At 41.3% G+C, this 40,696-nt stretch carries 37 protein-coding genes; 34 read left to right on the forward strand and 3 right to left on the reverse strand.

Going from position 1 to position 40,696, the window contains the following annotated elements; genetic code table 11:
* Positions 1–99 precede the first annotated feature (99 nt).
* The 3 genes from ACHUFA_RS09160 to ppdK are packed head-to-tail and all read left to right on the forward strand — an operon-like array spanning position 100 to position 4,290.
* Positions 100–756, forward strand: a complete 657-nt coding sequence (locus ACHUFA_RS09160) for a helix-turn-helix transcriptional regulator (RefSeq protein ID WP_222349129.1) — start codon at positions 100–102, stop codon at positions 754–756.
* A gap of 8 nt (positions 757–764) precedes the next feature.
* Positions 765–1,604 carry a pyruvate, water dikinase regulatory protein gene (locus ACHUFA_RS09165; RefSeq protein WP_222349134.1) on the forward strand — a complete coding sequence of 280 codons (840 nt, stop codon included), beginning with the start codon at positions 765–767 and terminating at the stop codon, positions 1,602–1,604.
* Positions 1,605–1,635: 31 nt separating this feature from the next.
* Positions 1,636–4,290 (forward strand): pyruvate, phosphate dikinase, encoded by a 2,655-nt coding sequence (gene ppdK, locus ACHUFA_RS09170; protein ID WP_394405659.1) that lies wholly within the window; start codon positions 1,636–1,638, stop codon positions 4,288–4,290.
* Positions 4,291–4,355: 65 nt separating this feature from the next.
* Here ppdK and ACHUFA_RS09175 read toward each other — a convergent pair whose 3' ends face one another.
* A complete protein-coding gene (locus ACHUFA_RS09175; RefSeq protein WP_222349143.1) occupies positions 4,356–5,057 on the reverse strand; it encodes an excalibur calcium-binding domain-containing protein in 702 nt (233 codons plus the stop codon).
* Positions 5,058–5,293: 236 nt separating this feature from the next.
* Here ACHUFA_RS09175 and typA point away from each other — a divergent pair, with 236 nt between their 5' ends.
* From typA to ACHUFA_RS09270, 19 genes are all read left to right on the forward strand, one after another.
* Positions 5,294–7,144 carry a translational GTPase TypA gene (gene typA / locus ACHUFA_RS09180; protein ID WP_394405661.1) on the forward strand — a complete coding sequence of 617 codons (1,851 nt, stop codon included), beginning with the start codon at positions 5,294–5,296 and terminating at the stop codon, positions 7,142–7,144.
* Positions 7,145–7,187: 43 nt separating this feature from the next.
* The gene (locus tag ACHUFA_RS09185) at positions 7,188–7,442 is read left to right on the forward strand and encodes a DUF3165 family protein (protein WP_222349147.1); all 255 of its coding nucleotides are present in this window, start codon (positions 7,188–7,190) and stop codon (positions 7,440–7,442) included.
* A 104-nt stretch (positions 7,443–7,546) separates the two neighbouring features.
* Positions 7,547–8,902, forward strand: coding sequence for a UDP-N-acetylmuramoyl-L-alanine--D-glutamate ligase (gene murD, locus ACHUFA_RS09190; protein ID WP_394405663.1), 1,356 nt, complete (start codon positions 7,547–7,549; stop codon positions 8,900–8,902).
* Position 8,903: 1 nt separating this feature from the next.
* Entirely contained in the window at positions 8,904–9,980 is a 1,077-nt protein-coding gene (locus tag ACHUFA_RS09195) for a UDP-N-acetylglucosamine--N-acetylmuramyl-(pentapeptide) pyrophosphoryl-undecaprenol N-acetylglucosamine transferase (RefSeq protein WP_222349151.1), read from the forward strand.
* On the forward strand, positions 9,977–10,996 hold the full coding sequence (locus tag ACHUFA_RS09200; RefSeq protein WP_394405666.1) for a cell division protein FtsQ/DivIB: 1,020 nt from the start codon (positions 9,977–9,979) through the stop codon (positions 10,994–10,996). The genes ACHUFA_RS09195 and ACHUFA_RS09200 overlap by 4 nt, the downstream gene beginning before the upstream one ends.
* A gap of 137 nt (positions 10,997–11,133) precedes the next feature.
* Positions 11,134–12,513 (forward strand): cell division protein FtsA, encoded by a 1,380-nt coding sequence (ftsA, locus tag ACHUFA_RS09205; RefSeq protein ID WP_222349155.1) that lies wholly within the window; start codon positions 11,134–11,136, stop codon positions 12,511–12,513.
* A gap of 22 nt (positions 12,514–12,535) precedes the next feature.
* Positions 12,536–13,768 (forward strand): cell division protein FtsZ, encoded by a 1,233-nt coding sequence (gene ftsZ / locus ACHUFA_RS09210; RefSeq protein WP_394405668.1) that lies wholly within the window; start codon positions 12,536–12,538, stop codon positions 13,766–13,768.
* 1 nt (position 13,769) lies between these two features.
* Complete coding sequence (locus tag ACHUFA_RS09215) at positions 13,770–14,441, forward strand: YggS family pyridoxal phosphate-dependent enzyme (protein ID WP_222349158.1); 672 nt, start codon at positions 13,770–13,772, stop codon at positions 14,439–14,441.
* 14 nt (positions 14,442–14,455) lie between these two features.
* The gene (locus ACHUFA_RS09220; protein ID WP_394405670.1) at positions 14,456–15,028 is read left to right on the forward strand and encodes a cell division protein SepF; all 573 of its coding nucleotides are present in this window, start codon (positions 14,456–14,458) and stop codon (positions 15,026–15,028) included.
* A gap of 3 nt (positions 15,029–15,031) precedes the next feature.
* Complete coding sequence (locus ACHUFA_RS09225; protein ID WP_222349159.1) at positions 15,032–15,295, forward strand: YggT family protein; 264 nt, start codon at positions 15,032–15,034, stop codon at positions 15,293–15,295.
* Between the two features lie 2 nt (positions 15,296–15,297).
* Positions 15,298–16,092 (forward strand): YlmH family RNA-binding protein, encoded by a 795-nt coding sequence (locus ACHUFA_RS09230; protein WP_394405672.1) that lies wholly within the window; start codon positions 15,298–15,300, stop codon positions 16,090–16,092.
* A gap of 8 nt (positions 16,093–16,100) precedes the next feature.
* Positions 16,101–16,835 (forward strand): DivIVA domain-containing protein, encoded by a 735-nt coding sequence (locus tag ACHUFA_RS09235; RefSeq protein WP_222349175.1) that lies wholly within the window; start codon positions 16,101–16,103, stop codon positions 16,833–16,835.
* A 230-nt stretch (positions 16,836–17,065) separates the two neighbouring features.
* Entirely contained in the window at positions 17,066–17,503 is a 438-nt protein-coding gene (locus ACHUFA_RS09240) for a GNAT family N-acetyltransferase (RefSeq protein WP_394405674.1), read from the forward strand.
* A gap of 9 nt (positions 17,504–17,512) precedes the next feature.
* Positions 17,513–20,305 carry an isoleucine--tRNA ligase gene (ileS, locus tag ACHUFA_RS09245; RefSeq protein ID WP_394405676.1) on the forward strand — a complete coding sequence of 931 codons (2,793 nt, stop codon included), beginning with the start codon at positions 17,513–17,515 and terminating at the stop codon, positions 20,303–20,305.
* Between the two features lie 155 nt (positions 20,306–20,460).
* Entirely contained in the window at positions 20,461–21,426 is a 966-nt protein-coding gene (locus ACHUFA_RS09250) for a LacI family DNA-binding transcriptional regulator (RefSeq protein ID WP_222349188.1), read from the forward strand.
* Positions 21,427–21,500: 74 nt separating this feature from the next.
* Positions 21,501–22,442: an ABC transporter permease gene (locus ACHUFA_RS09255; RefSeq protein ID WP_222349190.1), complete on the forward strand. Its 942-nt coding sequence runs from the start codon at positions 21,501–21,503 to the stop codon at positions 22,440–22,442.
* 11 nt (positions 22,443–22,453) lie between these two features.
* A complete protein-coding gene (locus tag ACHUFA_RS09260) occupies positions 22,454–23,341 on the forward strand; it encodes a carbohydrate ABC transporter permease (protein ID WP_394405679.1) in 888 nt (295 codons plus the stop codon).
* 55 nt (positions 23,342–23,396) lie between these two features.
* Positions 23,397–25,016, forward strand: a complete 1,620-nt coding sequence (locus ACHUFA_RS09265) for an ABC transporter substrate-binding protein (RefSeq protein WP_394405681.1) — start codon at positions 23,397–23,399, stop codon at positions 25,014–25,016.
* Between the two features lie 46 nt (positions 25,017–25,062).
* On the forward strand, positions 25,063–26,499 hold the full coding sequence (locus tag ACHUFA_RS09270; RefSeq protein WP_394405683.1) for a glycoside hydrolase family 32 protein: 1,437 nt from the start codon (positions 25,063–25,065) through the stop codon (positions 26,497–26,499).
* Positions 26,500–26,536: 37 nt separating this feature from the next.
* Here ACHUFA_RS09270 and ACHUFA_RS09275 read toward each other — a convergent pair whose 3' ends face one another.
* Positions 26,537–27,316, reverse strand: coding sequence for an ABC transporter ATP-binding protein (locus ACHUFA_RS09275; protein WP_394405685.1), 780 nt, complete (start codon positions 27,314–27,316; stop codon positions 26,537–26,539).
* Positions 27,317–27,442: 126 nt separating this feature from the next.
* Between ACHUFA_RS09275 and ACHUFA_RS09280 the strand changes: the two genes are divergently transcribed.
* The 10 genes from ACHUFA_RS09280 (at position 27,443) to ACHUFA_RS09325 (ending at position 36,894) form a co-directional block, all read left to right on the forward strand.
* Positions 27,443–28,783, forward strand: coding sequence for a hemolysin family protein (locus tag ACHUFA_RS09280; protein WP_394405687.1), 1,341 nt, complete (start codon positions 27,443–27,445; stop codon positions 28,781–28,783).
* Positions 28,784–29,120: 337 nt separating this feature from the next.
* A complete protein-coding gene (ccdA2, locus tag ACHUFA_RS09285; protein ID WP_394405689.1) occupies positions 29,121–29,840 on the forward strand; it encodes a thiol-disulfide oxidoreductase-associated membrane protein CcdA2 in 720 nt (239 codons plus the stop codon).
* A 26-nt stretch (positions 29,841–29,866) separates the two neighbouring features.
* Positions 29,867–30,148 carry a hypothetical protein gene (locus ACHUFA_RS09290; protein WP_394405691.1) on the forward strand — a complete coding sequence of 94 codons (282 nt, stop codon included), beginning with the start codon at positions 29,867–29,869 and terminating at the stop codon, positions 30,146–30,148.
* Positions 30,149–30,180: 32 nt separating this feature from the next.
* A complete protein-coding gene (locus ACHUFA_RS09295) occupies positions 30,181–30,747 on the forward strand; it encodes a redoxin family protein (RefSeq protein ID WP_394405693.1) in 567 nt (188 codons plus the stop codon).
* Positions 30,748–30,764: 17 nt separating this feature from the next.
* A complete protein-coding gene (msrB, locus tag ACHUFA_RS09300; protein WP_394405695.1) occupies positions 30,765–31,883 on the forward strand; it encodes a peptide-methionine (R)-S-oxide reductase MsrB in 1,119 nt (372 codons plus the stop codon).
* A gap of 50 nt (positions 31,884–31,933) precedes the next feature.
* A complete protein-coding gene (locus ACHUFA_RS09305) occupies positions 31,934–32,668 on the forward strand; it encodes a response regulator transcription factor (protein WP_222349222.1) in 735 nt (244 codons plus the stop codon).
* Complete coding sequence (locus tag ACHUFA_RS09310) at positions 32,665–34,374, forward strand: cache domain-containing sensor histidine kinase (protein WP_394405697.1); 1,710 nt, start codon at positions 32,665–32,667, stop codon at positions 34,372–34,374. Before ACHUFA_RS09305 ends, ACHUFA_RS09310 begins: the two co-directional genes overlap by 4 nt.
* 115 nt (positions 34,375–34,489) lie before the next feature.
* Positions 34,490–35,278: a pyruvate formate-lyase-activating protein gene (gene pflA, locus ACHUFA_RS09315; protein ID WP_222349207.1), complete on the forward strand. Its 789-nt coding sequence runs from the start codon at positions 34,490–34,492 to the stop codon at positions 35,276–35,278.
* Positions 35,279–35,403: 125 nt separating this feature from the next.
* A complete protein-coding gene (locus ACHUFA_RS09320; protein ID WP_394405699.1) occupies positions 35,404–35,796 on the forward strand; it encodes an iron chaperone in 393 nt (130 codons plus the stop codon).
* A 90-nt stretch (positions 35,797–35,886) separates the two neighbouring features.
* The gene (locus ACHUFA_RS09325) at positions 35,887–36,894 is read left to right on the forward strand and encodes an NADP-dependent oxidoreductase (RefSeq protein WP_394405701.1); all 1,008 of its coding nucleotides are present in this window, start codon (positions 35,887–35,889) and stop codon (positions 36,892–36,894) included.
* A 31-nt stretch (positions 36,895–36,925) separates the two neighbouring features.
* On the opposite strand, the gene ACHUFA_RS09330 is transcribed toward ACHUFA_RS09325, so the two are convergent.
* Positions 36,926–38,623 (reverse strand): M3 family oligoendopeptidase, encoded by a 1,698-nt coding sequence (locus tag ACHUFA_RS09330; protein ID WP_394405703.1) that lies wholly within the window; start codon positions 38,621–38,623, stop codon positions 36,926–36,928.
* A gap of 151 nt (positions 38,624–38,774) precedes the next feature.
* Between ACHUFA_RS09330 and ACHUFA_RS09335 the strand changes: the two genes are divergently transcribed.
* Positions 38,775–39,710: a manganese-dependent inorganic pyrophosphatase gene (locus ACHUFA_RS09335; protein ID WP_394405705.1), complete on the forward strand. Its 936-nt coding sequence runs from the start codon at positions 38,775–38,777 to the stop codon at positions 39,708–39,710.
* Between the two features lie 129 nt (positions 39,711–39,839).
* The gene (locus tag ACHUFA_RS09340; protein ID WP_222349219.1) at positions 39,840–40,493 is read left to right on the forward strand and encodes a DUF1803 domain-containing protein; all 654 of its coding nucleotides are present in this window, start codon (positions 39,840–39,842) and stop codon (positions 40,491–40,493) included.
* The last annotated feature ends 203 nt before the right edge of the window (positions 40,494–40,696 follow it).

Raw genomic sequence — 40,696 nt, forward strand, 5'->3', positions numbered from 1 at the left:
TTTTTAGAAAAATGAATCCGATTACAGTTTTCGGTTGACGAAGATTTTTAAAAGTATTATACTACACTAAAAGATATATAGTGTATCACATTTACAAAGGTGGTGGGTTTCATTAAATTAAACAGTAGGCAAGAAAAAATCGTAGACATTGTCAAGGAGCATCAACCTATAACAGGGGAACAAATTGGAGCGCTCTTGCAGGTTAGTCGAGCAACTCTTCGAGCGGATTTATCCATCTTGACCATGTTTCGAATACTAGATGCTAGACCAAAGGTGGGGTACTTTTATCTTGGACCTGGAGATTTGGATTTTCGGACTAGTGAAATTGCAGAGTTAGCGGTTTCGGATGTTATGACCAGACCAGTGTTAGCCAAGCAAGAAAACTCCATCTATGATTTAGTGGTTAAATTGTTTTTGGAAGATACCTCCAATATCTACGTGACGGATGAACAGGACCGTCTTTGTGGATTGGTTTCGCGCAAGGATTTGTTAAAAGTTACTTTAAGTGGGGCAGATTTGCATGCCATGCCAGTTGCCATGGTCATGACGCGAGTGCCAAATATTGTTACCGTAAGGACAGATACAAGCGTGCGAAGAGCAGCTGCTCTGTTGGTGAAAAATCGAGTGGATAGCCTTCCGGTTTTATCATTTGATGAAAATGAGCCAGATGATGCAAGTAAGTGGCGATTGGTAGGGAAATTTTCAAAAACAGTCATTTCAAATTTATTTGTGGAAGTTACTCAAATAGATGAATAGGAGGCGCGATGAATCAACATCCGGTAATCTATATTGTCTCAGATTCGCTTGGCGAAACAGCACAGACGCTTGCTAAAGCAAGCATTTGTCAGTTTCCTAATCAAGAGGAATGGGAAATTCGACGGATTCCCTATATCACTTCTAGAAGTCAGATGGCAGAGGTGCTGTTGGAAGTTAAAAATCAGGGAGCCATGATGATATTTAGCTTAGTCAATGAGGAGCTAGCAGCCTATGCGCGGGACTATTGTGTAGCACGTGGTATTCATGCTATTGACCTGATGACGCATTTGTTACAGCAGATGGCTTGTTATACGGGGCAGAAACCATTACGAGAAGCGGGTAGGATTCGCCAGCTAAACAAATCTTATTTTGATAGAATTGAGGCGATTGAGTTCGCAGTTAAATACGATGATGGGAAGGACCCTCGTGGCTTGTTGAAGGCTGATGTGGTTCTTTTGGGAGTCTCTCGAACTTCTAAGACACCTTTGAGTATTTACTTATCCAATCGCCAAATCAAGGTGGCAAATCTTCCTCTGGTGCCAGAAAGTCCCTTGCCTAAGGAATTGTATCAAGTAGATACAAGGAGAATTATTGGCTTGACCAACTCACCTCAAACCTTGAATCGCATTCGGAGTGAACGTTTGAAAGCTATGGGACTTCATACTAGTACAGACTATACAAAATTAGATGCTATCATTGCAGAATTAAATTATGCCAATCAGGTAATGGCGTCGCTCAACTGTCCAGTAATCGATGTAGAACAGAGATCCATTGAAGAAACAGCTGGGATGATTATTGATATCTTGACTGATAATGGACTCGTGTTAAATCATTTAGGAGTTCTTTAAGTCCATTTTATTTTTTATCATAGGAGTTATCATGAAGTTAAGTACCGAAAAAATTGTATATCGTTTTGATGAAGGCAATAAGGAAATGCGTAGCTTGCTGGGAGGAAAAGGAGCTAATTTGGCAGAGATGACCCAAATAGGTTTGCCTGTCCCACCAGGATTTACCATTACAACGGAGGCTTGTAAAGATTACTATCTTCAAGAACAGACGATTCGCCAGGAAATTCTGGATCAGATTGATAGCTGTTTGACGGCATTAGAAAACCAACAAGGTAAAATGTTAGGCGATAGCCACCATCCTCTCCTAGTTTCTGTTCGGTCTGGTGCAGTTTTTTCTATGCCTGGCATGATGGATACGATTTTAAATCTTGGACTCAACGACCAAAGTGTAGCAGGCTTGATTGCTGATACAAACAACCCACGTTTTGCCTACGATAGTTACCGTCGCTTTATTCAGATGTTTTCAGATGTGGCGATGGAAGTTCCAAAGTATCAGTTTGAAGATGTCTTAGATCGCTACAAAGATGAGAATGGCTTGAAAGATGATACCGAGTTGACAGTAGAGCACTTGCAAGCAATTGTCTTGGAATTTAAGGAAATCTACAAAGAAGCTATTGGTCAAGATTTTCCACAATCACCTAAAGAACAGTTACTATTAGCCATTGAAGCAGTCTTTCGTTCTTGGAATAATCCACGTGCTACCGTTTACCGTAATCTCAACAAGATTGACCATGATTTAGGGACGGCGGTTAATATCCAAGCGATGGTGTATGGCAATATGGGTGAAACTTCAGGGACAGGTGTTGCCTTTACGCGCAATCCGTCTACTGGTGAGCATAAATTATTTGGAGAATACCTGATTAACGCCCAAGGAGAGGATGTTGTGGCAGGTATTCGTACGCCCCAAAGCATTGATCGCCTCAAGGAAGATATGCCACTTGTGTATGATCAATTTGTCCAAGTAACACAATTGCTGGAAAAGCATTATCAAGACATGCAAGATATTGAATTTACCATTGAGAATGAAAAACTCTACCTCTTGCAAACTCGGAATGGAAAACGAACGGCCCAAGCAGCTCTACAAATCGCTGTTGATTTGGTAGATGAAGGGCTGATTGATGAGCGTGAAGCCATTTTACGGATTGAGCCTACTCAGTTGGATCAACTCCTTCATCCAACTTTTGATAAGGAAGCATTAAAAGAAGCCAAACAGCTGGCTAAAGGCCTTCCTGCTTCTCCTGGAGCTGCCACGGGGATGATTTGCTTCAGCGCAGAAGTGGCAACAGAATGGACGAAAAAGGGAAAAGAAGTCATCTTGGTCCGTAAGGAAACCTCGCCTGAGGATATTGAAGGGATGGTTAGCGCAGTCGGTATTTTAACTGCTAGAGGAGGAATGACTTCACATGCTGCAGTCGTGGCGCGTGGTATGGGAAAATGCTGTGTAGCTGGCTGTGGAGACTTGCAAGTCGATGAAGTTTACAAAGAAATTCGCAAAGATGAGCTGGTTCTTAAAGAGGGAGATTTGATTTCCTTGGATGGAAGTACAGGCCAAGTCTACCTTGGTCAGATTCCTATGTCACATGCAACACTCAATCAAAACTTTACGCGTTTTATGTCATGGGTGGATGCAGAGCGAGATATGATGGTGCGGGCTAATGCGGATAATCCGAAGGATGCCTTGAAGGCTATCGAATTTGGTGCGGAAGGGATTGGTCTTTGTCGGACAGAACATATGTTTTTTGAGGAAAAACGAATTCCAGTAGTGCGGCAGATGATTTTATCGGAAACCTTGGAAGAAAGAAAAAAAGCCTTGGCGAAGCTTTTGAAATTCCAAAGAGAAGATTTTTACAGGATCTTTCAAGCAATGGATGGACGCGCAGTCACTATTCGATTATTGGATCCGCCTTTACATGAGTTTTTACCGCAAGAGGCACCAGCTATTCATGACTTGGCAGAGACCATGTATCTTGCCCCTAAGACGGTTCAAAATCGCATTTCGGCCTTGCAGGAATTCAACCCCATGCTAGGTCATCGAGGCTGTCGATTAGCTGTAACTTATCCAGAAATTTTGGTCATGCAGGTTGAAGCCATTGCACAGGGCGCTATTAGAGCCAAGCAAGAAGGGATTGCTGTTCAGCCAGAAATCATGATTCCGCTAGTAGGTACTGCCAAGGAACTTCAGTTGTTACGACCACTGGTGGAAGAAACTATGATGAGGGAATGCCAGTCTGCAGCATGCCCATTGGACTTTAAAATAGGAACCATGATTGAAGTACCGCGTGCTTGCGTTACTGCTGATGAGATAGCTGAATACGCGGACTTCTTTAGCTTTGGTACCAATGACTTAACTCAAATGACCTTCGGTTACTCACGAGATGATGCGGGAAAATTCCTACCAAGCTATGTGGAAAAAGGAGTGCTTTCAGCAGATCCTTTCCAAGAATTGGATCAAGACGGTGTGGGAGTCTTGGTAGAAATGGCAGTAGGGCTGGGCAGAGATGTTCAATCAGATTTGAAAATGGGCATTTGTGGAGAACATGGTGGAAATCCAAAGACAGTAGATTATTGCTATAACATTGGACTGGACTATGTTTCTTGTTCCCCGTATCGTGTCCCACTGGCTCGCTTAGCTGCTGCGCAAGCTAAGATAAAAGCAGAGTGTGGAGACGGTTATCGAGATAAATAAAAACCAAGGGGGCTTAATAGGCCTCCTTAGTTTTTAGCAATTATAGAATGATGAGTGAGGTATGATCAATTTACTTCGCAGGCAATACCGTCACGATCCCGATCAAGATCATAGCTATAGCCAGGATCACCTGCACGGATAGGTGCTTTTCCTGCAGCACGAACCGCAGCACAATTTGGGTAATATGTCTGTGCAGGTTGTTGTGGGGCACTTGGTCGAGGTACAGGTGCGGGAGCAGGTTGTGGATGTGCATATTGGGTACGAATAGGATTTCCTAGATGGCTAGCATAAAATTTAATTCCTTCTTGAGACCAACCATGTTGAGGCAATACATTGTATTCGTTGCTATCAGTTGTCCAGTGGTGTAGACCGCGTAGACGTGGATTATAAACGCGATAGATAGGAGTTCCACCACCAGAATAGAAAACAGGTTGACCGTTATTGTCTTTTGTCCAACCATGGAAGGAAGTGAGGACACGAACTTCGTTTAAGTCTGAAGTATAGAGGTGATTTTGTAATCCTGCATTGTAGAGTCGATAAACAGGTGTGCCACCGTCTGGTGCATACCAAGCAACTCCTTCGTAGCCCCAACCATGTTGGTTGTAGAGAACGTTCTTTTCATTTTCAGAAGTTGTATAGAGATGTTCACCGTTTGAACGATTGTACAAACGATAAATCGGTGTGTCAGCCTTGACGGTTTCGCTAGCAAGAGCCAAACTAGATAGACTGAGTAGTAAACAGACAATGAAAAAGATTTTTCTTTTCATATGTAGACTCCTTTGAATAATTCTATTATTATTACTCTTATACTACTAACAAAAAGAAAAGGAAAACGCTTTTATTTATAATTTTTCTATGCAATTTGTGGTAGAACTTTCAAAAACAGACTCATTCATTTCATGTTTCTCTAGGAAAACATTTACAATTTGCTCAGCTCTGCTATTTTCCCTAAAGTGTGGTATAATGCTAGGGTTGAAATAAAATAAATATTATAGAGGAAAACATGACAAACTTAAGAAATGATATCCGTAACGTTGCCATTATTGCCCACGTTGACCACGGAAAAACAACCCTCGTTGATGAATTGCTGAAACAATCGCAAACTTTAGATGCGCGTAAGGAATTGGCAGAACGTGCCATGGACTCAAACGACATCGAAAAAGAGCGTGGTATCACCATCCTTGCTAAAAATACAGCTGTAGCCTACAACGATACACGTATCAACATCATGGATACACCAGGACACGCGGACTTCGGTGGAGAAGTTGAGCGTATCATGAAAATGGTTGACGGTGTTGTCTTGGTTGTCGATGCTTACGAAGGTACAATGCCACAAACACGTTTCGTGTTGAAAAAAGCCCTTGAGCAAAACTTGACACCAATCGTGGTTGTTAACAAAATCGATAAACCATCTGCTCGTCCAGCAGAAGTTGTTGATGAAGTCCTTGAACTCTTCATCGAACTCGGTGCGGATGATGACCAATTGGACTTCCCAGTTGTTTACGCATCAGCTATCAACGGGACATCATCACTTTCTGATGATCCAGCTGATCAAGAACAAACAATGGCACCAATTTTTGATACCATCATTGACCACATTCCAGCACCAGTTGATAACTCAGATGAGCCGCTTCAATTCCAAGTGTCCCTTCTTGACTACAACGACTTCGTTGGTCGTATCGGTATTGGACGTGTCTTCCGCGGTACAGTAAAAGTTGGTGACCAAGTTACCCTTTCAAAATTGGACGGCACAACTAAAAACTTCCGTGTTACAAAACTTTTCGGTTTCTTCGGTCTTGAGCGTAAAGAAATCCAAGAAGCAAAAGCTGGTGATTTGATTGCTGTTTCAGGTATGGAAGACATCTTCGTTGGAGAAACGATCACACCAACTGACTGTATTGAACCACTTCCAATTCTTCGTATCGATGAGCCAACTCTTCAAATGACTTTCTTGGTAAACAACTCACCATTCGCAGGTCGTGAAGGTAAATGGATTACATCACGTAAGGTTGAAGAGCGTCTTTTGGCTGAGCTTCAAACTGACGTATCACTTCGTGTTGACCCAACTGATTCACCAGATAAATGGACGGTTTCAGGTCGTGGAGAATTGCACTTGTCAATCCTTATCGAAACAATGCGTCGTGAAGGATACGAACTTCAAGTATCACGTCCAGAAGTTATCATCAAAGAAATTGATGGCGTAAAATGTGAGCCATTTGAACGTGTTCAAATCGACACACCAGAAGAGTACCAAGGTGCCATCATCCAATCATTGTCAGAACGTAAAGGTGACATGTTAGATATGCAAATGGTTGGTAATGGACAAACTCGTTTGATCTTCTTGATCCCAGCACGTGGTTTGATCGGATATTCAACTGAATTCTTGTCAATGACTCGTGGTTACGGTATCATGAACCACACATTCGACCAATACTTGCCAGTTGTTCCAGGTGAAATCGGTGGTCGTCACCGTGGTGCTCTCGTGTCTATCGACCAAGGTAAAGCAACCACTTATTCCATCATGCGTATTGAGGAACGTGGTACTATCTTTGTTAACCCAGGTACAGAAGTTTATGAAGGTATGATTATCGGTGAAAACTCACGTGAAAACGACCTTGGAGTTAATATCACAACTGCTAAACAGATGACAAACGTCCGTTCAGCGACAAAAGACCAAACAGCTGTTATCAAAACGCCACGCATCTTGACGCTTGAAGAATCTCTTGAATTCTTGAACGATGATGAGTACATGGAAGTAACACCTGAGTCTGTTCGTTTGCGTAAGCAAATCCTCAACAAGGCTGAGCGTGATAAAGCTAACAAAAAGAAAAAAGTAGCTCTTGATGAAGCATAATTTATTGCTCGGAAAGATTACAGATAAATAGAAAGGAGTCGCCATGTTTTATTTGATTTTGGCTATGATGCTAGTCTTGTTCTACATTTTTGTAGCCCCTAGCAATGTCAAAGGAACCATGAACTTGGTGGCTTCTGTCTTTCTCTTGGTAGCCTTAGTGATTGCAATTGTTCTGGGATTTTTGAGAATCCTTCAGTCTCCACCTCAACTATGGCTGGGCTTAGCCATGGTTTTGCTGGGGTATTGGGCTTTGCGGGACATTTATTTCATGGACAAGCCAACAAGAAGAAAAAAGTAAAAAGTCTGGATGTTTCAGGCTTTTTTGCTTGCCCTCTCTTGCTTGAAAAAAATCCGCTAGAAGTGGTACAATGATAGTATTGTCAATCTTAGAATGGAATACGTATGAAATTAATTAAAGAATTTGAAAATAAAAAAGTTTTGGTGCTGGGTTTGGCCAAATCTGGTGAATCCGCAGCCCATCTATTGGATAAATTAGGGGCTATTGTCACTGTCAATGACGGCAAGCCTTTTGACGAAAATCCAACAGCGCAGAATCTTCTAGAAGCAGGGATTCGTGTTATCTGTGGCAGCCACCCTTTGGACTTACTAGATGAAGAATTCTCTCTTGTCGTTAAAAATCCTGGGATCCGTTATGATAACCCTATGGTGGAAAAGGCTCTTGCAAAAGGCATTCCAGTTTGGACAGAAGTGGAATTGGCTTATCTTATTTCTGAGGCTCCAATTGTTGGAATTACGGGTTCAAACGGAAAAACAACGACGACAACCATGATTGCAGAAGTCTTGAATGCAGGGAATAAACCTGCCAAACTCTGCGGAAATATTGGTTTTCCAGCCTCTTCGGTCGCTCAAGAAGCAACAGAGAAAGACACCTTGGTTATGGAATTGTCTTCTTTTCAGCTGATGGGGATTGATAGCTTCCATCCTCATGTTGCTGTGGTGACCAACCTCATGCCAACTCATATTGATTACCATGGTTCTTTTGAAGAATATGTGGCAGCTAAGTGGAATATTCAATATCGCATGACAGCGGATGATTTTGTGGTGCTCAATTTTAACCAAGACTTGGCAAAAGAATTGGCGACAAAAACACAAGCAACAGTTGTACCATTTTCAACCATGGAAGCAGTGGATGGAGCTTATGTGCAAGATGGCGTTCTCTATTTCAAAGGAGAAGCCATCATGGCGGCGGATGAAATCGGTGTTCCAGGTAGTCACAATGTGGAAAATGCACTGGCAACGATTATTGTAGCCAAATTATCAGGTGTAGACAACCAAGCGATTAAGGAAACCTTGGCGCATTTTGGTGGGGTAAGACACCGTTTGCAAGCTCTTGGCGAGATCAACGGCATAAAATTCTACAATGATAGCAAATCAACGAATATCTTGGCGACTCAAAAAGCACTTTCTGGTTTTGACAACAGCAAGGTTATCTTGATTGCAGGTGGCTTGGACCGTGGTAATGAATTTGACGAATTAGTGTCGGATATTCAAGGACTTAAACACATGGTGATTCTTGGCGAGTCAGCTCCTCGTGTCAAACGAGCAGCAGATAAAGCGGGCGTGCCATACATTGATGCAACAGATGTCAAAGACGCTACTGCAAAAGCCTTTGAATTGGCTCAAGAAGGCGATGTTGTGCTACTTAGTCCTGCCAGTGCTTCATGGGATATGTATAAGAATTTTGAAGTGCGTGGTGATGAATTTATCGTGGCCTTTGAAGCGCTCAAAGGAGAATAAAATGACCAAGAAAATTGTCTTTACGGGTGGAGGAACGGTTGGTCATGTTACCTTGAATTTGCTCCTGATTCCTCAGTTTTTGAAAGATGGTTGGGAAGTTCACTACATTGGCGATGCCAAAGGCGTAGAGCATGAACAGGTAACCAAGTCGGGCTTGAAAATCCAGTTTCATTCGATTGCGACTGGAAAACTTCGCCGTTATTTTTCATGGCAAAATATGCTGGATGTCTTTAAAGTTGGCTGGGGTGTGTTACAGTCCTTAGCGATTATTGCTAAAATTCGTCCACAGGCTCTCTTTTCAAAAGGTGGATTTGTCTCAGTGCCGCCAGTTGTGGCTGCACGCCTTTTAGGTGTCCCCGTCTATGTGCATGAATCCGACCTTTCCATGGGCCTGGCCAATAAAATTGCTTACAAATTTGCGACGACCATGTACAGCACTTTTGAGCAAGACCATGCCTTAAGTAAAATTAAGCACGTGGGTGCCGTCACCAAGGTTCAACAGACGACAAATGTGGTGAATCTGAAAATGCCAGAAATTTTGTCTTATTTTGATGAACATTTACCAACCTTACTCTTTGTAGGTGGCTCGGCCGGAGCCAAGGTTTTTAATGACTTCATCAGTCAACACAAGACCATTCTGACAGAAAAATTTAACATCATAAACTTGACAGGGGACTCTAGTCTCAATGAATTGTCTAAAAATATCTACCGAGTAGACTATGTAACGGATTTATATTTGCCTTTGATGGAGGAAGCAGATTTGGTCATCACTCGAGGTGGTTCGAATACTATTTTTGAATTGGTTGCCATGACAAAACTACATTTGATTGTGCCGCTTGGTCGTCAGGCTAGTCGTGGAGATCAGCTGGAAAATGCTGCTTATTTCGAGAAAAAAGGCTATGCTGATCAACTAGATGAAAGCCAATTCACTTTGGAAAATGTGCTTCATCAGGTATCTTCCCTACTGGATGAAAAAGAATTTTACCTTTCAAATATGGAAAATTCAACAGAAATTCAATCTGTAGATTCTTTCTACGAATTGCTCTTAACAGACTTGGAAAGAAAGACGGATAAATGACAGAAAAAGATGTAAAAAACCATGAAAATCTAGAGGAATTAGCTGGAGAGTTGGAAGAAAAAGAAGATCTCGAACAAGTTGAAACGACACCTGTTGAAACGGGTTCCCAAGAGGATGAGACTGCAGCAAACAGTGATTTTTTCCAGCAATGGAAAGCTAGGCATCAAGCTTATTTAGCTAGTAAAAAAGAAGAAGAACAAGAGGGTGAAGCAGAAGATCAGCCTGCACGACTGTCTTTACAAGAGTTGCGTAAAAGCTTGCGGCAAGCTGAAAAAAAATCAGTTGAGTCAGCAGATGAGCCAGTTAAAAAAATCAAAAAAAATCCAATCCCTGCTATAGTGATTTGGAAGAGTTTACCAGTCTTTTTCGTTAGCATGGTACTGATCCTTGCTTCGCTCTATTTTATCAGTCCTTTGAGTAAGTATAAAACGATTACAGTTAAAGGAAATACCCATTTATCAAGTAATAAAATTTTGTCCTATAGTCAAATTTCAAGCAGAGATTATGCCCTCACAACTTTTTTGCATATGGATGCTTATGCGAAAAACATTGAAAAGACAAGTAACTGGATAAAGTCAGCCAAAATAAGTTATCAATTTCCCAAGTCTTTTACGATTCAAGTCGAGGAATACACGAAGATCGGTTATGTTGAAACAGGGGGGGAATACTATTCTGTTCTTTCAAGTGGCAACATCTCAGACACAGCGACAGAATCAAGTCAACTTCCTAAACAATATACCAGCATTCACTTGAATGATAGGGTTCTCATTCAGAAGTTAGTGCGACAATTAGCCAAGGTCAATCCAAATATTGTGGCTAATATTGAGACGATTGATTTAACACCAACCAAGGTGACATCGGATTTGCTGACCTTGACAATGCATGATGGAAACAAGATTTTGATTCCACTGGCAGAGGTTGAACGTAAGTTGCCTTATTACGAAAAAATTGCTCCACAACTGGCAGTGGCAAGTGTGGTAGACATGGAAGTTGGTATTTTTTCATATGCTCAATAAGATGAGGAGTTTTTTTGAGAAATAATAGAAAAAATCCCCATTTCTACACTTTGTATGATATAATGAAGAGTGAATAATTCTATTTTTATGAAATAGGGTAAATATTTGAAAGTCGAAAGTAAGAGGGGACTGATAGGATGGCTAGAGATGGCTTTTTTACAGGATTAGATATTGGAACTAGCTCCATCAAAGTATTGGTGGCAGAATATATAAATGGTGAAATGAATGTCATTGGCGTGAGTAATGTAAAAAGTGCGGGCGTTAAAGATGGCATTATTGTAAATATTGACGTAGCTGCAGGTGCAATTAAAACTGCCCTTGCTCAAGCAGAAGAAAAAGCAGGAATCCGTATTGATAAGGTGAACGTGGGACTTCCAGCTAACCTTCTTCAAATTGAGCCAACTCAAGGTATGATTCCTGTAACGACCGATTCACAAGAAATTACTGATTTGGATGTGCAAAATGTTGTGAAATCAGCTCTTACAAAGAGTATGACTCCAGAACGCGAAGTGATTTCTTTTGTGCCTGAAGAATTCGTCGTAGACGGTTTCCAAGGAATCAAGGATCCTCGCGGTATGATGGGGATTCGCCTTGAAATGCGTGGGCTACTTTATACAGGACCAAGAACTATTCTTCATAACCTTCGTAAAACAGTTGAACGTGCTGGTGTACAAGTTGAAAACATCGTGATTTCTCCACTTGCTCTTACTCGCTCAGTTCTCAATGAAGGGGAAAAAGAATTTGGTGCAACAGTGATTGACCTCGGTGGGGGCCAAACAACCGTTGCAGTGATGCGCAACCAAGAATTGCAATACACAAATGTCTATCAAGAAGGTGGCGATTATGTCACAAAAGACATTTCGAAAGTATTGACAACTTCACAAAGTATCGCTGAAAATCTGAAATTCAACTATGGTATTGCCTACCCACAGGAAGCAACTGAGAAAGAAAAATTCACAGTTGAAGTGATTGGGGAAAATGCACCAGTTGAAGTAACAGAGCGCTACTTATCAGAAGTCATTTCAGCTCGTCTCCGTCAAATCTTTACAAAAGTGAAACAAGACTTAGAACGTACTCGTGCCTTGGATTTACCAGGTGGTGTGGTTCTTGTCGGAGGTGTGGCAATCTTACCTGGTATCGTTGAGTTGGCACAAGAAGTCTTTGGTGTGCATACAAAATTGTTTGTTCCAAACCAAATCGGTATTCGCAATCCAGCCTTTGCACATGTTATTAGTGTGGTTGAGTATGTGGGTGGTTTGGATGATGTGGAACGCATTGCACAGGTTGCAGTAACTGGTGAGGCAAGCCTTCGTCAGAAACCAGTTGACGTGCCATTTGATACACCACGTGTGCGCCCAACAGTACAACCAGTGCAGAAGGATCTAACAACTGAATTACAGGCAGAACCTGAAGTTACACCTGTTAGTCCAACTTATACAGAAGAGTACGAAACAAGTGAACCCAAAGTACCATTCGCAGATAAAGTGCGCGGATTCTTTGGTAGTATGTTTGAATAGTGAAAGAGAAGGAAAGTAAAGTATGTCATTTTCATTTGAAGCAGCAGCTAATCTTGGCGCTGTGATTAAAGTTATCGGTGTTGGCGGTGGCGGTGGTAATGCCATCAACCGCATGATTGAAGAAGGTGTTTCAGGCGTTGAATTTATCGCAGCTAACACAGATGTTCAAGCTTTGAGCAGCTCAAAAGCAGAAACAGTTATTCAGTTGGGTCCAAAATTAACTCGCGGTCTCGGTGCTGGAGGTCAACCTGAGGTTGGTCGTAAGGCTGCTGAAGAAAGCGAAGAAGCATTGACAAATGTATTAACTGGTGCTGATATGGTCTTCATTACTGCTGGTATGGGAGGCGGTTCAGGTACAGGTGCTGCACCAGTAATCGCTCGTATCGCTAAAGGCTTGGGTGCCTTGACAGTTGCAGTTGTTACTCGTCCATTTGGTTTTGAAGGAAACAAACGTGGTGGCTATGCGATTGAAGGTATCGAAGCACTCCGTGAACAAGTTGACACTCTCTTGATCATCTCAAACAACAACTTGCTTGAAGTTGTTGATAAGAAAACGCCACTTCTTGAAGCACTTAGCGAAGCAGATAACGTTCTTCGTCAAGGTGTTCAAGGGATTACAGACTTGATTACTAACCCAGGTTTGATTAACTTGGACTTTGCTGATGTGAAGACAGTTATGGAAAACAAAGGCAATGCTCTTATGGGTATTGGTATCGGTACTGGTGAGGATCGTGTCGTAGAAGCAGCACGTCGTGCTATCTATTCACCACTTCTTGAAACAACGATTGATGGGGCAAATGATGTTATTGTAAACGTAACAGGTGGTTACGACATGACATTGACAGAAGCAGAAGAAGCTTCAGAAATTGTTCATCAAGCAGCTGGTCAAGGTGTGAACATCTGGTTGGGTACCTCAATTGATGATACAATGAAAGATGAAATCCGTGTGACAGTTGTTGCAACAGGTGTTCGTCAAGAAACTACTGAAAAAGCAATTCGTCATCGTGCTGATGTAGCTCCAACAGGTGCACGTCCAGTTCGTTACGATATGTCTTCAACTACAGCACCTGTAACAACAAGCCGTAGCTACGAAGAAGCACCTAAAACATCTGCTTTTGGTGAATGGGATCTTCGCCGCGAGAGCCTTGTTCGTCCAATGGATACAGAAAACAAACCTACTGTTCCAGTAGAAAAATTCTCAATTGAAGATGATGAAGATGAGTTGGATACACCACCATTCTTCAGAAATCATTAAGATGAACATTCAAGAAAATAAAAATACAGTATTTGCTGCTGTAGAGGCAGCGACTCAAGAGGCCAATTGCCCTAAAAATTCAGTAAGTGTAATAGCTGTCACCAAGTATGTTGACAGCTCTCTTGCTAAAGAACTGGTAAAAGCAGGTGTGCAGCACATTGGTGAAAATCGTGTGGACAAATTCCTTGATAAATACCAAGCTTTATCTTCTGAAAATGTGACCTGGCACTTGATAGGAAGTCTGCAGAGACGGAAAGTTAAGGAAGTCATCAACTATGTTGATTATTTTCATGCCTTGGATTCTGTAAAGCTGGCTGAAGAAATTCATAAACGTGCGGCTAAGCCTGTTAAATGTTTTTTGCAAGTTAATGTCTCAGGTGAAGAGAGTAAACATGGTTTTTCAGTTGATGAAATTGATGCTGCCTTAGAAGCGATGTTACATCTGGATAAGGTAGAATTAGTTGGACTCATGACGATGGCCCCATTTGAAGCGAGTCACGAAGAATTAGATGCTATTTTTTCAAAAACAGAGAAACTTAGAAAAGAATTAGCAGCAAGAAAGATTCCGCACATGCCTTTTACTGAATTAAGCATGGGAATGAGTGGAGACTTTACAGAGGCGATAGAGAACGGTTCGACTTTCGTTCGGATTGGTACAGCATTTTTTAGATAAGAAGGAAGAGAACTGTGGCATTTAAAGATAGATTTAAAAGCATGATTAGCTATTTTGAAATTGATGACTCAGCAGAATACGAAGATCAGCGTGAGAAACATTATCCTGCAAGCGATTCTGCAAAAATGCGGATTGCACCAGCACCGCAAGTGGTAGAAAAACGCGAAGTAGAAGAAGTTCCGATACGCCGTCGTAGTCAGTCTGTTTCACCAGACAAGTCCAACTTGCAACGTTTGAATGAACGTCAGCAGGAACTTCGTTCACAAGGTGGATTTGCTTCAGAATCACGTACAACCATTGATATTAAGTTTCCAAAGAAATACGATGAAGCTCCTGAGATTGTTAACCTTTTGTTAGACAATATTAGTGTGCTAATTGATTTTCAATACATGTCAGAAACTCAGGCTCGTCGTTGTTTGGACTACTTAGATGGTGCCCGTTCAGTTCTTTCTGGCAACTTGAAAAAAGTTTCAAACACGATGTGGTTGTTGACGCCCGTTAATGTAACTGTTAATATTGAAGACTTGCGCTCTGTTCAATCTAGTTCTGACTCAGACGGTCAATTCGACTTTGATATGAGAAGGTAGTATATGCAAGTTTTGATTGTTATATTATTAAAGGCGATTGAGATTTATTCCTATGTTTTGTTGGCTTATGTTCTTATGTCTTGGATACCAGGGCTTTACGAAACATGGTTTGGGAAATTCATTATTTGGTTGGTAAGACCGGTTCTCCAGCCCTTCTATAAATTGAATCTTCAGTTTATGGGAATGGATTGGACGGTCTTTGTTGTTATGATTGCAATGAACTTGCTGTCACGGTTTCTAGTTCATCTTTTCTACATCTTGTTTTAGATATGAAAAGGGAAGATAAGAAATTGCTCCAGCATTTTGCTCAGGTGGAAGAGGAATTTGTTGAAAAAATTATTGACCTCTGTTATCAGGTTGAAGAAACGTATTCCTACCGTTTAACTAGTTTTTGTCATCCAAAACAAGAAGAAATCGTTCGTTCAATTGCAGCTTATTTTCAATTACAAGCCTTCTCAACCCGGGAGATGATTGCTACTGAATTTTCGAGAATGATTATTGCCCCTACTTATTATGAGTTAGATAGTAAAGATTATGATATAATGGCATTAGAAATTCTTTATCTGAAGAAATTTCATTCTATTAGTCATTCTCAGGTTTTAGGAACCTTACTGAACCAATTGGGAATGAAACGCCAGTTTTTAGGTGACATTTTGATTGATGAGAATCAAGCAGTGGTCTTTATAGATCGAAAATTTGGGTTGATGGCTCAAAGTCAGATCAGCAAGATAGCAAAGGCGCCTATCAAGTGGCAAGAGCTGGATTGGGAAACATATAGCTTAGCTAGTCCAGAAGAAGGGAAGATACGAGAAGTTCTCTTATCCAGTCTTCGTTTGGACAAATTAGTTGCAGTCACTTTTAAGTTATCAAGAGCTACTGCTGTTAAATTAATTGAAGCCAATCGTGTTAAGGTAGACTATGTGGAAACTAGTCAAGTTGCAAAGGCTTTGGATTTGGGGCAACTGATTAGTGTCAGGGGCTTTGGCAGGGTTCGATTGAAGGAAATGCTGGGTTTTTCAAAACAGGGAAAATACAAGATTGCAATTGAAGTTTTTAAGAAATAGGAGGGTCTATGGCACTTACGGTACAAGAACTAAAAGATAAAACCTTTGGAAATAAATTTTTCAATGGCTATGATGTGGATGAAGTGGAAGATTTCTTGGACATTGTAACCAGTGACTATGAAGATTTAGTTCGCAAAAACCATGAACAAGAGATTGAAATAAAATCATTAAAAGAACGTTTGGATTATTTTGATGAGATGAAAGAATCATTGAGCAAATCAGTTTTGTTGGCACAAGATACAGCTGCTAAAGTGAAGTTGGCAGCCGATGAACAAGCAGCAAATATCTTGAAACAAGCTGACTATGATGCTCAAAATTTGCTTAATGAAGCTAAAGACAAGGCACATGAGTTGTTGAGAAATGCAACGGACAACGCTAAGAAAGTAGCAGTTGAAACGGAAGAATTGAAGAATAAAACACGTATCTTCCACCAACGTCTCAAGTCTACAGTTGAAAGCCAGTTGTCCATCGTGAATTCATCCGAATGGGAAGACATTCTTCGTCCAACGGCTTCTTACTTGCAGACAAGCGATGAAGCTTTCCGTGAAGTGTTGGAAACAGCCTTAGCAGAAAAAGTTGAGCCTGTTGAAGATGAATTGGATGTGACACGCCAATTGACAGCAGAAGAATTGGCAGAAATCACTCGCCAAGCAGAAGCTTTTGAGCAAGAACAAGCTCAACAAGAAGTTGCTGAAGAGATTTCGGAAACGAATGAACAAGTTGAAGAACTTGTAGAAGAATAAGCTATATAAGAACAATCGAGATTGAGGATAATCTTAGCGAGTAGGTGATGGTGAAAGACCTGCATTCCCTCGTCAATCTTGAATCATCTTATCGGTTTTCCCTTGAACTCAGAGTAGGGGGGAACGGTTGACAATCGTTATCAGTCAAGTAAGGGATAGGGGAAACGCTATCTGAACTAAGGTGGTACCACGAGCTTTCGTCCTTTTTTGGCGAGAGTTTTTTATTTGTTATGATAAAATTAAAAACTGTTGATGAATCAAATTTTGAAGCGGTCTTGGATTTGAGCCTATCACCACAAGATCATCGTCGAGTGGCTTCAAATACCTACTCATTGGCGCAAGCTTGGCTTTATGGCGAAAAAGTGAAACCTTACGCGATTTATAATTCGGATCAAGTAGTTGGCTTTTTAATGCTTTGGATTTATCCGGAAAAAAATGAATGGTTGATTTGGCGGTTAATGATTGACCGACATCATCAAAATCAAGGTTATGGTAAGGAAGTTCTGCGTCAAGTCATCAAATTGGCTCAGGCGGATCAAGTTTGCCAACGGCTGATTGCTGATTATGTGATTGGAAATCATCGCATGCGTGGTATGTTAGAAAGCCTAGCGTTTGAAACCAAAGGACCTGTAGGCAATGAAGTTGTAATGGAATTAAAGATAAAATAAGGAGAAAACATGAAGTTAAAAGAAACTCTGAATCTGGGAAAAACAGCTTTCCCAATGCGTGCAGGTTTACCAAATAAAGAACCTGAGTGGCAAGCAGCTTGGGTTCAAGCAGAAATCTACAAAAAACGTCAAGCATTGAATGAAGGCAAACCAGCCTTTCACTTGCATGATGGCCCCCCATACGCCAACGGAAATATCCACGTTGGTCACGCTTTGAATAAAATTTCAAAAGATATCATCGTTCGTGCCAAATCAATGTCTGGTTTCCGTGCACCTTACGTTCCAGGTTGGGATACACATGGTCTTCCAATCGAACAAGTCTTGGCCAAGCAAGGTGTGAAGCGCAAAGAGATGGACTTGGTTGAATACCTTGAAATGTGTCGTGATTATGCTCTCAGCCAAGTTGACAAACAACGCGAAGATTTCAAACGTCTTGGTGTTTCCGCTGATTGGGAAAATCCTTACATCACTTTGATGCCACAATATGAAGCGGATCAAATTCGCGTCTTTGGTGCTATGGCTGACAAAGGTTACATCTACCGTGGTGCGAAACCTGTCTACTGGTCATGGTCATCTGAGTCTGCCCTTGCTGAAGCAGAAATTGAATACCACGATATTGATTCAACCTCACTTTACTATGCCAATAAGGTTAAAGATGGTAAAGGGGTCCTTGATACTGATACATATATCGTTGTTTGGACAACAACACCATTTACAGTTACCGCTTCACGTGGTTTGACAGTTGGTCCAGATATGGATTATGCTGTGGTGAAACCTACTGGTCAAGACTGCAAATATGTGGTTGCTGAAGGTCTTCTTGATACGCTTGCACCCAAATTTGGTTGGGAAGTATTTGAAGTTCTTGAAAGTCACAAAGGTTCTGCCCTTGAAATGATTGTAACTGAGCACCCATGGGATACTGAAGTGGATGAATTGGTGATTCTTGGTGACCACGTTACCCTTGATTCAGGTACTGGTATCGTCCATACAGCCCCTGGTTTTGGTGAGGACGACTACAATGTTGGTGTAAAATATGGTCTTGAAGTAGCCGTTACTGTTGATGGTCGCGGGATGATGATGGCTAATGCTGGCGCAGACTTTGAAGGTCAATTCTATGACAAGGTTGTGCCAACTGTTAAAGAAAAATTGGGTGACCTCTTGCTTGCCAGCGAAGTCATCAGTCACTCATATCCATTTGACTGGCGTACCAAAAAACCAATCATCTGGCGTGCAGTGCCACAATGGTTTGCTTCAGTGTCAGAATTCCGTCAAGATATCCTTGATGAAATTGAAAAAACAACCTTCAATCCAGCTTGGGGACAAAAACGTCTTTACAACATGATTCGTGACCGTGGTGACTGGGTTATCTCACGTCAACGTGCTTGGGGTGTACCACTTCCAATCTTCTATGCTGAAGATGGCACAGCTATCATGACCAAAGAAGTGACTGATCACGTGGCAAATTTGTTTGCTGAACACGGCTCAATCATCTGGTGGAAATCAGAAGCTAAAGACCTTCTTCCAGAAGGATTTAAACACCCAGGCTCACCAAATGGTGAATTTACTAAAGAAACGGACATCATGGACGTTTGGTTTGACTCAGGTTCTTCATGGAATGGCGTGATGAATGCGCGTGACAACTTGTCATACCCAGCTGATCTTTACCTTGAAGGGTCTGACCAATACCGTGGTTGGTTCAACTCATCACTCATTACCTCAGTGGCTGCCAATGGACATGCGCCTTATAAAGCTATCCTTTCTCAAGGTTTCGTTCTTGATGGTAAGGGTGAGAAAATGTCGAAATCAAAAGGTAACATCATTTCACCAAACGATGTGGCCAAACAATACGGTGCGGAAATCCTCCGTCTTTGGGTAACGTCAGTAGATACCAATAACGACGTTCGTGTGTCAATGGATATCCTTGGTCAAGTGTCAGAAACTTACCGTAAAATCCGTAACACCCTTCGTTTCTTGATTGCCAACACATCAGACTTCAATCCAGCGACTGATGCCGTTGCCTTTGAAGACTTACGTGCGGTTGACAAATACATGACCATCAAGTTCAACCAATTGGTTGCTACGATTAAAGAAGCTTACGATAACTATGATTTCATGGCTATCTACAAATCTGTGGTGAACTTCATTACGGTTGATTTATCAGCCTTCTACCTTGATTTTGCCAAAGATGTGGTCTACATTGAAGCAAGTGATAGCTTGGTTCGTCGTCAAATGCAAACAGTCTTCTATGACATCTTGGTGAACATCACGAAATTGTTGACACCAATCTTGCCTCATACAGCCGAAGAAATCTGGTCATACCTTGAGCATGAAGCAGAAGATTTTGTTCAATTGTCTGAGATGCCAGAAGTAGCAACATTTGCTGGTCAAGAAGCTATCCTTGAAGAGTGGGAAGCTTTCATGACCCTTCGTACCCAAGCGCAAAAAGCCTTGGAAGAAGCGCGTAATGCCAAAGTAATCGGTAAATCATTGGAAGCGCACTTGACCATCTATGCTAGCCAAGAAGTCAAAGCCTTGTTGACAGCACTTGATAGCGATGTAGCTCAACTCTTGATTGTTTCAGGTTTGACGGTGACTGAAGAAGCTGCGCCAGCTGATGCTGTTGTATTTGAAGATGTTGCCTTTACTGTCGCTCACGCTCATGGTGAGGTTTGTGACCGTTGCCGTCGTGTGGACGAAAGTACGAAAGAACGTTCATACAATGCCACTATCTGTGACCACTGTGCTGAAATTGTTGAAGCTAACTTTGCTGAGGCAGTAGCAGAAGGATTTGAAAGTAAATAAATCTGAATTATAACCAGTTCTACGGGACTGGTTTTTTGTTGTAAAAAAATCTAACAAATTTTTAGGAAAACGCTTTACAAATTATCAAAGCTGGTGTATACTTAAAAAGTAGAAACGTTTCCAAAAAACAAGAAACGCAATAGAAAGGGGATTCTATGGTAACCATGAAAGATGTGGCTCAGCTTGCAGGGGTTGGTGTTGGAACAGTTTCCAGAGTGATCAATAATGGCTCTGTTAAGGAAGTGACCAAGGCCAAGGTGCTAGCTGCTATAGAAGAACTCAACTACGAACCTGATTCTTATGCTCGTGGCATGAAGTTGCAAAAAACCAATGTAGTCGCCTTGATCATTCCAACTGTTTGGCATCCTTTTTATGGAGAATTTGCCTACTATGTGGAAAATGAACTAGCTCATAATGGCTACAAATGCATGCTGTGTAACTCAGATAGTAATTCTGAGCGAGAGCTGGAATACATCAAGATGATGCAACAGAATAAGGTAGACGGTATTATCGGAATCACCTATAGTGATATTGATCCCTATATTTCTTCCAATCTCCCCTTCGTCAGCATTGACCGACACTTTTCAGATGATGTGGTATCTGTCTCAGCAGATAATGAACAGGCTGGACGTTTGGCTGCCAAAACACTGATGGCCAAAGGGTGCAAGTCGCTAGCTTATATCGGTGGAAAACCCAAATACCCGACAGAAATTGGCAAGCGGCAGATGTATTTTACAAAAACTTGCGAGGAAGCCGGTGTGGAGAATACCTATCTTCTTATGCCTGAACCCATTCAGCACTTTGATAAACAGGTTCAAAAATTTATTACAGAAAATCCAAGTATTGACGGACTCTTTGTCATCAATGATTTTATGGCGCTGGATGTTATGAAAATCCTGGTTAAAATGGGAAAACGAGTACCAGAAGATATTCAAGTCATTGGCTGTGACGGTATCAAAATGGCTAATGAACGGGATAATGTGGTCTCCACGATCCGCCAGCCAGTTGACCAAATGGCCATCAAATCGGTTGATTCATTGCTGAAAATGATAAACGGAGAAACTTTTGAGCGCTTTAGTGTTCTGTCGGTTTCCTATCAAGAAGGTAATACAACTAAATAATGTTCTATCTCTGGTAACAGATATTAACTTTCAGAAAGAAATGGAAACGTTTCAAAAAACAAAAGGAGAATCTTATGGCAAGTCACGTTGCAGGAGTGGTCAAAAAAACGACCAAAAGCAATAGCAAATGGGTGCATATCAAAAATCACCGTACCCTCTATATGATGCTAATTCCAGGGCTTATATTGACAATCATCTTCCGTTATGTCCCAATGTATGGTGTACTGATTGCTTTCAAAGACTACAATCCTTTGAAAGGAATTATGGGCAGTCCGTGGGTTGGTTTTCAAGAATTTAAGACCTTCCTTTCTGCACCAAATCTCATGCTCTTACTGGGAAACACTTTGAAGCTCAGTATCTTTGGTTTATTATGGGGCTTCTTTCCACCGATTATCCTAGCTATTATGGTTAACCAATTAGCTAGCGATAAGATTAAGAAGAAATTGCAACTGATCCTCTACGCACCAAACTTTATCTCTCTGGTGGTTATCGTTGGTATGATTTTCCTCTTCTTCTCAGCAGAGGGACCTGTAAATGCCATGCTTGGTATGTTTGGAATGAAAGCGAAATTCTTGACTGAGCCTGATTATTTCAGAACGCTTTATATTGCCAGTGGAATTTGGCAAGGAATGGGCTGGGCTTCAACGCTTTATACAGCAACCTTGGTCAATGTCAGTCAGGATTTGATTGAAGCGGCGAAACTTGACGGGGCAAATATTCTTCAACGGATTTGGCATATTGATATTCCAGCCATCAAGCCAGTCATGGTCATCCAATTTATCTTGGCAGCGGGAAATATCATGAGTGTCGGTTACGAAAAAGCCTTCCTCATGCAGACTAGTTTGAACTTAACAGCTTCAGAAATCATTTCAACCTATGTCTACAAGCAAGGTTTGGTTTCGGGGAATTACTCATATTCAACAGCGGTAGGACTTTTTAATACAGTTATCAATATTATCCTCTTGCTGGTTGTGAATAAGATTGTGGAACGTCTCAATGATGGCGAAGGATTATAGGAGGTTACGTAATGAATGCAAGTATGCAGACAGATTTTGATAAGCGTGTCTTGTTTATCAACAAAATTTTACTGGCTTTGATTGTTCTTGTGACCATCGTGCCACTCATTTACATCCTCTTGGCTTCCTTTATCGAACCGTCCGTTCTCTTGTCAAAGGGCTTGAGTTTTGATCCTAAAGACTGGACGGTTGAAGGTTATCAACGGGTTTTCTCAAATGATTCAATCCTTCGAGGATTTATCAATTCTCTCTTTTATTCAGTAGGTTTTGCGACCATTACAGTTGCCATTTCCATGCTGACAGCCTATCCCTTGTCCAAAAAAGACTTGGTAGGTCGTAAGGCAATCAATGGTTTCTTGGTCTTCACCATGTTCTTCGGTGGTGGCTTGGTTCCGACCTACTTGTTGATTAAAAATTTGGGGATGTTGAATACGGTTTGGGCAATCTTGCTTCCAGGTGCGGTCAATGTTTGGAATATCATCATGGCGCGGACCTTCTTCCAGGGAGTTCCTGAGGAATTGGTGGAAGCAGCTAAATTAGACGGTGCTAATGATTTCCAGATTTTCATTCAAATCATGTTGCCACTGGCAAAACCGATTATGTTTGTTCTCTTTCTTTATGCTTTTGTTGGCCAATGGAATTCATACTTTGATGCCATGATTTATCTCAAGGATCCAAACTTGAAACCATTGCAATTGGTCTTGCGAGACATTCTGATTCAAAATACAGTTGACAACAATATGATTGGTAGTCAGACAGCTATGATGGAATTGAAACGAATTGCAGAAATGATCAAGTATGCAACCATTGTCATCTCGACAGCTCCGCTCTTGATCATGTATCCATTCTTCCAAAAATACTTTGATAAAGGTATTATGATGGGTTCTATTAAAGGTTAAATCCTTTCACTCACTTCATTTGGTAATAAAAAGAAAATAATCTTAGGAGGCATTTATGCGTTCATTTAAAAAAGTCGCTCTTTTGAGCGTTGCAACTCTTTTTACACTTGCTTTGGTAGCTTGTGGTTCAAGTTCATCTACTTCATCACCGGATTACAAATTGAAAGATGTTTCTTTCCCTTTGAAGGACAAGGTTAGCTTGAAAATTGTAACTAGCAGTTCAACATTGGCTCCCGAAGATCCTAATAATAAGCTGATTTACAAACGTTTGGAAAAGGATACCAATGTCCATATTGACTGGACAAACTATACCAATGACTACGCTGAAAAACGCAACTTGGATATTTCATCAGGCGATTTGCCAGATGTCTTCTGGAATGCAGCTGCTTCAGATGTGGATTTGATGAGCTGGGCTGAGGATGGTGTAATTGTTCCAGTTGAAGATTTAATCAAGGATTACATGCCAAATCTTCAAAAAGTCTTGGATGAAAATTCTGAGTACAAGTCAATGGTGACAGCGCCAGATGGTCACATTTATTCTCTTCCATGGATTGAAGAATTGGGTGCAGGCAAAAAGTCTATCCACAGTGTAAACGATATGGCCTTCATCAACCAAGAGTGGTTGGATAAATTGGGCTTGAAAATGCCAACGACAACAGATGAGTTGATTACAGTTCTGAAAGCCTTTAAGGAAAAAGATCCGAACGGCAATGGTAAAGCGGATGAAATTCCAATTTCCTTTATTAATAATGGTGGTAACGAAGACTTTAAACTTCTCTTTGGTGCCTTTGGTATCGGGGATAACGACGACCACTTGGTAGTTGGAAATGACGGTAAAGTAGACTTCACAGCTGATAACGAAGACTATAAAGAAGGTGTGCAATTTATGCGCAAGCTTTATGAAGCAGGCTTGATTGATACAGAGGCTTTTGAGCAAGATTGGAATACCTATATTTCTAAAGGTAGCCAAAATGTCTATGGTGTTTACTTCACTTGGGATAAGGCTAATGTAACTGGTGCAAATGATAGTTATAGCCTATTGCCTGTACTTGCTGGACCTGATGGTAAGAAAAATGTCACTCGTACCAACAATCTCGGCTTCTCACGTGACCGTGTTGTCATCACAAGTGCTAATAAAAACTTAGAATTGACAGCTAAATGGTTGGATAAAATGTATGAACCACTCCAGTCTGTTCAAAATAACTGGGGAACATACGGCGATAAGAAACAACAAAATATCTTTGAATTTGACAAAGCTAGCAATATGCTCAAACACTTGCCGCTTGACGGTACTGCACCAGGTGAACTCCGTCAGAAGACAGAAGTTGGTGGTGGTCTTGCTATCCTTGACGAATACTATGGAACTGTGACAACAATGCCAGACGACGCAGCTTACCGCTTGGATTGGCTCAAAGAAACTTACGTGCCATACATGGGCAATGACAATATCTACCCACGTGTCTTTATGGAAGAAAAAGACTTGAAACGTATTGAACAAATCAATGCGGACCTCATGGACTATGTCAACCGCAAACGTTCTGAATGGATTGTAAACGGTGGTGTAGAAAACGAGTGGGCAGACTACTTGAAAGAATTGCAACGCTTCAACTTGGATGAGTGGGTGCAAATCAAACAATCTTACTACGACAAATATCTTGAAACAGAAAACAAATAAAAAAGTGGGGCTTAGTCCCCGTTCCTTTATTAGAAAGAAGTAGCACATGACTGAAAGAGAATTTACGGTTGCAGCCGCCAACCAGTTCATTAAAGAGCATGCGGCAGATGTTGACACGACTTTCCGACCACAGGTGCATTTTACAGCTCCAGTTGGCTGGATTAACGATCCAAATGGTATGGTTTATTTCCAGGATGCCTATCATCTGTTTTACCAGTACTATCCTTATGATAGTTGTTGGGGACCGATGCATTGGGGACATGCTCGTTCGACCGATTTGGTGCATTGGGAACACTTGCCCGTAGCTTTGGCATCAGATATGCCTTATGACAATAATGGCTGTTTCTCAGGTTCGGCCATTGTCAAAGGGGATAAGTTGTGGCTGATGTACACGGGAAATATTGTGGATGAAAATGGGGAAAATCGTCAGATTCAGAATATGGCTTATTCGACGGACGGGATTCATTTTGAAAAATTGGCCTGCAATCCAGTTTTAACAGGGGCTGACTTGCCAGAAGGCTTTAATAAGCCTGATTTCCGTGATCCGAAACTCTTTGAAAAGGACGGTCGTTACTATTCAGTCATTGTGTCTCAGCATGTGGACCAGGTCGGAGCAGTTTTACTTTTCGTTTCGGATGATTTGGAAAAATGGGAGTTTGCCTCAGTCTTTCTAAAAGGTCTACCAGAACAAGGTTTCATGTGGGAATGCCCAGACTATTTCCAAATTGATGGACAAGACTTGCTGGTCGTGTCTCCAATGCGCTTTAAGCGGACAGAACATGACTATGCCAACATCAATTCTAGCGTTATATTTTCAGGAAAAGTAGACTGGGAAAGGCTTGAGTTTGTAGCAGAGGATGTGAAAGAAATCGACCATGGTCAAGACTTCTATGCACCGCAAACCTTGGAAGACAAGGACGGCAGACGGATTATGATTGCTTGGCAACAAATGTGGGGACGTAATATTCCAACGCATGAACTCAAACATGCATGGGCTGGCAGTATGACCTTCCCACGGGAATTACGCTTGCGTGATGGCCTCTTGCAACAGGTCTTTCCTTTGGAAAAAGCAGAGCTGAAGCTCCTTCAATCAGCTGAAGCTGAGCAAGTATCGCTAGAAGAAGTTCTGTCAGGACCGATTCATCTCTTGTTGGAAGGAGTTGTTGAGAAAGGAAGCCTCATCATCGGCTCTGAGCAAGACAAATTAATCCTGAGCTACCAAGACGATATCTTAGCTTTAGATCGAACAGGTCTGGCTTTGGCCATCAAGGGAGAAGAGAAAGTTTCTGTTGAAAAACGGACATTGGCTCTATCTAGCTTATATAAACTGGAAGTTATTGTAGACGGGCACGCCTTGGATGTCTTGGTCAATGACGGACGAGAAAGTTTGTCAACGACATTTTATATTGAAGGAGAGAGACGACTCCACCTAGACCTGCAGGGGCAAGATAGAGTTCTTGCTAGCCTTTCCGAAATTTTGTAATAAGAAAAAAACTTCGCTTGTAAAGCGGAGCTTTTTGCTATAGTAATGGTTTAATAAAGATTCGTTGGTCGCCTAGCGGGATGAGTTCGACCTGGTTGCCGTAAAAATCGCCTAGGAGTTCTGGAGTAAGGATTTCTTCCTTGGGCCCTTGCGCTAGAACTTTTCCTTCTTTGAGGAGGAGGACGTGGCTAAATGGAGCCGTGATTTCTTCAGCATGGTGGGTCACATAGATAATAGCTGGTGCATTTTTCAGCTGGCAAATGCGGTCGATGTGCTTGAGAAGACATTCCCGTGCCAGTAGGTCTAATCCGACGGTTGCTTCATCTAGGATGAGAATTTGAGGTTCTTCCATGAGACTACGCGCGATGAGTAGTAGCTGCCGTTCACCCTGTGATAAGCTATTGTAGCGGCGACCAATCAAGTGCCCTGCTTGGATAGTTAAGAGCATTTGTCGGGATTGGTCCAGTTCGGCTTGTCCATATTCGCGGTAGAGGATGGAGGATTTGTACTTGCCTGTTAGCACGATTTGTTCGGCGTAGAGGTCAGTTGGGAAGCGTTCGGCTAGGAAGGAACCGACGATGCCAATTTTCTTGCGGAGGCTGGGAATATCTCCCTTACCGAAGGTAACGCCCAAGACCTGCAATTCACCAGAACTTTTCCAAAATTCAGCCATGATAATCCGTAAGAGAGTGGATTTTCCAGCACCATTTAGCCCAAGAACGGCCCAAGTTTCTCCTTTTCTAACTTGCCAGTTAATGTCTTCTAAAATCGTCTTTCCTTGGCGACGATAGGATAAATCTTGCATGGATAGAATCATGGATCACCTCACAAATGTTTTTCCTATTTTATCATAGAAATGCTAGAAAATGAATAATTTCCCTCCAAATCTAAAAATATGATATAATGGGACTGTTATCTAAAATTATAGACATAGGAGACCGACATGGAAGACCCTGGTAGTCAGACCATTTATTTGCAAATTTTGATCCTTTTTATTCTAACCCTGCTCAATGCCTTTTTCTCAGCTTCTGAGATGGCATTAGTGTCGCTCAATCGTTCTCGTGTAGAGCAAAAAGCGGCTGAAGGGGAGAAAAAGTATATTCGTCTGGTCAAGGTGCTAGACAATCCTAACAACTTTTTGTCAACCATTCAAGTTGGCATTACCTTTATTTCAATCTTATCAGGGGCGAGCTTAGCTAGTGACTTGGGTAAGGTATTTGCGGGTTGGTTGGGAAATTCTTCAACGGCGCAGACAGCAGGTTATTGGTTTGCTTTGGCATTATTGACCTTCGTATCGATCGTCTTGGGGGAATTGTATCCGAAGCGGATTGCCATGAATATGAAAGAAAATCTAGCCGTTGTGACTGCGCCAGTAATTATTTTCTTAGGGAAGATTGTGAGCCCCTTTGTCTGGCTCTTGTCTGCATCCACAAATCTCTTGTCTCGGATTACACCCATGACTTTTGATGATGCGGATGAGCAGATGACCCGAGATGAGATTGAGTACATGCTGACTAAGAGTGAAGCGACAAGTCTGGATGCGGACGAGATTGAGATGTTGCAGGGGATTTTCTCCTTGGACGAAATGGTGGCGCGTGAGGTTATGGTGCCTCGGACGGATGCTTTCATGGTCGATATCGAGGATGATGTTAAGAGTATTATCCAAGACATTCTCAAGCAAAATTTCTCCCGAATTCCTGTCTATGAAGATGACAAGGACAAGGTGATTGGTCTCATTCATACCAAGCGCCTCTTGTCAGAAGGTTTTACAAATGGTTTTGAAAATATCAATCTACGCAAGATTTTACAGGAACCACTCTTTGTTCCAGAAACGATTTTCGTGGATGATCTCTTGACGGAACTCCGTAATACGCAAAATCAAATGGCTATTCTTCTTGATGAATACGGTGGAGTGGCTGGTTTGGTCACTCTGGAAGATTTGTTGGAAGAAATTGTTGGAGAAATTGATGATGAAACGGATAAGACAGAGATTTTTGTCCGTGAAATTGCAGACCAGACTTATATTGTTCAGGGGAATATGACCCTCAATGACTTCAATGAGCACTTTGGTACAGAGTTGGAAAGCGATGATGTGGACACCATTGCTGGCTACTATCTGACAGGTGTCGGGACCATTCCGAGTCAAGAGGAAAAGATGAGCTTTGAAGTGGACAGCAATGACTATCACTTAGTCTTGATTAACGACAAGGTGAAAAATGGTCGTGTCACTAAAATCAAGCTCTTGTTGACCAAGATTGAAACGGAAGAAGATAGTAAAGAATAGAAATAAATTAATAAGGTGAGCAGTTGGATAGACTGCAAGCCTTTTTTTGTCGTCAAATCAGTTGGTCTTAGAAGGGAAAATAAGATAAACACCCACTAAGTTGCTAGACACTAAGATTTCTAGATAAATCCTATTTTTGAGTGAATCAATCTAAATGATGAACTTGTTACAATTGTAAATTATTCTTGAGACATGGATTTACTCACGTTTCAAGAATTTTTTATTAAAACAAATGAAGACCATATTAAATTCAAGTTTTTAAGAAGAATTGCCCATATTTTCTAGATAAATCTTAGATTATACTATCCATGTAAACAAAATTTGAAAGGAGTTAAACATGGGAACATCCCTTATCTTCGTATTTTCCGTTTTTGCAGCGGGAATACTATCCTTTTTCTCTCCATGTATTTTTCCATTATTACCCGTTTACCTCGGTATTTTATTGGATGACAGTAAGGAGAGAACCATCAAGATTCTTGGTTTTTCCTTGAACTGGTACAGTTTATTAAAGACAGCGACTTTTATAGTTGGCCTATCCTCTGTTTTTCTGTTATTGGGCTTTGGTGCAGCCAGTCTGGGCGGTATATTGAATAGTCCAGGATTTAGGATACTAATGGGATTGGTGATTATTGTCCTAGGAGCTCATCAGATGGAACTGATCAATATCAGCAGCCTACAAAAACAGAAACAGCTTCGCTTTAATTTTCAAAATAAAAATGGCTTGTTATCTGCCTTTTTATTAGGATTAACCTTTAGCTTTGGTTGGACACCTTGTGTTGGTCCAGTTCTTGGCTCTGTTTTAGGATTGGCAGCAACTGGTGGTGGAAGTTCGCTTCAAGGTGGCTTCTTGCTATTGGTGTATACACTTGGCTTGTCACTTCCTTTCCTTCTTATCACACTATCTAGCACCGCTTTGGTCAATCAGTTTAATAAGCTCAAACCTCATATGATGACCATGAAAAAAGTAGGTGGTGCTTTAATTATCCTAATGGGACTCATTCTTCTCTTAGGAAAAGTAGATGCTATCACGGCATTTTTTGAAACAATTTTTAACTAATTTTTAAATATAAAGGAGTATCAATCATGAAAAAATTACATACACTTATTACACTTGTCGCTTGCGGAACCTTCCTTGTAGCCTGCTCAACCCAACAAAAATCAGACCAGCTTAAGAATAGCGATTCTTCTATGATGCAAAAAGAAAAGAATAAGTTTGACAAGAACATGAAAGATGACAAGATGTCAAGTGACAATATGAAAGATGATAAGATGTCAGACGATAACATGAAGGATGATAAAATGCAAGACAGCAAGATGTCAGACGATAATATGTCAGATAAAACGATGAAAAATAATAAAAATTAGATTCATTAGTGTTTAAGAATGGAGGAACAAAGATGAAAAAACTCCGAATGCTTACGATGGTTTTAACCTGTACTAGCTTACTAGGAGCTTGTTCAACATCAGGAAAATCTAGTACAGAGAAAGCCCCTTCTCCAGCAATGGCAGAAAGCTCTGATAAAATGTCCAATGCGGCAGCATCGTCAAATGACCAAGACTTTCAGTTACAGGCTGTTGATGGCAAGACTTATAGCCTATCTGATTTTAAAGGTAAAAAAGTGTATATCAAATTTTGGGCTTCTTGGTGTCCAATCTGTCTAGCTGGATTGGAAGAAATTGATGACTTAGCCAAAGATGCGCCAGAAGATACAGTTATTTTATCGGTTGTTTCTCCTAACCATAAAGGAGAACAATCTGAAGCGGATTTCAAAAATTGGTACAAAGGATTGGATTACAAACATTTACCAGTCTTACTGGACCCTAGTGGGAAATTGATTGAATACTACGGTGTCCGAGTGTATCCAACTTCAGTCTTTATTGATCAGGATGGTAAAGTTTCTAAAACGCTGCCCGGTCATTTGGAAAAAGAGGATATTCTCAAAACATTTGAAACGATCGGTTAAGGAAATGGAGGCATAATATGCAACCTCAGACTAAATCATTACTCGTTGGTGTCGGAATTTTAGCGCTCATCTTCTTATCTGCTATTCTGTTTATGAAAATAGAATTAGCATCTCAAATGAAGAAAAAGGTCTCAGTCCCAGTTGTACAAGAAATGAGTAGTAAGGTTAAGAAGGTGGATCGGTCTAAGGTAGATCCTAAAAATCTCAAAGAAATTTATCTAGCTGGTGGCTGTTTTTGGGGAGTAGAAGCGTATTTTGAACGTGTAGATGGTGTTGTTGATGTAACAGTAGGTTATGCCAACGGTAAGAGTGACACCACCAATTACCAATTGATTGGACAAACAGGACATGTCGAAACAGTCCATGTTGAATATGACGCTAGCAAGGTTAGCCTACGCGATTTGTTGCTTCATTATTTTCGGATTATTGACCCAACCAGTCTAAATAAACAAGGGAATGATCGTGGTAGTCAGTATCGAACAGGTATTTACTTTGTCAATAAAGAGGAAGAGACAGTTATTCGGCAATCTTTGGAAGATTTGTCTAAGAAATTTGACAAACCGATAGTGGTAGAAGCCCTGCCGCTTAAGAATTATGTCTTAGCTGAAGATTACCATCAAGATTATCTGCAAAAAAATCCAAATGGCTACTGCCATATCAATGTTCAGGAAGCTGATTATCCAGTGATCGATGAAAGTAAGTATCTAAAACCTAGTGACGAGGAAGTCAAGCAAAAATTGTCCAAGGAAGAGTATGCTGTTACTCAAGGAAATGATACAGAGAAAGCTTTTTCCAATCGTTATTGGGACCAGTTTGAAGATGGAATTTATGTCGATATTGTAACGAATGAACCCCTCTTTTCTTCTAAGGACAAGTTTGAGTCAGGTTGTGGATGGCCAAGTTTTTCACGCCCCATTAGTCCTGATGTAGTCAATTACAAGGAAGATACGAGCTACAATATGGTACGGACAGAAGTACGGAGTCGGTCAGGAAATTCGCATCTAGGACATGTCTTTACGGATGGTCCAAAAGACAAGGGTGGCTTGCGCTATTGTATCAACAGTCTATCTCTTCGCTTCATTCCAAAGGCAGAAATGGAAAAGCAAGGCTATGGCTACCTTCTAGCCTATACCTAGCCTTTCTGTTATAATGAAGTGTAAAATGAACAGACAAGAGGGTGAAGATTATTTACTCAATATTAATCGTAGAGGATGAATACCTGGTTCGCCAAGGTATTTGTTCTCTTATTGACTTTGAAAAATTTCAAATTGAAAAAGTGGCAGAAGCGGAAGATGGTCGGAAGGCTTGGGAATTATTTCAAGCCCAGCCTTTTGATATCGTTTTGACAGATATCAATATGCCCAAGATGAATGGGATTCAACTAGCTCAATTGATCAAAGAAGAGCAGCCAAACTGCCACTTGGTTTTCTTAACAGGTTATGATGAATTTGACTATGCCCTTTCAGCCCTAAAATTAGGGGCGGATGATTACTTGCTCAAACCCTTTAGCAAAGCAGATGTAGAGGAAATATTAACTAAAATCCAAACCAAGTTAGCACAGGATACGAAAATAGAGCAATTGGAAGAGTACCTTGTACAAGGGGAAGTTTCTGATTTGCAGGAACAGATTAGGAGTCAGTTGAGTAATTGTGATTTTTCACTAAAACAGCTGGCTGATCAACTGGGCTTTAGTCCTAATTATCTGAGTGTGCTGATTAAGAAAGATGTGGGCTTGAATTTTCAAGATTATCTGAATCAAGAAAGGATGAAACAGGCCAAGTATCTCCTTTTGACGACTGATTTGAAAATCTATGAAATTGCTGAAAAAGTCGGATTTTGGGATATGAATTATTTTTCCCAACGCTTTAAGCAGACCGTTGGTGTGACACCACGTCAATTTCGGAAAGGGGAAACGAGATGAGAAAATATTCCTTGGCGGTTCAGCTTTTTTTCTATAGTTTTCTTGTCATGATTGCACTAATAGGAAGTGTTGGAACTTTTTACTATCGAACTAGTTCCAGTGCTATTAGTCAGTTGACTGAGCAAAAAACACGGGACAGTTTACAGCAAAGTGGGCATTTTATCACGGCTTACTTGGATAAACTCAAACAGACCAGCAATAGTTTGGCTAGTAACCAATTGTTGCGGGACTTCATTGAGCAACCAGATCAAGCTCATAAAGAGGAGTTGTCCTTTCTCATGGAGAGTCTCATTGCGGGAGATACTGATTTGGTGTCTGCTGTTTTGGTCACCAAAGAGGGGCAAATCGTGTCCACGGATAAGCAGCTGGTGATGAAAACGTCAAGTGATATGATGTCTGAAGCCTGGTATCAGGCAGCCATTGACCAAAAAGCAATGCCTGTATTGACACCGGCTCGCAAAGAATCTCTGACGAAAAAAGGAGAACAGTGGGTCATCTCTGTTACACGAGAGATTGTGGATGCAAGAGGAAAAAATAAGGGTGTTTTGCGCTTGGATATTGACTATCATAGCCTTGAAAATTATTTAGATCAGTTGAAACTGGGGAAACAAGGTTTTGCCTTTATTGTGAATCAGAAAAAGGAGTTTGTTTACCATCCTCAGAAGACAGTCTATTCTTCTAAAGAGGAAATGGATGCTATGAAGTCATATTTGCAAGTCGAAAATGGTTATGTACCTTCCCACAAAGAATTTGTCTATCAGTTGGCTATTCCAGAGAGTGAATGGACTTTGGTCGGCGTTTCTTCTCTAGATGAAGTCCAGATGATTCGTCAGCAAATACTCTATTCTTTCTTGGGAGCAGGATTGGCAGCACTGGTGATTTCAGGTCTGGGATCTGCCTCGGTTATTCGGATATGGTTGAAGCCCATTCGTGATTTGCAACAAGTTATTTTAGCAATCGGTCAAGGGCAGGCTCATCTTCGCGCCAAGGAGGCTGGTGCGGCTGAAGTATTGGATTTGTCACGTTATTTTAATAAAATGTTGGACCAGATTGACTCCTTAATGTTGTCCGTAAAAAAGCAGGAACAAGATATACGAGAGTACGAACTGATGGCACTGGCTAGTCAGATCAATCCTCATTTTTTGTACAATACACTGGACACCATTATTTGGATGACAGAATTTAATGACCGTGAGCGCGTGGTGGAGATTACCAAAGCTTTGGCTAAATATTTTCGTATTGCCCTCAACAAGGGAAATGAGCAGATTAGTCTGAAAGATGAATTGGAACATGTGGGTCAATATTTGTTTATCCAACAGCAACGCTATGGTGACAAGTTACAATATGACCTCCAAGAATTGCCTTCCTATGCAGACTATCAATTACCCAAATTAGTTTTGCAACCGATTGTAGAAAATGCGATTTATCATGGTATAAAGGAAGTGGAGCGTAAGGGTGTCATTACCATTCGGGTCAGCGAAACAGAAAAGCATTTACGGATTACGATTCATGATAACGGAAAAGGTATGCCTACAGAGGATGTAATTACTCAGTCTGATAAGAAAGTTCATCAAGGCGGTATTGGCTTGAAAAATGTTGATCAACGATTGGCATTGCAATTTGGCTCAGCCTACCATATGGAAATTAAATCAGAGCCTGATGCATTTACTGAAATTAGTTTATTCTTACCTAGAAAGTCGCTGTAAGTGTCTGAACTTTTTCTCGTGAAACTGAAAAATAAGTCAGGTATTTTCAGTTATTTATTCCGCTTCTTCTTTCAATTCGTGATATAATAGCAGAAGGGAAAGATAGGAAGTAAAAATGGAAGAAATCGATTACAGAAATGTTACTGGTTTGGTGCACTCAACTGAAAGTTTTGGGTCTGTAGATGGTCCTGGCGTGCGCTTCGTTATTTTCATGCAGGGCTGCCATATGCGTTGCCAATATTGCCATAACCCTGATACATGGGAATTGGTCAATCCGATGGCGACAGAGAGAACCGCTGAGGATGTCCTTAATGAAGCTTTGCGTTATAAGGGATTTTGGGGAAAAGAAGGTGGCATCACTGTTTCAGGTGGTGAAGCAACCATTCAAATTGACTTTTTGATAGCCCTCTTTACCTTGGCTAAAGAGCAAGGCATTCACACAACCTTGGATACATGTGCTCTTACCTTCCGTAATACTCCTCGCTATCTGGAAAAATATGAGAAACTCATGGCAGTGACAGATCTGGTTCTTTTGGACATCAAGGAAATCAATCCTGACCAGCACAAAATCGTAACAGGACATAGCAATAAAACGATTTTGGCATGTGCACGTTACCTGTCTGACATTGGAAAACCAGTTTGGATTCGCCACGTTTTGGTGCCGGATTTGACAGACCGTGATGAGGATTTGGCAAATCTAGGTGAATTTGTGAAGACCTTGACCAATGTGGAGCGTTTTGAAGTTCTTCCTTATCATAATTTGGGTGAATTCAAGTGGCGTGAATTGGGTAGACCCTATCCTTTGGAAGGAACCAAGCCACCAACAAAAGACCGTGTGGAGAATGCCAAGAAACTGATGGACACTGAGTCTTATCAAGAATACCTCAACCGGATTCGTGGATAGATAAACTAATGCTCTGAGGACGCTCAGGGCATTTTTGGATGATAAGTATAATTTTAACTAAAATAATAAAGTAAATTTAAAAAGTGTTAAATAAAACTAATCTACTTGTAAGTGAGGAAGAAATTATGAAAAAAATGGAGAGCCAGCCAGAGTTAGTGGAGCAGTATATTGCGTCGTGTCCTGAAGAGATTGCTGCTGTTTTGAAATCGGTACGTCAAGCTATTCAGGAGGTTTTGCCTGAAGCGGTAGAGCGATTTTCCTACGGCATGCCGACTTATTGGTATGGGCACAATCTGATTCATTTTGCGGGGCAGAAGGCACATCTGGGCCTGTATCCTGGTGCGCGTGGTGTGGAGCATTTTGCTGCGCAATTAGTTGAAAGAAATCTGGCCTACAGCAAGGGAACAATAAAATTTCCTTATGACCAAGAAATTCCACTTGACTTTATTCAGGAAATTGTAAGATGGACTTTTGAGGAAGAGATAAATTTATCGAAAGTAAAGGAAAATAAAAAATAAGATCTCATTTCATTTGAGGTCATATTTTTTTTAAATCTAGGAAAATTGTGCTATACTATATTATCACTAAATAGTAAGAAAAGAGACGATATGCGAGCCATTCAACAAACAAAATATGCAAAAGAACCCTTTGATCTAGAAATCGTAGAACTACCTAAACCAGCTATTTCAGCCCATCAAGTGCTGGTAAAGGTCCTTGCAGCGGGACTCAACCCTCTTGACTACAAATTGATGACAGGCGGGATTCGACCGATTTTACCTTACAAAACACCATTCACGTCGGGAAATGAATTTTCTGGTATTATCGAGGAAGTGGGACCAGACGTAACGGAGTTTCGAGTAGGAGACCGAGTTTACGGACGGATGACCTTAGAAGAGCCTGGGGCCTTTGCGGATTATGTGGCTATTGCTGCGACAGAAATTGCGCCTATGCCAGATTATCTGAGTTTTGAGGAGGCGGCTGGTGTGCCCTTGACGGCTTTGACAGCCTATCAAGCCTTGGATTTACTGAAGGTAGAAGCTGGAAAGACTATTTTTATCTCAGGTGGGACAGGTGGCTTTGGGGCTATGGCCATTCCCTTGGCTAAGGCGCGTGGGTTGCGCGTGGTGACCAATGGCCGAGCTGTTCATAAGGAGCGCATGCTGTCTTTGGGTGTGGATCAATTTATTGACTACCAGACAGAGGATTACGCAGACTTGCTGTCGAATGTGGACTATGTTATTGACACACTGGGTGGCGATGAGCTAGTTAAGCAGTTTTCTATTTTGAAAAAAGGTGGGAGCCTGGTCAGTTTAGATGGGATGCCAAATCGTGCTTTTGCAAAAGAAATGGGCTTGTCGATGTTCAAACAGCTGTTATTTGGTTTGGTAGGGCGGAAATATGACAAGCTAGCTGCAAAGAATCAGCAGACCTATCACTTTATATTTGTACATTCAGAAGGTCAACAGTTGCGGGAAATTTCTCGGATTTTCTCAGAAAAACAAATTCCTATTTTCATTGACAAAGTTTATGCCTTTGAAGAGATTAATATAGCCCTAAACAAATTGCGTCAGGGGGGCTCAAAAGGAAAGTCTATCCTGCGTGTGCAGGAAGTATAAGAAAAATCCTACCGACGGGTAGGATTTTTGCTTACAATTTACTATCATCAACGGCGTTAAGCCAGTCAGAAGCAGCCGTGAGGGTTGCTTCCAAGGCTCCTTCTTGGAATGGAGATTGAATACCAGCAGCTTCCACGATTTGGAGGAAGGTTCCTGTTCCACCCATTTTACAGATGCGGAGGTAGTCTTCCCAAGCAGTTTCGTCATGGTCCACTTGTGTGCGTTTCCAGAATTGGAGGGCGCAGACTTGAGCCAAGGTGTAGTCAATGTAGTAGAACGGGCTGGCAAAAATGTGTCCTTGGCGGTACCAGAAGATACCACGGTCCAAGGCTTCAGATTCAGAATAGTCTTTTGAAGGGAGGTACATTTTTTCCAAACGGCGCCAAGTTGCCTTGCGTTCAGCTGGTGTCATATTTGGATTTTCATAGACTTCGTGTTGGAAATGGTCGACGAGAACACCGTATGGCAAGAAGAAGAGCGTACCAGATAAATGGCTGAATTTGTACTTGTCAACTTGTTCTTTGAAGTAGAGAACCATCCATGGCCAGGTAATAAATTCCATGGACATAGAGTGAATTTCGCAAGATTCGTAGGTTGGCCAGATAGATTCTGGAGCGACAATCCAGCGTGAATTGTAAACTTGGAAGGCGTGTCCTGCTTCATGAGTCAAGACATCGATATCGCCACTAGTTCCATTGAAGTTTGAGAAGATGAATGGACTCTTGTAGTCATAAATGTAAGTGCAGTAGCCACCAGTATCTTTACCATCTTTTGCAACCAAGTCGAGGAGTTCATTTTCCACCATGTAGTCGAAAAATTCGCCTGTTTCTGGAGAGAGTTCGCGGTACATTTTTTGTGCTTCTTGGACAAGGTGTTCTGGTGTGCCTTGTGGAGTTGCATTCCCATTCAAGTATTCTAAAACAAGGTCATAATGTTTGAGTTGAGGTACTTGGATACGTTTTGCTTGGCGCTCGCGGAGATTGTTAACAATCGGTACAACCAATTTCAAGATTTCTTCGCGGTAGGTCTTGACCATGTCGCGGTTGTAGTCGAAGCGGTTCATCATCTTATAGCCATATTCGACATAGTCTTTGAAGCCAAGAGTAGTGGCAATCTCGTGACGCACTTTAACCAACTGGTCATAGATATCGTCAAATTCAGCTTCATGGTCCACAAAGTAGCCAGTAATAGTTTCGCTTGCTTCTTTACGGGTTGCACGATCTGTTGACTGATTGAAAGGTCCCATTTGAGAGAGGTTATAAGTCTGACCACGGAAGTCCAAACGAGCAGTTGCCATGAGGTTATTGTAGCGGTCGATTAACTGATTTTCCTTTTGGAAAAGAGGAATGGCTTCAGATGAGAAGGTTTGAAGTTTATTTTCTGCCAACATAAAGAAAGTTTCTGGCAAAAATTCCCCCAATTCTTTGCGGAAAGGACTAGCTACCACGACACGGTAGTAGTTGGTCATGAGTTCATCAAAAAGTGGCGAATACTCATTCCAGAACTTGGTTTCTTCATTGTAAAACTCGTCATTCATATCAATCGAATGGCGGATACTCCAAAGATTTGCCTGGGTATCAATGGTTCCGTTGATAGCTGTCACTTGTTTGACGATAGCAAGAGCAGTGTCTGCTGTTGCCGCAGCAGACAAGTCAGCTGTTAGCTCGGCCATTTGTAATTTCAAAGCCTCATAGTCTGGGCGGACGTAGGTATAATCTGAAAATTTCATAGGTACTCCTTTGAAAACACGGGCATTTCCCCGTTTGCTATATCTACTATCTTACCTTTTTTTAGGAAAGCTGGCAAATGGAGTTTTCACTCATTCCCTTCAAGCTTAAAATATGGTAAAATAGGATGAATCTATTAAAAGAGGTAAGAACATGTCTAAATTTTTAGTTTTTGGTCACCAAAATCCTGATACGGATGCAACTGCTTCAGCTTATGGTTGGGCTTACTTAGAGCGTGAGGTTTGGGGGCGCGATGCAGAAGCTGTTCTTTTGGGTGAGCCAAATGAAGAAACACAATTTGCCTTGAACTATTTTGGCGTAACCGCACCGCGTGTAGTAACTTCAGCTAAGGCAGAAGGTGTCAGCCAAGTCATCTTGACAGACCACAATGAGTTCCAACAGTCTATTTCAGACATCCGTGATGTTGAAGTTGTAGCAGTTATCGACCACCACCGTGTAGCAAACTTTGAAACAGCAAACCCACTTTACATGCGCGTGGAACCAGTTGGTTCAGCATCATCTATCGTTTACCGTGCGTCAAAAGAAGCAGGCCTCACTATTCCAAAAGAAGTAGCAGGTCTCCTCTTGTCAGGTTTGATTTCAGATACGCTCTTGCTCAAATCCCCCACAACTCATGTGTCAGACCCAGAAGTTGCTAAAGAATTGGCAGAGCTTGCAGGTGTCAACTTGGAAGAATATGGTTTAGCTCTTCTTAAAGCTGGTACAAACTTGGCTAGCAAGTCAGCTGAAGAATTGATTGACATTGATGCTAAAACATTTGAATTGAATGGCAATGCAGTCCGTGTTGCTCAAGTTAATACAGTTGATATTGCAGAAGTTTTGGAACGCCAAGCAGAAATCGAAGCAGCCATGACAGCAGCTTCATCAGCAAACGGCTACTCAGATTTCGTCTTGATGATTACAGACATTGTTAACTCAAATTCAGAAATCTTGGCTCTTGGTGCCAACATGGACAAGGTCGAAGCAGCCTTCAACTTCAAACTTGAAAACAACTACGCTTTCCTTGCAGGTGCAGTTTCTCGTAAGAAACAAGTTGTTCCACAATTGACAGAAAGCTTTAATGCATAAGATGTAGAACCTAGGAAATCCTAGGTTTTTTAATGGTAATCTAGTCAACTGGGCGGAGGTAGGAGGACAAAATCGCTTTCTTTGAAATCACGATTTAGCCCTCACACTCTTTTATGCTATAATAATGTCATGATTATCGTAATAAATCCTACAAAACTGACTAAACAAGTATTTTTCCAAGATTTGATCAACTATCTGGCGGATAAGGAAGAGGTTATCCTGCGGGACATCAAGAAGGCTTTTCCAACTGTTAAAAATGTGGATAAATTGTTAGATGCCTATATTGAGGCGGGCTATATTGCTCGTGAAAATCGCCGCTATCGCAATCAATTTGAACTCTTGACGTCTTGTGACCAGCTGGAATTTGGTCAGGAGGTCTTTGTGGATGACCAATCACCTGTCTATACTGACTTGCAGCAGTTGACCTTCAGCATTGACCTGCCAAATGAAACCAATGCTTTAGTAATCCGAGAGCAAGTGGATTTTATGCGGGAAAAATTGACGCTCAATGCCTACTTTTATAAAATGCGGGAACAGTTGCCTTTGTCAGCGGAGCAACAAGTTTTATACGACCTGCTAGGCGATGTCAATCCAGCCTATGCCCTTAAATATATGACAACCTTCTTACTGAAATTTACTCGTAAAGAAATTCTCCTCCAAAAACGGTCGGAAGTGTTTGTTCAAGCCTTGGTTCTCCTTGGCTTTATTGAACCAGTAGATGAAACAAGCTATCGGCTTACCATGAAAATGGACAAGGAAAGCTTGGTATTTGAGGGAAAATAAGATTGCCTCTAGGCAAAGCGCTAAAGGCTGTATGAAAGAACTCATAACAACTTATGAAGTGAACAACAAAGATAGCAATCATTATCTTTTGTTATTCTAACGAATATAAATTTAGGAGTTGGACTCAAGTCCAGCTCCTTTTTACTGATGGCTTCCAGCCAGTTTTTCTCGGAGAGAAAAATGAGAAAACCACCAGCTATGCT

It is taken from the genome of Streptococcus hepaticus (assembly GCF_043656315.1).
GTDB lineage: Bacteria > Bacillota > Bacilli > Lactobacillales > Streptococcaceae > Streptococcus > Streptococcus hepaticus.

What these genes read in the sequence shown, in the direction of transcription:
- pflA (WP_222349207.1), top strand. Translation starts at nt 34,490, where the DNA reads ATGGAAGAAATCGATTACAGAAATGTTACTGGTTTGGTGCACTCAACT.
- ACHUFA_RS09320 (WP_394405699.1), top strand. Translation starts at nt 35,404, where the DNA reads ATGAAAAAAATGGAGAGCCAGCCAGAGTTAGTGGAGCAGTATATTGCG.
- ACHUFA_RS09265 (WP_394405681.1), top strand. Translation starts at nt 23,397, where the DNA reads ATGCGTTCATTTAAAAAAGTCGCTCTTTTGAGCGTTGCAACTCTTTTT.
- ccdA2 (WP_394405689.1), top strand. Translation starts at nt 29,121, where the DNA reads ATGGGAACATCCCTTATCTTCGTATTTTCCGTTTTTGCAGCGGGAATA.
- msrB (WP_394405695.1), top strand. Translation starts at nt 30,765, where the DNA reads ATGCAACCTCAGACTAAATCATTACTCGTTGGTGTCGGAATTTTAGCG.
- ACHUFA_RS09335 (WP_394405705.1), top strand. Translation starts at nt 38,775, where the DNA reads ATGTCTAAATTTTTAGTTTTTGGTCACCAAAATCCTGATACGGATGCA.
- typA (WP_394405661.1), top strand. Translation starts at nt 5,294, where the DNA reads ATGACAAACTTAAGAAATGATATCCGTAACGTTGCCATTATTGCCCAC.
- murD (WP_394405663.1), top strand. Translation starts at nt 7,547, where the DNA reads ATGAAATTAATTAAAGAATTTGAAAATAAAAAAGTTTTGGTGCTGGGT.
- ACHUFA_RS09260 (WP_394405679.1), top strand. Translation starts at nt 22,454, where the DNA reads ATGAATGCAAGTATGCAGACAGATTTTGATAAGCGTGTCTTGTTTATC.
- ACHUFA_RS09270 (WP_394405683.1), top strand. Translation starts at nt 25,063, where the DNA reads ATGACTGAAAGAGAATTTACGGTTGCAGCCGCCAACCAGTTCATTAAA.
- ACHUFA_RS09250 (WP_222349188.1), top strand. Translation starts at nt 20,461, where the DNA reads ATGGTAACCATGAAAGATGTGGCTCAGCTTGCAGGGGTTGGTGTTGGA.
- ftsZ (WP_394405668.1), top strand. Translation starts at nt 12,536, where the DNA reads ATGTCATTTTCATTTGAAGCAGCAGCTAATCTTGGCGCTGTGATTAAA.
- ACHUFA_RS09165 (WP_222349134.1), top strand. Translation starts at nt 765, where the DNA reads ATGAATCAACATCCGGTAATCTATATTGTCTCAGATTCGCTTGGCGAA.
- ACHUFA_RS09225 (WP_222349159.1), top strand. Translation starts at nt 15,032, where the DNA reads ATGCAAGTTTTGATTGTTATATTATTAAAGGCGATTGAGATTTATTCC.
- ACHUFA_RS09195 (WP_222349151.1), top strand. Translation starts at nt 8,904, where the DNA reads ATGACCAAGAAAATTGTCTTTACGGGTGGAGGAACGGTTGGTCATGTT.
- ACHUFA_RS09230 (WP_394405672.1), top strand. Translation starts at nt 15,298, where the DNA reads ATGAAAAGGGAAGATAAGAAATTGCTCCAGCATTTTGCTCAGGTGGAA.
- ACHUFA_RS09330 (WP_394405703.1), bottom strand. Translation starts at nt 38,623, where the DNA reads ATGAAATTTTCAGATTATACCTACGTCCGCCCAGACTATGAGGCTTTG.
- ACHUFA_RS09310 (WP_394405697.1), top strand. Translation starts at nt 32,665, where the DNA reads ATGAGAAAATATTCCTTGGCGGTTCAGCTTTTTTTCTATAGTTTTCTT.
- ACHUFA_RS09280 (WP_394405687.1), top strand. Translation starts at nt 27,443, where the DNA reads ATGGAAGACCCTGGTAGTCAGACCATTTATTTGCAAATTTTGATCCTT.
- ACHUFA_RS09235 (WP_222349175.1), top strand. Translation starts at nt 16,101, where the DNA reads ATGGCACTTACGGTACAAGAACTAAAAGATAAAACCTTTGGAAATAAA.
- ACHUFA_RS09175 (WP_222349143.1), bottom strand. Translation starts at nt 5,057, where the DNA reads ATGAAAAGAAAAATCTTTTTCATTGTCTGTTTACTACTCAGTCTATCT.
- ACHUFA_RS09295 (WP_394405693.1), top strand. Translation starts at nt 30,181, where the DNA reads ATGAAAAAACTCCGAATGCTTACGATGGTTTTAACCTGTACTAGCTTA.
- ppdK (WP_394405659.1), top strand. Translation starts at nt 1,636, where the DNA reads ATGAAGTTAAGTACCGAAAAAATTGTATATCGTTTTGATGAAGGCAAT.
- ftsA (WP_222349155.1), top strand. Translation starts at nt 11,134, where the DNA reads ATGGCTAGAGATGGCTTTTTTACAGGATTAGATATTGGAACTAGCTCC.
- ACHUFA_RS09215 (WP_222349158.1), top strand. Translation starts at nt 13,770, where the DNA reads ATGAACATTCAAGAAAATAAAAATACAGTATTTGCTGCTGTAGAGGCA.
- ACHUFA_RS09290 (WP_394405691.1), top strand. Translation starts at nt 29,867, where the DNA reads ATGAAAAAATTACATACACTTATTACACTTGTCGCTTGCGGAACCTTC.
- ACHUFA_RS09240 (WP_394405674.1), top strand. Translation starts at nt 17,066, where the DNA reads ATGATAAAATTAAAAACTGTTGATGAATCAAATTTTGAAGCGGTCTTG.
- ileS (WP_394405676.1), top strand. Translation starts at nt 17,513, where the DNA reads ATGAAGTTAAAAGAAACTCTGAATCTGGGAAAAACAGCTTTCCCAATG.
- ACHUFA_RS09185 (WP_222349147.1), top strand. Translation starts at nt 7,188, where the DNA reads ATGTTTTATTTGATTTTGGCTATGATGCTAGTCTTGTTCTACATTTTT.
- ACHUFA_RS09340 (WP_222349219.1), top strand. Translation starts at nt 39,840, where the DNA reads ATGATTATCGTAATAAATCCTACAAAACTGACTAAACAAGTATTTTTC.
- ACHUFA_RS09275 (WP_394405685.1), bottom strand. Translation starts at nt 27,316, where the DNA reads ATGATTCTATCCATGCAAGATTTATCCTATCGTCGCCAAGGAAAGACG.
- ACHUFA_RS09200 (WP_394405666.1), top strand. Translation starts at nt 9,977, where the DNA reads ATGACAGAAAAAGATGTAAAAAACCATGAAAATCTAGAGGAATTAGCT.
- ACHUFA_RS09325 (WP_394405701.1), top strand. Translation starts at nt 35,887, where the DNA reads ATGCGAGCCATTCAACAAACAAAATATGCAAAAGAACCCTTTGATCTA.
- ACHUFA_RS09255 (WP_222349190.1), top strand. Translation starts at nt 21,501, where the DNA reads ATGGCAAGTCACGTTGCAGGAGTGGTCAAAAAAACGACCAAAAGCAAT.